The 45,719-nt window shown below is 59.1% G+C and carries 42 protein-coding genes and 2 pseudogenes (1 of these 44 only partly in view); 15 read left to right on the top strand and 29 right to left on the bottom strand.

Annotation, left to right across the window (positions count from 1 at the left end):
* Window positions 1–294 precede the first annotated feature (294 nt).
* Window positions 295–1,350: a permease gene (locus HBO24_RS22150; RefSeq protein WP_170060320.1), complete on the bottom strand. Its 1,056-nt coding sequence runs from the start codon at window positions 1,348–1,350 to the stop codon at window positions 295–297.
* Window positions 1,351–1,402: 52 nt separating this feature from the next.
* On the bottom strand, window positions 1,403–2,104 hold the full coding sequence (locus HBO24_RS22145) for a hypothetical protein (protein WP_057439452.1): 702 nt from the start codon (window positions 2,102–2,104) through the stop codon (window positions 1,403–1,405).
* A 255-nt stretch (window positions 2,105–2,359) separates the two neighbouring features.
* Between HBO24_RS22145 and HBO24_RS22140 the strand changes: the two genes are divergently transcribed.
* From HBO24_RS22140 to HBO24_RS22125, 4 genes are all read left to right on the top strand, one after another.
* Complete coding sequence (locus tag HBO24_RS22140) at window positions 2,360–3,058, top strand: glutathione S-transferase N-terminal domain-containing protein (protein ID WP_057439451.1); 699 nt, start codon at window positions 2,360–2,362, stop codon at window positions 3,056–3,058.
* Window positions 3,059–3,061: 3 nt separating this feature from the next.
* The gene (locus tag HBO24_RS22135) at window positions 3,062–3,904 is read left to right on the top strand and encodes a PhzF family phenazine biosynthesis protein (protein ID WP_170060319.1); all 843 of its coding nucleotides are present in this window, start codon (window positions 3,062–3,064) and stop codon (window positions 3,902–3,904) included.
* 212 nt (window positions 3,905–4,116) lie between these two features.
* The gene (hemB, locus tag HBO24_RS22130; RefSeq protein WP_057959111.1) at window positions 4,117–5,091 is read left to right on the top strand and encodes a porphobilinogen synthase; all 975 of its coding nucleotides are present in this window, start codon (window positions 4,117–4,119) and stop codon (window positions 5,089–5,091) included.
* A 125-nt stretch (window positions 5,092–5,216) separates the two neighbouring features.
* Window positions 5,217–6,302 (top strand): DUF1615 domain-containing protein, encoded by a 1,086-nt coding sequence (locus tag HBO24_RS22125; protein WP_170060318.1) that lies wholly within the window; start codon window positions 5,217–5,219, stop codon window positions 6,300–6,302.
* 2 nt (window positions 6,303–6,304) lie between these two features.
* Here the strand turns inward: HBO24_RS22125 and HBO24_RS22120 are convergent, their stop codons facing one another.
* Entirely contained in the window at window positions 6,305–7,084 is a 780-nt protein-coding gene (locus HBO24_RS22120; RefSeq protein ID WP_057439448.1) for a DUF4349 domain-containing protein, read from the bottom strand.
* Window positions 7,085–7,253: 169 nt separating this feature from the next.
* Between HBO24_RS22120 and HBO24_RS22115 the strand changes: the two genes are divergently transcribed.
* Window positions 7,254–7,670 carry a PaaI family thioesterase gene (locus HBO24_RS22115; protein ID WP_170060317.1) on the top strand — a complete coding sequence of 139 codons (417 nt, stop codon included), beginning with the start codon at window positions 7,254–7,256 and terminating at the stop codon, window positions 7,668–7,670.
* Between the two features lie 180 nt (window positions 7,671–7,850).
* Here the strand turns inward: HBO24_RS22115 and HBO24_RS22110 are convergent, their stop codons facing one another.
* Genes HBO24_RS22110 through HBO24_RS22100 form a run of 3 tightly spaced genes read right to left on the bottom strand, consistent with a single transcriptional unit; the run spans window position 7,851 to window position 10,436 of the window.
* Complete coding sequence (locus HBO24_RS22110; RefSeq protein ID WP_170060316.1) at window positions 7,851–9,032, bottom strand: acetyl-CoA C-acetyltransferase; 1,182 nt, start codon at window positions 9,030–9,032, stop codon at window positions 7,851–7,853.
* 11 nt (window positions 9,033–9,043) lie between these two features.
* Window positions 9,044–9,703, bottom strand: coding sequence for a CoA transferase subunit B (locus tag HBO24_RS22105; protein ID WP_057439446.1), 660 nt, complete (start codon window positions 9,701–9,703; stop codon window positions 9,044–9,046).
* A gap of 34 nt (window positions 9,704–9,737) precedes the next feature.
* Complete coding sequence (locus HBO24_RS22100) at window positions 9,738–10,436, bottom strand: CoA transferase subunit A (protein ID WP_010211319.1); 699 nt, start codon at window positions 10,434–10,436, stop codon at window positions 9,738–9,740.
* Window positions 10,437–10,568: 132 nt separating this feature from the next.
* Between HBO24_RS22100 and HBO24_RS22095 the strand changes: the two genes are divergently transcribed.
* On the top strand, window positions 10,569–11,471 hold the full coding sequence (locus tag HBO24_RS22095) for a LysR family transcriptional regulator (RefSeq protein ID WP_057439445.1): 903 nt from the start codon (window positions 10,569–10,571) through the stop codon (window positions 11,469–11,471).
* Between the two features lie 120 nt (window positions 11,472–11,591).
* Here HBO24_RS22095 and HBO24_RS22090 read toward each other — a convergent pair whose 3' ends face one another.
* From HBO24_RS22090 to HBO24_RS22070, 5 genes are all read right to left on the bottom strand, one after another.
* Window positions 11,592–11,921, bottom strand: coding sequence for a hypothetical protein (locus HBO24_RS22090; RefSeq protein WP_029296579.1), 330 nt, complete (start codon window positions 11,919–11,921; stop codon window positions 11,592–11,594).
* A gap of 529 nt (window positions 11,922–12,450) precedes the next feature.
* On the bottom strand, window positions 12,451–12,891 hold the full coding sequence (locus HBO24_RS22085) for a CBS domain-containing protein (protein WP_057439480.1): 441 nt from the start codon (window positions 12,889–12,891) through the stop codon (window positions 12,451–12,453).
* Between the two features lie 124 nt (window positions 12,892–13,015).
* A complete protein-coding gene (locus tag HBO24_RS22080) occupies window positions 13,016–14,965 on the bottom strand; it encodes a DNA topoisomerase III (protein WP_057439444.1) in 1,950 nt (649 codons plus the stop codon).
* A gap of 229 nt (window positions 14,966–15,194) precedes the next feature.
* Window positions 15,195–16,820 (bottom strand): MFS transporter, encoded by a 1,626-nt coding sequence (locus tag HBO24_RS22075; RefSeq protein ID WP_169961326.1) that lies wholly within the window; start codon window positions 16,818–16,820, stop codon window positions 15,195–15,197.
* A 100-nt stretch (window positions 16,821–16,920) separates the two neighbouring features.
* Window positions 16,921–18,567 (bottom strand): GMC family oxidoreductase N-terminal domain-containing protein, encoded by a 1,647-nt coding sequence (locus HBO24_RS22070; protein WP_169961327.1) that lies wholly within the window; start codon window positions 18,565–18,567, stop codon window positions 16,921–16,923.
* 130 nt (window positions 18,568–18,697) lie between these two features.
* Here HBO24_RS22070 and HBO24_RS22065 point away from each other — a divergent pair, with 130 nt between their 5' ends.
* Window positions 18,698–19,585 (top strand): LysR family transcriptional regulator, encoded by an 888-nt coding sequence (locus HBO24_RS22065; RefSeq protein ID WP_057439441.1) that lies wholly within the window; start codon window positions 18,698–18,700, stop codon window positions 19,583–19,585.
* Between the two features lie 157 nt (window positions 19,586–19,742).
* Here the strand turns inward: HBO24_RS22065 and HBO24_RS22060 are convergent, their stop codons facing one another.
* From HBO24_RS22060 to HBO24_RS22030, 7 genes are all read right to left on the bottom strand, one after another.
* The gene (locus HBO24_RS22060) at window positions 19,743–21,602 is read right to left on the bottom strand and encodes a DUF3857 domain-containing transglutaminase family protein (protein WP_170060315.1); all 1,860 of its coding nucleotides are present in this window, start codon (window positions 21,600–21,602) and stop codon (window positions 19,743–19,745) included.
* A 151-nt stretch (window positions 21,603–21,753) separates the two neighbouring features.
* On the bottom strand, window positions 21,754–22,851 hold the full coding sequence (locus HBO24_RS22055) for a DNA alkylation repair protein (protein ID WP_057439440.1): 1,098 nt from the start codon (window positions 22,849–22,851) through the stop codon (window positions 21,754–21,756).
* 118 nt (window positions 22,852–22,969) lie between these two features.
* Complete coding sequence (locus HBO24_RS22050; protein ID WP_170060314.1) at window positions 22,970–24,316, bottom strand: glutamine synthetase family protein; 1,347 nt, start codon at window positions 24,314–24,316, stop codon at window positions 22,970–22,972.
* A 22-nt stretch (window positions 24,317–24,338) separates the two neighbouring features.
* A complete protein-coding gene (locus HBO24_RS22045; RefSeq protein ID WP_057439438.1) occupies window positions 24,339–24,896 on the bottom strand; it encodes an XRE family transcriptional regulator in 558 nt (185 codons plus the stop codon).
* A gap of 133 nt (window positions 24,897–25,029) precedes the next feature.
* Window positions 25,030–25,923, bottom strand: coding sequence for a M48 family metalloprotease (locus HBO24_RS22040; protein ID WP_115128537.1), 894 nt, complete (start codon window positions 25,921–25,923; stop codon window positions 25,030–25,032).
* A 20-nt stretch (window positions 25,924–25,943) separates the two neighbouring features.
* Window positions 25,944–26,549: a LemA family protein gene (locus HBO24_RS22035; protein ID WP_057444126.1), complete on the bottom strand. Its 606-nt coding sequence runs from the start codon at window positions 26,547–26,549 to the stop codon at window positions 25,944–25,946.
* 83 nt (window positions 26,550–26,632) lie between these two features.
* Window positions 26,633–28,792, bottom strand: a complete 2,160-nt coding sequence (locus tag HBO24_RS22030; RefSeq protein WP_170060313.1) for a WG repeat-containing protein — start codon at window positions 28,790–28,792, stop codon at window positions 26,633–26,635.
* Window positions 28,793–28,922: 130 nt separating this feature from the next.
* Between HBO24_RS22030 and HBO24_RS22025 the strand changes: the two genes are divergently transcribed.
* The gene (locus HBO24_RS22025) at window positions 28,923–29,228 is read left to right on the top strand and encodes an RcnB family protein (protein WP_057959123.1); all 306 of its coding nucleotides are present in this window, start codon (window positions 28,923–28,925) and stop codon (window positions 29,226–29,228) included.
* 177 nt (window positions 29,229–29,405) lie between these two features.
* A complete protein-coding gene (locus tag HBO24_RS22020) occupies window positions 29,406–30,596 on the top strand; it encodes an MFS transporter (RefSeq protein WP_057959124.1) in 1,191 nt (396 codons plus the stop codon).
* Between the two features lie 147 nt (window positions 30,597–30,743).
* On the opposite strand, the gene HBO24_RS22015 is transcribed toward HBO24_RS22020, so the two are convergent.
* From HBO24_RS22015 to HBO24_RS22005, 3 genes are all read right to left on the bottom strand, one after another.
* Window positions 30,744–30,992, bottom strand: coding sequence for a DUF1652 domain-containing protein (locus tag HBO24_RS22015; protein WP_057439435.1), 249 nt, complete (start codon window positions 30,990–30,992; stop codon window positions 30,744–30,746).
* Window positions 30,993–31,003: 11 nt separating this feature from the next.
* Window positions 31,004–31,255, bottom strand: coding sequence for a CsbD family protein (locus HBO24_RS22010; RefSeq protein ID WP_057439434.1), 252 nt, complete (start codon window positions 31,253–31,255; stop codon window positions 31,004–31,006).
* Between the two features lie 132 nt (window positions 31,256–31,387).
* Window positions 31,388–32,884: a helix-turn-helix transcriptional regulator gene (locus HBO24_RS22005; RefSeq protein ID WP_057439433.1), complete on the bottom strand. Its 1,497-nt coding sequence runs from the start codon at window positions 32,882–32,884 to the stop codon at window positions 31,388–31,390.
* Window positions 32,885–33,095: 211 nt separating this feature from the next.
* Between HBO24_RS22005 and HBO24_RS22000 the strand changes: the two genes are divergently transcribed.
* Window positions 33,096–34,064, top strand: a complete 969-nt coding sequence (locus HBO24_RS22000) for a hypothetical protein (protein ID WP_120733539.1) — start codon at window positions 33,096–33,098, stop codon at window positions 34,062–34,064.
* An 85-nt stretch (window positions 34,065–34,149) separates the two neighbouring features.
* Entirely contained in the window at window positions 34,150–34,770 is a 621-nt protein-coding gene (locus tag HBO24_RS21995; protein ID WP_225923796.1) for a hypothetical protein, read from the top strand.
* A 40-nt stretch (window positions 34,771–34,810) separates the two neighbouring features.
* Here HBO24_RS21995 and HBO24_RS21990 read toward each other — a convergent pair whose 3' ends face one another.
* Window positions 34,811–35,980, bottom strand: a complete 1,170-nt coding sequence (locus tag HBO24_RS21990) for a hypothetical protein (protein ID WP_170060312.1) — start codon at window positions 35,978–35,980, stop codon at window positions 34,811–34,813.
* A gap of 14 nt (window positions 35,981–35,994) precedes the next feature.
* The gene (locus HBO24_RS21985; protein ID WP_170060311.1) at window positions 35,995–36,882 is read right to left on the bottom strand and encodes a nitrilase family protein; all 888 of its coding nucleotides are present in this window, start codon (window positions 36,880–36,882) and stop codon (window positions 35,995–35,997) included.
* Window positions 36,883–37,065: 183 nt separating this feature from the next.
* On the opposite strand from HBO24_RS21985, the pseudogene HBO24_RS21980 reads away from it, so the two are divergent.
* Together HBO24_RS21980 and HBO24_RS21975 are read left to right on the top strand one after the other, a co-directional pair.
* Window positions 37,066–37,257, top strand: a pseudogene (locus HBO24_RS21980) (FKBP-type peptidyl-prolyl cis-trans isomerase); the annotation flags it as partial.
* A gap of 64 nt (window positions 37,258–37,321) precedes the next feature.
* The gene (locus HBO24_RS21975) at window positions 37,322–38,941 is read left to right on the top strand and encodes a recombinase family protein (protein ID WP_346343269.1); all 1,620 of its coding nucleotides are present in this window, start codon (window positions 37,322–37,324) and stop codon (window positions 38,939–38,941) included.
* A 307-nt stretch (window positions 38,942–39,248) separates the two neighbouring features.
* Here the strand turns inward: HBO24_RS21975 and HBO24_RS21970 are convergent, their stop codons facing one another.
* From HBO24_RS21970 to HBO24_RS21945, 6 genes are all read right to left on the bottom strand, one after another.
* Window positions 39,249–39,728, bottom strand: a complete 480-nt coding sequence (locus HBO24_RS21970; protein WP_170060309.1) for a hypothetical protein — start codon at window positions 39,726–39,728, stop codon at window positions 39,249–39,251.
* Window positions 39,729–40,085: 357 nt separating this feature from the next.
* Window positions 40,086–40,793 (bottom strand): recombinase family protein, encoded by a 708-nt coding sequence (locus tag HBO24_RS21965; protein WP_170060308.1) that lies wholly within the window; start codon window positions 40,791–40,793, stop codon window positions 40,086–40,088.
* Window positions 40,794–41,313: 520 nt separating this feature from the next.
* Window positions 41,314–41,532 (bottom strand): hypothetical protein, encoded by a 219-nt coding sequence (locus HBO24_RS21960; RefSeq protein ID WP_170060307.1) that lies wholly within the window; start codon window positions 41,530–41,532, stop codon window positions 41,314–41,316.
* Window positions 41,533–41,774: 242 nt separating this feature from the next.
* Window positions 41,775–42,968 (bottom strand): hypothetical protein, encoded by a 1,194-nt coding sequence (locus HBO24_RS21955; RefSeq protein ID WP_262152819.1) that lies wholly within the window; start codon window positions 42,966–42,968, stop codon window positions 41,775–41,777.
* A gap of 162 nt (window positions 42,969–43,130) precedes the next feature.
* Window positions 43,131–43,349 carry a hypothetical protein gene (locus tag HBO24_RS21950; protein WP_170060306.1) on the bottom strand — a complete coding sequence of 73 codons (219 nt, stop codon included), beginning with the start codon at window positions 43,347–43,349 and terminating at the stop codon, window positions 43,131–43,133.
* A 331-nt stretch (window positions 43,350–43,680) separates the two neighbouring features.
* Complete coding sequence (locus tag HBO24_RS21945; RefSeq protein WP_170060305.1) at window positions 43,681–44,154, bottom strand: hypothetical protein; 474 nt, start codon at window positions 44,152–44,154, stop codon at window positions 43,681–43,683.
* 912 nt (window positions 44,155–45,066) lie between these two features.
* Between HBO24_RS21945 and HBO24_RS29670 the strand changes: the two genes are divergently transcribed.
* On the top strand, window positions 45,067–45,603 hold the full coding sequence (locus HBO24_RS29670; protein ID WP_262152818.1) for a hypothetical protein: 537 nt from the start codon (window positions 45,067–45,069) through the stop codon (window positions 45,601–45,603).
* Window positions 45,600–45,719: pseudogene (locus tag HBO24_RS21935) on the top strand (FKBP-type peptidyl-prolyl cis-trans isomerase) (its annotated part continues 72 nt past the right edge of the window); the annotation flags it as partial. The gene HBO24_RS29670 and the pseudogene HBO24_RS21935, both read left to right, overlap by 4 nt.

Here is a 45,719-nt window from a genome sequence, read left to right as displayed (position 1 = left end):
TGGGCACCCCGGCATGGATGCCGGGGTAGCCGCGACACGGCCATGGATGGCCGATCGCGGCGGGCCCACGGAGCAATGCCTGACTGCGGGCATGCCGAGCCTAGGCGAGGCACCGAGTGGTGGGGCAAAAGCGCTTTGCTTACTTTCGCGCTCTTCGAAAGTGAGCCGCCGTAAGGGCGGAACCAATAGCCGCCGTGACCGCAGCAACGGATATGTACACAAACCCAACAAGCACTAGATAAAAGAGTTGTGTAGATACCTATGCTGCGATGAGGCCCTGACAGTCAACCCTTCCTAAAGGACGACCACCGCCACCAACCCACACACCACACCCATCAGCATGGTCAGCCCGGCCACCGTCACCAGCACCCGCGTATCGAAATCCTTGCGCAGCATCAACAGCGACGGCAGGCTCACGCTCGGCAGGGTCATCAGCAGTGCCACCGCTGGCCCGGTGCCCAGCCCCAGGGCCATCATGGTCTGCACAATCGGGATTTCTGCGGCGGTGGGGATCACAAACAGGGTGCCGACGATCGCCAGGGGCACCAGCCACAGCAGGCTGTCGGCCATCGCCCCGTCCACGTGTGGGAACAGCCACACCCGCGCTGCGCCCAGTAGCAACACCGCCAGGATGTAGATCGGGATGGTGCTCCAGAACAACTGCCACAAGGTGCGCAGCCAGCGGCTGAGGAACGGCTGGGTCTCGGTGCCGCTGACGTCGGCCACGGCCTCCAGTGCTACCTGGGGCACCTGCTCGGGGCGGGCGATGCGTTGGGCGATCAGCGCGACACCGATCACCAGCACGACACCGGCCACCAGGCGCAGGGCGGCAAAGTCCCAGCCCAGCACAAACCCCATGAACACCAGGGTCGCGGGGTTGAGCACCGGGTTGGCCATCCAGAACGCCAATGCTGCACCCACCGACACTTGTTGACGACGCATGCCGGCGGCCACCGGCGCGGCGCAGCAACTGCACATCATGCCCGGCAAGGCGAACAGCCCGCCACGCACCGTGGAGCCCAGCCCGGCACGGCCGAACAGGCGCAACAGCCAGTCCCGTGGAATCAGCACCTGCAATAACGAACCGAGAATCACCGCCAGCACGGCGGCTTTCCAGATCGCCAGGAAATACACCTGGGCATAGGCCAGGGCGGCCGCCAATGGCGAGCCCTGCTGGTCATTGAGAATCGAGTTGCCGATGCTGTGGCTGTCGGCCGCGACAAAGGCCTTGAAGTAGTAGGGCGACCACTTCACGTAATACAGGCCGACGCAGGCCACCAACAGGAACAGCGCCGGTTTCCACCAGAAGGACCAGCCGCGAGCAGGGCTGACAGAGGTGAGGTTAGACATGGTCAAGATCCGCAGATAAGTCGATAGCGACGCATCATACGCGGTCCCGGTGTCAGGTGTCGGCGGCTACGTGCGTTGCATCCGGGCAAGTTTGCAAGCCGTTATCCAGGCCTTGCTTGTAGTTGCGGCTGAGCAGGCTGGCCTTACCGTTCTGCCAGGTCAGGGTCAACACGTACAGGGTGTCGAAATCGCCGCCGGACCAGTCTTCGGTGATGGTGTACTTCTCACCGACCGCTTCACTGGCCACCTTGTTGATCAATTCCGGCAGGTAGCCATGGGACCAGGCCGTGTAGATGGTGGAGTTGTGGTACTTGTCCTCCATCAATTCGTCAGCCAGGTCGCTGGTATCGTTGGCCGAAAACTCGATGTTCACCGGCAGCCCGAGTTTGATCGCGCTGGGGCTGATGGTCATCAATGGCCGAATGTAGCTGTAGGAATTGTCGAACTCGCCTTCCTCGACATTGCGCGTCGGGTTGGCCGCGAACACAAAGTCGGCAGCGCCGAATTTTTCCGGCAATACCGTGGCCAGGTTCATTGCGCGGTTGAGGCCCTGGCAATTGAGTTGGCCCAGGCCGCCCACAGGCTTTTCACCATGACGCAGGAACACCAGGGTTTGCACGCCGTTCTTCGGCTCGGCGCTGCTTTCGCGGGCTTCGAAAGCCAGCATCAAGGCACCGCCGACGAACACCGTTGGCACCAGGAAATAAGCATATTTTTTGAAACGTTTGCCAAGGCACAAAGGCTTGATTTTCACTAGTGGTCGAGTCTTCGGTGCGTCGGATCAAGGCTGGAAGGCCCAGCCACAGCGATGCTCCAAGCAACGTGCGGTTTTCCGTGACAGTTATGGCGGTATGCCTCCATTCAACCGTTCAAGCGCTTCTAAGAGTGCGCCAGGGCGTTTTGGTTCGCTTGGTGCAAGAGATTAACCAGCGCATGTTGCGAATTGAAGACCGATGCAGGCGCGCCGCCGGATGGCTATCATGGGTTTTTCTCACCTTGAGGTATATCGATGATTTCAGCTGCAGCGTTTCCGATTATTACCAAATGGCCAGCCGAGCATCCTGAACGCCTGCAGCTGTACTCGTTGCCGACGCCCAATGGGGTCAAAGTCTCGATCATGCTCGAAGAGGTGGGCCTGGCCTATGAGGCGCATAAGGTCAGCTTCGATACCCAGGACCAACTCTCGCCCGAGTTTCTGTCCCTGAACCCCAACAACAAGATCCCGGCGATCATCGACCCCAACGGTCCCGGCGGTGAGCCGCTGGCGTTGTTCGAGTCGGGGGCGATCCTGATTTACCTGGCAGAGAAAACCGCGCAACTACTGCCCCAGGCACCCGCCGCGCGCTACGAAACCCTGCAATGGTTGATGTTCCAGATGGCCGGGATCGGGCCGATGTTCGGCCAGGTCGGTTTCTTCAATAAGTTCGCCGGCAAGGCCTACGAAGACAAGCGCCCCCGCGACCGCTATGCCGCTGAAGCCCGACGCCTGCTGGAGGTGCTGGAAAAACGCCTGCTGGGCCGCAGCTGGATCATGGGGGATGAGTACAGCATCGCCGATATCGCCACCTTTCCCTGGATCCGCAACCTGATTGGCTTCTATGAATCGGGCGATCTGGTGGGCATCACCGACTTCCCCAATGTACTGCGCGCGCTGGATGGCTTTGTCGCCCGGCCGGCGGTGATCCGTGGCCTGAACATTCCGAGCTGACCCATGCCGACTTTTGATTTCAAGCAACTGGACGTGTTCAGCAGCGTGGCGCTCAAGGGCAACCCGCTGGCCGTGGTGCTGGGCGCCGATAGCCTCAGTGACCAGCAGATGGCTGACTTCGCCAAGTGGACCAACCTCAGCGAAACCACGTTCCTGCTGCAACCGCGCGACCCGCGTGCGGATTACCGGGTGCGGATTTTCACCACCGTGCAGGAGCTGCCGTTCGCCGGCCACCCAACCCTGGGCAGTTGCCGGGCGTGGCTGCAGGCCGGTGGTGTGCCCCGGGGCGACGAGATCATCCAGGAATGCGAGATCGGCCTGGTGCGCATCCGTCGCCAGGGCGAGGAGCTGGCGTTTATCGCGCCACCCTTGCTGCGTTCAGGGCCGTTGGATGCCGAGTTGCTGGAGCGTGTGCGCCTGGCGCTCAACCTTGAGCCCGAAGCGATTGTGCGCAGCCAGTGGGTCGATAACGGCGCCGGTTGGCTGGCGCTGATGTTGACGGACCGGCAGACGGTGCTGGAGTTGCAGCCGGACTATTCAAAACTGCTCGGGCTGGCGGTGGGCGTGGTTGCTCCGTGCGACCCGACGCGCGACGAGGTGGATGCGCAGTTTGAAGTGCGCGCGTTTATTGCCGGTGACGGCGCCCCCGAAGACCCGGCCACCGGCAGCCTTAACGCGGCTGTCGCACAATGGCTGCTCGGCGCGGGCCTGGCCCCCAGCGAATACGTGGTCAGCCAGGGCACGGCCATCGGCCGCGCCGGGCGTATTCGCGTGCAGCAGCAGGGCGATGAGATCTGGATCGGCGGCGCCGTCTCGCTGTGTATCGAAGGGCGCCTGAGCCTGTAACGCAGTAACGCACCTGTGGGGAAGGGGGCTGCTCGGTCTCTACAGGTCACTCGTTGCTGCTCCTGCTTGTTTAGCCTAGACCGCATTGTTACGTGAATGGCAAAACACCGTTATGGCCGCCGTATTTGTGCTCTCGGTCAATCCGGGCATAAGCTTTCGCCCTTAAGCTAGCGGCCTTGCCACGTGCCCTGGCCTTTTTTGTAGGAAACCCCATGTCCAGTCAGTTCCCCGAAGCCCGTTCCCGCCGCCTGCGCCGTTCCCCTGAGCTGCGCAGCCTGTTCCAGGAAACCGAGTTCACCCTCAATGATCTGGTATTGCCGATTTTCGTCGAAGAAGAAATCGATGACTTCGTGCCGATCACCAGCATGCCCGGCGTGATGCGCATCCCCGAATCGAAACTGGCCAGTGAAATCGAGCGCTTTGCCCGTGCCGGGATCAAGTCGGTGATGACGTTCGGCGTGTCCCATCACCTGGACGCCAGCGGCAGCGATACCTGGAACGAGCGCGGGCTGGTGTCGCGCATGTCGGCGATCTGCAAGGACGCGGTGCCGGAAATGATCGTGATGTCCGACACCTGCTTCTGCGAATACACCGACCACGGCCATTGCGGCGTGATGCACGGCAATGAAGTGGACAACGACCGCACCCTGGCCAACCTAGGCAAGCAAGCGGTGGCGGCAGCCCGTGCCGGTGCCGATGTGATCGCGCCGTCGGCCGCGATGGACGGCCAGGTCCAGGCCATTCGCCGGGCGCTGGATGCGGCCGGGTTCAGCCATATCCCGATCATGGCGTACTCGACTAAATTCGCTTCGGCCCTGTATGGCCCGTTCCGCGAGGCGGGTGGCAGCGCGCTGAAGGGCGACCGCAAAAGCTACCAGATGAACCCGATGAACCGCCGCGAAGCCGTGCGTGAATCCTTGCTCGATGAGCAGGAAGGGGCCGACTCGCTGATGGTCAAGCCGGCCGGTGCTTACCTGGACATCATCCGCGACATCCGCGAAGCCTCGCGTTTACCGGTGGCGGCGTACCAGGTCAGTGGCGAATACGCGATGATCAAGTTCGGCGCCCAGGCCGGCGCCATCGACGAAGCGCGGGTGGTGCGCGAAACCCTGGGTTCGATCAAGCGCGCCGGTGCGGACCTGATCTTTACCTACTTTGCGATGGACCTGGCGCTCGCCGGTATCTGATCCCAGCGCATGTACTGTGGGAGCCGGCTTGAGGGCGCCATCGCGGGCAAGCCCGCTCCTGCAGGGGGTGGGCGTGGGTTTGTGAGATAGTGGGCACTTTCAGCGACTCACAGGACACCCCCCGCATGCTTTCATCCCGGCTGACTCTCGGCCTGGCCGCCTTATTGGTGCTGGCCGGCTGTTCGACCCAACGCAGCCAGCAACTCCCCGAACGCAGTGAGGCCGAGGTCAAGGCGCAGATTGTGCGACTGATGCCGGCCAGGGTTCCGGATCGTGCCGGTTGGGCCCAGGATATCTACACGGCGCTCGACAGCCAGAAGATCTACCCCAGCACCGAAAATATCTGTGCGGTGCTGGCGGTCACCGAGCAAGAGTCCACCTATCAGGTCGACCCGCCGGTGCCGAACATGGGCAAGATCGCCCAGGATGAAATCCTCAAGCGTGCAGCCAAGGTGCATGTGCCGGCCGTGCTGGTGCGCACCGCGTTGCAACTGCGCTCGCCTACGGGTAAGTCCTACGCCGACCGTCTGAGCGCTGCGCGTACCGAGAAGGACCTGAGTGGGATCTTTGACGACTTTATCGGCACAGTGCCGTTGGGCCGCACCTTGTTTGGCAGTTTCAACCCAGTGCATACCGCAGGCCCGATGCAGGTGAGCATTGCCTTCGCAGAGCAGCAGGCGCGCAATTATCCCTACACCGTAGACGGGAGCATTCGCCGCGAAGTGTTCACCCGGCGTGGCGGCATGTACTTCGGCATTGCCCATTTGCTGGGTTACCCGGTGAGCTACGAGAAGCCGCTGTACCGCTTTGCCGACTTCAACGCCGGTTGGTACGCCAGCCGCAATGCCGCGTTTCAGGCCGCGGTCAGCCGTGCTTCCGGGACCCGCCTGGCGCTGGATGGCGATTTGATCCGCTATGGCTCGATCATGCCCGGCACCACGGAGTTGGCGGTGCGCTCACTGGGCAAGAAGCTGGACATGCGCAACCCGAGCATTCGCAGCCAGTTGGAGCAGGGTGATCGCCTGGATTTTGAACAGACCACCCTGTACCAGCGAGTGTTTGCCCTGGCCGAGAAAGCCGAAGGCAAGCCGCTGCCACGGGCGATCCTGCCGGGGATTGTGCTCAAGAGCCCGAAGATCACCCGTAACCTCACCACGGCCTGGTTCGCCAAGCGCGTGGATGAGCGTTACCAGCGCTGCATGAAGCGCTGAGGTCAGGGGCGGCGCTTGACCAGCTTGCGCCACAACCAGACCCACAGCCACAACACCGGGAAGGCGAGGATCACGAACGGCAGCACGTAGCTGGAGCGTTCCAGGGCATCGGCGGTGCCGTCGACCAGGTTGTCGCCGAGGTTGCCGAACATCCGCGCAAAACGTGATTGCTGATGCTCGCCGTCGGATGGACTGAAGTTCAAGGTCACGCGGTTGGTGTCCAGGCGCCGTTGCTGGCCGGCGGCGATCTGCGCCAGTTCCTGCAGCTCGTTTTCGATGGAGGCCTGTTCCTTGGTCAGGGTGATCAGGTCGCCCACGGTGATGTCCTTGCGCGCCGCCAGTTCATCCAGGCGTTTTTGCTGGGCCTGCAAACGTTCCTGGCGACGGCGCACATCGGCCACCGCGTCGGCCAGGTCTTCGGCGCTGGTGATGCGCTGGCCCAGTTGCCCACCCTCGGCCACCATCTTCACCAAGGGTTCGACCCCGCTGGGGGCGATGCGCAACACGATCGTGCCGCCGTCGCTGTTCTCTTCGATACGCAGGATGTTGCAGGCGCCGAACTGTGCCGACTCGCAGGCTTGGCGGGTGGCCTGCATGCGCGGCGCGAGCAGGGCCAGCGGCATCGCCAGGCTCAACTCGTGTTCATAGGCCAGCAGCGCGCCGGCCCGGCCCTGTTCGCCATTGATCGGCGTCGACTCGGAATACTCCTTGGGCGAACAGCCGCCGAGCAGCAGGGCGGCCAATAACATCAATGCAGTAGATCTGCCTTCCAGGTGGCGCATTACGGTTCCTTCAAGTGTGCGGGATAAAGTGCGCGGCGATTAAAGCCGGTTTGCCCGGCGAACGCAAAGCGGGTGCAGGCTTATCGTCACAGATTTACCCGGTTGATCATGCTGGTTGCATCCACCGGAGCAGGTTAAACCTCGGGCCCGGTCACAAGGAATATCCACCATGACTCACGTCCCAGAAGGCTTTATTCCCTTGCCCCGCAGCAGCCCGCTCCTGGATTTGCTGGGGCCGGTGTATTGCCGTGGCGAGGGCCTGCACCTGCAACTGGGCCTGCGCGCCGACAACCGCCATGCCAACGGGCGCGGCACAGTACATGGTGGCGTGCTGGCGACCCTGGCGGATGTCGGCATGGGGTACGCCATGGCATTTTCCAGCGACCCGCCGTTGCCGTTGATTACCGCGAGCATGACCCTCGATTATCTGGGGGCGGTGCAGGTGGGGGAGTGGATCGAGGTGCAACTGGAGCACCACAAGCGCGGACGGCAGATGGCGTTTGCCACGGTCAGCTTGCAGGTGGGGGAAAAGGTGGTGGTGCGGGCCACCGCGGTATTTTCCGTGCCGCAATCCAATGGACGCTAGAAGTCTAATGTGGGAGCTGGCTTGCCTGCTATAGCGGTGCATCAGTCAATGCTGCCGGTGACTGCCCCTCCGCTATCGCAGGCAAGCCAGCTCCTACATTGGAGGGGGTTCGCAAATCAAATAGGCAAAAAAAGGCCCGGCTTTTCGTGGAGCCGGGCCTCTTTCATGTTGCTCGTTGAATCAGTCGCGCTCAAGGGCCAGTGCCACGCCCTGGCCGCCGCCGATGCACAAGGTCGCCAGGCCTTTCTTGGCGTCGCGCTTGAGCATTTCATGCAGCAGGGTCACCAGCACACGGCAGCCTGAGGCGCCAATCGGGTGGCCAATGGCAATCGCGCCGCCATTGACGTTGACCTTGGCCGCGTCCCAATCCAGTTCCTTGCCCACTGCCAGCGCCTGTGCGGCGAAGGCTTCGTTGGCTTCGATCAGGTCCAGGTCGGCCAACTGCCAGCCGGCCTTGTCCAGGCAACGAAGGGTCGCGGACACCGGGCCAATGCCCATGATCGCCGGATCGACACCCGCATTCGCGTAGCTGGCGATACGCGCCAGCACCGGCAGGCCGAGGGCCTTGGCTTTATCGGCACTCATCAGCAACACGGCGGCGGCGCCGTCGTTGAGGCTCGACGCGTTGCCGGCGGTGACGCTGCCGTCTTTCTTGAAGGCCGGTTTGAGTTTGCCCAGGGATTCGGCGGTAGTGCCGGCGCGGGGCTGCTCGTCCACCGCAAAGGCAATCGGGTCGCCCTTGCGCTGGGGAATCAGGATCGGGGTGATTTCATCGGCAAAGCGCCCGGCTTCAATCGCCGCGGCCGCTTTTTGCTGGGAGGCAGCGGCGAAGGCGTCCTGGGCTTCACGGCTGATGCCGTACTTGTCCACCAGGTTCTCGGCGGTGATGCCCATGTGGTAGTCGTTGAACGCGTCCCACAGGCCGTCGGTGATCATGCTGTCGACCATCTTCGCGTGCCCCATGCGCAGGCCGGTGCGGGCGGCGGGCAGCACGTACGGGGCCAGGCTCATGTTCTCCATGCCGCCGGCGATAATCACCTCGGCGTCACCGCAACGGATGGCCTGTGCGCCCAGGTGCAGGGCCTTGAGGCCCGAGCCGCAGACCTTGTTCAAGGTCAGGCTGGGCACTGCGTGTGGCAGGCCGGCAAGGATCGACGCCTGGCGTGCCGGGTTCTGGCCCGAACCTGCGGTCAGGACCTGGCCGAGGATCACTTCGTCCACTTGCGCAGGGTCCAGGCCGGTCTGCTCCAGCAGGCGGCGGATCACGGCGGCGCCCAGTTCCGGTGCCGGGATGCCGGCCAGGGCTCCTTGAAAGCTGCCCACGGCGGTGCGGGTGGCAGCAACAATCACGACGTCTTGCATGGAATCTGTCCTCACTGGAAGTGCATTTCTGGAACGTGGTCCGGGACGATCAGTTTACCGGCGGTCTTGCTCACAATCTCTTCAACGCTGACGCCAGGTGCGCGTTCCTTGAGGACAAAAGCGCCATTTTCGATTTCCAGGTACGCCAGGTCCGTCAGCACGCGCTTGATGCAGTGGGCACCGGTCAGCGGCAGGCTGCACTGGCTGAGCAGCTTGGACTCACCGTCCTTGGAGGCGTGGGTCATGATCACGATGATGTTTTCTGCGCCGGCCACCAGGTCCATGGCACCGCCCATGCCCTTGACCAGCTTGCCGGGGATCATCCACGAGGCGATGTTGCCGTGTACGTCCACTTCAAAGGCGCCGAGTACCGTGAGGTCTACGTGGCCGCCGCGAATCATTGCGAAGGACTCGGCCGAGGAGAAGATCGAGGCGCCGATACGCGCGGTGACGGTCTGCTTGCCGGCGTTGATCATGTCGGCATCAATGGTGTCTTCGGTAGGAAACGGTCCCATGCCCAGCAGGCCGTTTTCCGATTGCAGCATCACTTCCATGCCTTCGGGAATGTAGTTGGCCACCAGGGTCGGGATGCCGATGCCGAGGTTGACGTAGAAGCCGTCCTGCATTTCGCGGGCGACGCGTTGAGCCATTTGTTCGCGGGTAAGAGCCATGGTGCTGTTCCTCTTATTGTTCGGGCTGGGCAGATTATTTGCGGACGGTGCGCTGTTCGATGCGCTTCTCGAAGGTGCCGCAGATGATCCGGTCGACGTAGATGCCAGGGGTGTGGATCTGCGCCGGGTCCAGCTCGCCCGGTTCGACGATTTCCTCGACTTCGACCACGGTGATCTTGCCGGCGGTGGCGGCCAGCGGGTTGAAGTTCTGGGCGGTGTGGCGGTAGATGACGTTGCCGAAATGGTCGGCTTTCCAGCCTTTGACGATGGCGAAGTCGCCGGTGATGGATTCTTCCATCAGGTACGGGCGACCATTGAACTCGCGGGTTTCCTTGCCTTCGGCGACGGGCGTGCCAACACCGGTAGCGGTAAAGAACGCCGGAATGCCCGCGCCGCCTGCACGCATTTTTTCGGCCAGGGTGCCCTGGGGCGTCAGCACGACTTCGATTTCACCGCTGAGCAGTTGCTTCTCGAACAGGGCGTTTTCACCGACATAGGAGGCGATGACCTTGCTGATCTGTTTTTCTTCGAGCAATACACCCAGGCCGAAGCCATCGACGCCGCAGTTGTTGGAGACCACCGTGAGGTCGCGGGTGCCTTTGCGCTTGATTTCGGCGATGAGGTTTTCCGGGATGCCGCACAGGCCAAAGCCGCCGGAGAGTACGGTCATGCCGTCTTCCAGGCCTGCCAGCGCTTCTTCATAGGACGCCACGCGTTTATCGAAACCTGCCATATGCACCTCTTTTATTGTTTGTGGTCCAGCCAGTGACTCGAGTGTTGCGCTGACAGATTGATTTGTTAAGTTGTTTTTTAAGGTTGATTGATTTAAAAAACAGCACAATCGCCAAGCCGTAGGAGCAGCGTCATGACAGTTAAACAGATGCGGGCCTTTCTTGCCGTGGCCCAGAGCCTGAGTTTTGCCGCCGCCTGTGAGCGCCTGCATTTGTCCCAGTCGGCCCTGAGCCTGACCATCAAGGGCCTGGAGGAGGGCCTGGGCGGGCGGCTGTTCAGCCGCAATACGCGCAACGTCGCGCTGACCCCTGAAGGCGAATCCCTGTTGCCCCTGGCTCGCCGGTTGATTGCCGACTGGGACAATGCCGAGGATGAACTGCGCCAGCGTTTTACCCTGCAGCGCGGGCGCGTGACGGTGGCGGCGATGCCGTCGTTTGCCGGCAACCTGCTGCCGCCGATCCTGAAGGTGTTCCGTGCGCGGTTTCCCCAAGTCAATGTCACGGTGCACGATTTGATCAATGAGCAGGTCCTGGAAATGGTCCGTGATCGCCAGGTGGAACTGGGTGTGGCGTTTGAGCCTTCACCGGGGTCGTCGCTGGCCTTCACCCCGCTGTATCTGGACCGCTTTGTCGCAGTGGTGCCCGGCGACTCGCCGCTGGCGGACATGACCGCGATCGACTGGAAAACCCTGCTGGCGCAACCGTTCATTACCTTGCAGCGGCCTTCCACGGTCCGGGTGATGCTTGAGGAGCACCTCGGCGCGTTACAGATGAAACTGCCGGTGGCGTTGGAAAGCCATCAATTGGCAACCGTGGGCAAGATGGTTGCCAGCGGCCTGGGCGTCAGCGCCGTGCCTGCATTGTGCGCACAGCAGATGGAAGAGGCGGGGGCCCGTTGCATCACCTTGTGTGACCCGGTGATCGAGCGGCCGATTGGGGTGCTGACCAAACCTGGGCATGAGCTGTCGGCGGCGGCGCAGGCACTGTTTGATATCTTCCGCGACGAAGCGGGGAAGGGGCGATTCCCGGGGATTTAAGTCGACTCAAACAAATGTGGGAGCTGGCTTGCCAGCGATAGCTATTTAACACTCAACAATTATGTTGATCGTTAAACGGTTATCCCAGGCAAACCAGCTCCCACAAAGGTCTAGTTATTCTTAGTAGTAGCGGTCAATCACTTTAACTTGCGAGTTGTCCTTGAACGACTCCCAGGCATTGTTAAGTGTATCGAAGACCTGCTCGATAAAGTTGCGATCGGCAGCTGCTTTTTTACCAACATAACCCTGGCCGCGGCGGTACATCTTCAGGCGCGCCGCCAGTTCACGGTTATTGCGGTCGAACTCGGCTTCTTCGGTATGGGGCGCCAGGCAGTCAATTTGCACTTCGCCCGATTTGCCAATCCACAGGATATGGTCGTCGAGTGTGTCTTTCTGCGCTGCGAACATCTCAGCCAATTCATCAATAGTTGGTTGGTTGTTCAGATTCATGTGTAAGCCCCTTGACCAGTTGGCGATCTTCAGTTGATTCGTTAATTCACGTTAGTTGTCTCCGGCTATGAAAACCGGGCGTCAGAAACGGTCTGCCAAATACGGGCAGGGTCTTGAACCTGATGCATGTAGTGTTTCTGATGAACTGCTACGCAATGGTTTCATAACGAAGACAAGCAGCATTTGAGCTTCTTGTACCGATCCTTTCGGGCCGGTCAGCTTCATCAATCTGCCTTGTGGGCAGTGCACATCCGGAAAAACAGCTCGGCGGTCAGACGAGCTTGTTCAAAACGCTTGTTACCAACGCTCCCGATCCGGGAGACGCTTGAATCATGCAAGCTCAAAATGGTTACGTCAACGGTTATGTAGTGATTATTTTTGCTCACTACATATTTTCTGCAGAAGAGAGGGGGGGGCTGGGGAAAGGTGACTTGGGCGTCACTTTTTGTGCCGGGGAGTCGAGGGGTTGCGCTGCTGTGGGAGCTGGCAAGCCAGCTCCCACATTGGATTTGTGGTGCTTAGGGGAATGCTATTCGCCGCGGATGTACTGTTCCAGTTGCTGGATCAGTGCCGCCTGCTCGGCGATGGCTTCCTTGACCAGGTCGCCGATGGACAGCAGGCCCAGCAGTTCTCCGTCTTCCACCACTGGCAGGTGGCGCAGGTGGCCATCAGTCATGATGCCCATGCAATCTTCGACGCTTTTGTGGGTGTCCACGGTGATTGCCGGGGAACTCATCACCTGGTGGACCTGGGTGGTCGTCGAGGACAGTCCATGGAGAATCAGTTTGCGCGCGTAGTCGCGCTCACTGATGATGCCGACGACCTTGCCGTCCTTGACCACCGGCAAGGCGCCGACGTTCTTCGCTGCCATCACCACCAACGCTTCAAACACGGTGTGATTCCACTGGATGGTATGGACTTCCTGATTCTTCTGGTCCTTGGACTTGAGCAGTTGTGCGACGGTCTTCATGGTGTCCACCCCGGTTTTGTTATTAGGCAGTGCCTACAGAATCCTCGACCGCTGGCGCCAGGGCAAGAGCCAAAGCGGCGTATATCCGCTTGAAAAGCGTCATTACCTGACTTTTTTTGCAATTTCAGCCCTTGTTTGCCGGTTTTACCGCCCGTTTCGGGCTGGCGGCGGTCTTGCGCTTGGCCGGCTTGCGTTTGTTTTTCCAGGGGGTGGCACCACGACCTGCCGGGCTGGCCTGGCCGCTGATGGTCATTTGCATACCATTGCAGCGGGCCACTTGCTTGCTCATCCAGGCGGCCTGTTTGGCGACAAACTCTTCCAGGCTCATCTCACCGCTCTGCACCATGTCCAGGGCCTGCTCCCAGATGGCGGTGGTGCCGGGATCGGCAATCGCCCTGGGTACCGCGTCAATCAGGCTGAAGGCCGCCGGTGTGGCAGACAGCGCCTTGCCGTTTTTTATCAGGTAACCACGGTCCAGCAGGCCCTGGATGATCCCGGCCCGAGTCGCCTCGGTACCGATGCCGGTGGTGTCCTTGAGCTTTTGTTTGAGCAGCGGGTCTTGCACCAGTTTGGCGACGTTTTTCATCGCCTTGATCAGGTCGCCTTCGGTAAAGGGCTTGGGCGGCTGGGTCCACAGGTCCTTGAGGTTGACCTTGGCCACAGCGTAATCCTGGCCTTGCACCAGCGCCGGCAAAGGCTGCGGCGCCGGCGCCTCACGACCTTTGCTCGGGGCCAGCGCTTCGGGCAACGCACGCTTCCAGCCGGGCTCCACCACCACTTTACCTACGGCGCGCAAGGCTTCGCCGGCACAGTCGAAGTCCGCCTGGGTGCGGTCGTATTCGTGATTGGGCAGGAACTGCGCCAGGTAACGGGCGCGGACCAAGGTGTAGACGGCGCGGTGTTTGCCGGTCAACTGCGCAAGATCTTTGCCGGCGCCGGTAGGAATAATGCCGTGGTGGGCGCTGACCTTGGCGTCGTTCCAGGCGCGGGAGCGGCGCTGCGCATCGAGGTGTGGCATCAACGCGCTCACCGCCGGGTCGGCACGGCCCAGTGCCGCGAGAATCGTCGCCGCGTCGCCATGCTGGCTCACGGGCAGGTAACCGCAGTCGCTGCGCGGGTAGGTGATGACCTTATGGGTTTCGTAGAGGGATTGGGCGATATCCAGGGTTTCCTGGGCGCCGAGCCCGAGTTTCTTCGAGCAGATTTCCTGCAGGGTGCCCAGGTCAAAGGGCAGGGGCGCCACTTCGCGCATGCGTTCGGTGCGCAGCTTCACCAGGCGTGCGCTGGCCGCGTTGCTCATCGCCGTCGCCGCGTGTTGTGCCCGCTCCGGGTTGAGGCAACGGCCCTGGTCGTCACAGATATCGTCGGCGGCGCGCCATTGCGCGATAAAACGCATCTGCTGGTGCAGCAACTCAACATCAATGGCCCAGTAAGCCACCGGGACGAAGTCGGCAATGCTGCGGTCGCGGTCCACCACCAGGCGCAGGGTCGGGGTTTGCACCCGCCCAACGGGCAATACACCTTGATAGCCGGACTGACGGCCGAGCAGGGTAAACAGGCGGCTCATGTTCATGCCGATCAGCCAGTCGGCGCGGGAGCGGCCCAGGGCCGAATGGTAGAGGCTGAAGGTGTCTGCGCCAGGCTTCAACGATGCCAGGGCCTTGCGGATCGAGGCATCGTCGAGCGCCGACAGCCACAGGCGCTGGATCGGCCCGCGATAGCGGCAATGCTCCACCAGTTCGCGGGCGATCATCTCCCCCTCGCGGTCGGCATCGGTGGCGATCACCAGTTCTCGGGCTTCCCCCAGCAGGCGCTTGACCGCCTTGTACTGGCTGGCGGTCTTGGGCTTGACCGTCATCTTCCATTTTTCCGGGACGATGGGCAGGTCGGCCAGCACCCAGCGCTTGTACTTGGCGTCGTAGGCATCGGGCGGGGCGGTTTCCAACAGGTGGCCGATGCACCAGGTGACGGTGACGTCCGTGCCCAGCCAGCAACCGTCGCCCCGGCGCCGGGCGCCGAGCACGGCCGCGATATCCTTGGCCTGGGAGGGTTTTTCACAGAGGAACAGCCGCATGCTCAGCCCATTCGTTACACAGTTGAATGGGCGAAGGATGGGCAAAAGAAGGCAATTGAGCAACCTTTATCTGGATGGATATACAGCAATTTGTGTGGGCGGCGGGAAACCAATGTGGGAGCGGGCTTGCCCGCGATAGGGGGGGGGCCAGTCAGTACATTCATTGACTGACCCACCGCTATCGCGGGCAAGCCCGCTCCCACAAGGGATTTACAGGGTTTGCGGGAGATTAGTTTTTATCCAGATCCACGTTCTTGGTTTCCTTCAGGCACAGCAGCCCGACGATCAGGCTCACCCCGGTAATCACCACCGGGTACCACAGCCCGTAGAAGATATCGCCGGTGTACACCACCAAGGCAAACGACACGGTTGGCAGGAAACCGCCAAACCAGCCGTTACCGATGTGGTAGGGCAGGGACATGGAGGTGTAGCGGATCCGCGTCGGGAACAGTTCCACCATCAGTGCGGCGAGTGGGCCGTAGCACATTGCGGCGATCAGGATCAGTGCGACGATCAGCACCACCACCATGGTTTTGTTGACCTGGGCCACGTCTGCCGATTTCGGGTAGCCGGCCAGGGTCACGGCGCCGCGCAGGGCGTCTTCGTCGTAGCCGTCGATGCGCACATCGCCGATGCTGACTTGCACCGCGCTGCCGGCAGGTGCGGCTTCGCTGCTGTAGGGCAGGCCCTGTTTGACCAGGAAGGTCTTGACCTTGTCGCATGGGCTGTCAAACCGCGCCTTGCCCACCGGGTCGAACTGGAAGGTGCAGGTGGCCGGGTCTGCCAGCACGGTGATCGGGGCCTGGCGGCTAGCCTGGTCCATCGCCGGGTTGGTGTAGTGGGCCAGGCCTTTGAAGATCGGGAAGTACAGCGCGGTGGCCAGCAGCAGGCCAACCATCAGTACTGGCTTGCGCCCCCATTTGTCCGAGAGCCAGCCGAAGAAGATAAAGAACGGCGCGCCAATCACCACGCTGATGATCAGCAGCATATTGGCCAGGGCCGGGTCCATCTTTAGGAACTGGGTCAGGAAGAACAGTACATAGAATTGCGCAGCGTAGAAGGTCACGGCCTGGCCGGCGTTGATACTGAACAGCGCAATCAACACCACCTTGAGGTTTTGCCAGTTACCGAACGACTCGCGGATCGGGGCTTTGCTGGCCTTGCCTTCCTCTTTCATTTTCAGGAACGCGGGGGATTCGTGCAGGCTCAAGCGGATCCAGGTGGAAATCCCCAGCAGCACGATGGACAGCAGGAACGGCAGGCGCCAGCCCCAGACTTCAAACTGATCGCCCGTGAAATAACGGCAAGCCAGCACCACCAGCAACGACAGCAACAGGCCGAGGGTCGCGGTGGATTGAATCCAGCTGGTGTGGAAGCCGCGTTTGCCGGCGGGGGCGTGCTCGGCGACATAGGTCGCGGCGCCGCCGTATTCACCGCCCAGGGCCAGGCCCTGGAGCATGCGCAGCACTACCAGGATGATCGGCGCGGCTATACCAATGCTGGCGTAGGTGGGCAACAGGCCCACACAGAAGGTCGCCACGCCCATCAGGACGATGGTGGCGAGGAAGGTGTACTTGCGTCCGATCATGTCCCCCAGGCGGCCGAACACCAGCGCGCCGAACGGCCGCACCACAAAGCCGGCGGCAAAGGCCATCAGGGCGAAGATAAAGGCCGTGGTGTCGTTGACCCCGGCAAAAAATTGCTTGCTGATCACCGCCGCGAGGGCGCCATAGAGGAAAAAGTCATACCACTCGAACACCGTCCCCAGGGACGAGGCGAAGATGACCTTTTGCGACTCCTTGCTGCTGACAGTGGCGCCAGGCAAGGCGTCCAGGGGTTGAGCACGTTCTGACATGGGGTAGCCCTCACAGTGATTATTTATTGTTGTTCCACTGTCGGCGCCAACTTCAGCGCCGCTCTTGTCCTGTAGGTGCGAGCAAACTCGCGCCTTCAGGTCATGCCGGTGTTGTCTGTTCTCTTTCGGGGGTGAGGTTCCTTGTTTGAGGGGACAGAATCAGTTGCGCGGCTTTTTCCGCGATCATCAGGGTGGGTGAGCAGGTATTGCCGGAGGTGATGCGCGGCATGATCGAGGCATCGGCGATGCGCAGGCCGGGCACGCCGTGCACGCGCAACTGGGCATCGACCACCGCGTCTTTATCCGGGCCCATGCGGCAGGTGCCGACCGGGTGAAAAATCGTGGTGCCGATCCGCGCCGCCGCCTCTTGCAATTGTTCATCGCTTTGCAAGGCCTCACCGGGCAGGTATTCCACCGGGTTGAAGGGGCGCAGGGCCTGGGCGCCGACAATGCGCCGGGTCAGGCGGATGGCATCGGCGGCCACGCGCAAGTCTTCGGGATGGCTCAGGTAGTTGGGCTGGATCAATGGCGGCGTCGCGGGATCGGCCGAGCGGATATCAATGCGTCCGCGACTCTGCGGGCGCAAGTCGCAAACCGACGCAGTAAATGCCGGGAACGCGTGCAGCGGTTCGCCAAAGCGTTCCAGCGACAGTGGTTGCACGTGGTATTCGAGGTTGGCCGAAGTCTGCTCCGGCCCCGAGCGGGCGAAGGCGCCGAGCTGGCTGGGCGCCATGGACAGCGGGCCGCTGCGGTCATACAGGTATTGCAGGCCCATGCCCATCTTGCCCCACACGGAGCCGGCGATCTGGTTCAGGGTGCGGGCGTTTTCCAGTTTGTAGATCAGCCGCAGTTGCAGGTGGTCCTGCAGATTGCCACCGACCCCTGGCAGTTCGTGCAGGACCTCGATGCCCAAGGGCTTGAGGATGCTCGAAGGCCCTATCCCGGAGCGCTGCAGGATGCCGGGCGAACCCACCGCCCCGGCGCACAGGATGATTTCCTTATGGGCTTTCCAGGTCACTACTTGCCCTAGCTGGCGGCCCACCACCGCACTGGCACGGCCGTTTTCCAGGAGTACACGGTCGACTTCCACGCCGGTGAGCACCGTGAGGTTGGCGCGCTGGCGGATGGGCTTGAGAAACGCCTTGGCCGCATTCCAGCGTACGCCGCCTTTCTGGTTGACCTGGAAGTAGCCACACCCTTCGTTATCGCCCTGGTTGAAGTCGTCGATGCTGGCGATGCCACTTTGCTTGGCGGCTTCGCGGAAGGCGTCGAGGATCGGCCAGTGCAGGCGCTGCTGCTCCACGCGCCACTCGCCGCTGTCGCCATGCAGGGGCGAGGCGCCGGCAAAATGGTTTTCGCTTTGCTTGAACAGCGGTAATACATCGTCCCAGGCCCAGCCGGGGTTGCCTTCGGCGGCCCAGCCATCGTAGTCGTTGGCCTGGCCGCGCATGTAGATCATGCCGTTGATCGACGAGCAGCCGCCCAGCACCTTGCCCCGTGGATAGCTCAGGGCACGACCTTGCAGGCCGGGTTGGGTTTCGGTCTTGAAGCACCAGTCGGTGCGCGGGTTGCCGATGCAGAACAGGTAGCCGACGGGGATATGAATCCAGGGATAGTTGTCGCGCCCGCCCGCTTCAAGCAGCAGCACACGATGGGCAGGGTTGGCGGACAGTCGATTGGCCAGCAGGCAGCCCGCAGGGCCGGCGCCTACTACCACGTAATCGTATTGCGCAGGTGCAATAGTCATCTGGGGTCTCGCTTGTTTTTCTTATTGGCTCCATCCTAGTTGTTAGTTTTCGTCTTAAAAATGTTAGTTTTTACCCAGCTGCTGTGCGTTTTTAAACAGCGCTGCGCTCATGGCCGAGAGGGAGGGTGACATGTTCGACTGGAATGACCTGCGGTATTTTCTTGAGTTGCAGCGCAGCGGGCGCCTGCTCACCGCCGCCCAGCGCCTGAAAACCACGCATGCCACTGTGGCCCGGCATATCGAGGCCATCGAGAAAAGCCTCGGCACCGCGCTGTTTGTGCAGCATGCCCAGGGGTACGAACTGACGCCGTCGGGCGAGGCACTGCTCAAGCATGCCGAAGCCATGGAGAACGTTGCACTGCTCGCCGAAGAAGAGCTGACCCATTCCGCCGCGCCCCTGGGCAAGATTCGCCTGGGGGTCGCCGAAGGCTTGGGGGTGATGTTCCTTGCCAGCCGCATGGGCGGCCTGTTCGAGCGTTATCCGGGGCTGGAAGTGGAACTGGTGGCGGTGCCGCGTTTTGTCAGCATCCTCAACCGCGAGGCGGAGATCAGCATCCACCTGGAGCGCCCCAGCGTCGATCAACTGGTCACGCGCAAACTCACCGACTACCGCCTGGCCCTCTATGCCAGCCGCAGCTACCTGGCGCGTTCGCCAGCCATCGAGAAACGCGAAGACCTGGCCGCCCACGCGTGGATCGACTACGTCGACGACCTGCTGTTCAGCCAGGAACTGAAACTCCTCAGCAGCTTTTGCCGCAACCCCCGGGTGGTATTCCACAGCACCAGCGTCATCGCCCAGCACCAGGCGGCGCGCTCGGGGTTGGGGATTGCCGTGTTGCCGTGTTTTGTCGCCGCCGGGGACCCGGACCTGGTGCCGCTATTGCCGGAAGAGGGCATCCAGCGCAGTTACTGGATCAGCTCCCGCCGCGAATTGCACAAGTCGGTGCGGTTGCGGGTGTTGTGGGATTACGTGGTGGAGTTGTGTGCCAAGGAGCAGGGGCTGCTGTTGGGCGCGTAGCGAAGGGCAAGGGGGATCTACAGAGATCAAATGTGGGAGCTGTCGAGCCCTAGCGAGGCTGCGATGGCGGCGGTACTGCCAGCATTGATGTTGACTGACCTGCCGCCATCGCAGCCTCGCAGGGCGAGACAGCTCCCACATGGGACTGTGTGTGGGCTTAGAGTTTTACTGTCTGGTGTACCTGTTCACCACACGCACGAGCATCGTTGATCATCTTTTCAAACGGCGCGCTGACGATTTCATCATGGATCAACCAGCGCACTTTCTGGGTCAACCGGTAGTGGTAGCGCAAGCCATCCTTGAGCTGTTCGCCATCGAGTTCCAGGTCATACCACGGCGAGTTGATCTTGCAGCCTTGAACAGGCTTGTCCATCTGCCCGCCGGTCAAGGTAAAGGTGTAGTCGACGGTGTCCGGGTTGCCCATGTACAGGTCGCCCCGTTGCCCGTTGCGGCGGTAGTTGAGCAGGCCGTCCCATTTCTCTTTGAGCGACTGGTCGGTGTAGACGTAGCCTTCGTCGAGTTTTTCCAGGGCGCCCAGGTCGGTCATGCTGGCCTTGACCGTGTAGCTGTCGGGCTGCACGAACCCGGTGGGCTGGCGGGTGACCTGGCAATCGCTGATCTCGCGGCCAAAGTTGTCGCAGATGTTCTGGTCGGTGGCGGTAGCCCCCTGTTCGCGATCAGCCATGCTCAGTTGCATCAGGGGCAGGCGGCTGAAGGTGACGCTGGCGCGTGTCGTGCCGTTGCCCTGTTTGTCGTAATGCACCTGCTTGTCCAGGCGGATGCTGGTGTCAGGGCGTGCCAGGGGGATATGTTCCTCACGCACCCGGCCCTGGGCATCGTTGACCAGTACCCAGCGGTCCTGGATATCGGGCAGGGTCTGGCCTGGAGCGAACACCGGGTTGGTCGGGTCCAGCCACCACACCTGGCCGGCTACTTCGGCGCGCACGATGGCATGGTTGGGCGCACCGGTGCCCGGCACCAGCAGCGAATCCACCACATCCCCACGGCTGACCCAGGCAGTCTCGGCCTTGATCCCGCTGGCCTTGAGCATGGCGGTGAGGAGGATGGACAGGTCCTTGCAGTCGCCATAACCGTGCTGTTCGATCTCCTCCAGGTTAAACGGCACATAGCCGCGATCGGTGGCACGCCAGTCACCCAGATAACGGTAATGGTCGTTGATGTGCTGCATCAGGCCGGCCACTTGCTGCGCCGGGTCCAAGCCCTTCACCGCAGCTACGGCGGCGGCACTGTCAGCCGGCAGCTTGGCCGCGAGGATCTGGTTGTAGCGCTGGGCAAAACCGCCGAAATGTTTTTGCACATCGAGGCTGCTGCCCACTTCGATCCTTGGGATCAGGCGGATATAGGCGTGGCCCGACTCGTTGATGTAGTTGAGATAGGTCGGCGTCTTTTGCTCGATATCCAGGGTCTTGCGATTGACCGAGGGGGTAATGGTGAAGCCGTCCATCAACTCGGCGCGCCACTCGATCGGCCGTTCTGCGGTGAAGCGCGCCTTGAGCCGGTCGCGCCGCGCATTGCTGGGGCCGAACTGCAGGGCGTAGTGGAATTCGGTCATCAGCGGCTTGGCGGGGTGATGTTCGCGCACGGTGTAGCGGATCTGCGTGCCGACCCGCAGGTTGGGGAAGGCCAGGGACGTTTGCTTCAGCCTGGAAAACCCCTGGTCAGGGTTGGGCGCAGTGCGCGTGTCGATCTGTGCTTCGCCGAGCAGCTGTGGCTTGCCGCCGGGCTGGGTGGATTCGGCGTGCAGCACTTCAAAACTATCGCCTTCGGCATAGTTGAAGTCGATTCGCGACAAAATTTCCCGGCCGCTGGGCTTGAGAATGGTGTAGCGGTAGGTGGTGGTGCAATCGGTGCTGGCATCACGGTTGAAGTGGCAGTGCAGCTCGGATTCGTTGGCGAGTGCAGCTTCGGCCATGGGTTGCAACGCGGCATGAGCAGTGTGCGAAACAAGCCCCAGACTGGCGCAAATCAAAGGGCAGTAAAACGAGAAACGGTGCATGGGCGCCTCAGGTGGAACATTGACACAGATACCCTGGCGGGTACCAAGAAGGCGGCAGATGATAATGGATCGCAACACCAAAAACCAGTATTGTCGGACAATAAATATCGCTGAAAGGCCCGAGATAGAGCCTTCGTCTTGGTAAAGGTGGTTAGTCGAGCAGCTCGAAGTCGCTGCTGGCCAGGCGTTCGCCGTTCACCAGCACATGCACCGTATGCCGGCCGGGGTAGTGCTTGCGCGTGGTCATATCGCGGATATGTTGGCCACGCAGCAGGGTATGCCGTTCACCCGCGCCGAGGGTAAAAGCCTTGAGCTTGAACACTTTGGCGGCGCTATGGCCTGCGCTTTTTACATAGTCGATGGCGTAGTCCACCACCAGTTTTTGTGGGGCGCTGGTGGTGGATTCGAGGCTGAACGACAGGTTGATCCGCTCGCCCAGGCGAATCACCGGGGGCTCGACCTTGAACTGGTGGATTTTCACCTCAGCCCGCGCCCCGGCCCCCATGATCGTCAGCGCGCGGGTATTGCCTTGTTTGATCAAGCTGCGCAGGGCGTGGCGGGCGATCCAGGCGGTGTGGGGGTTGTCCAGGGACCAGCTTTCGATGACATCCAGCACCCAATCCGGATGGTCCTTGGTGATGTCATTGAGGTGGTTGGCCACGGACTTGCGTACATACAGACTGCTGTCGGCCTTGAGGTTCTCCAGGATCGACGCGCACAGGCGCGGATCGGCCTGCACCTGGGCCAGGCGAAACGACCATGGCAACCTCGGCCGCGAGCCCTCGCTGGCGAGGCGGCGTACGTGCTCGTTGTCATCCAGCGACCATTGCTGCATCACCGCCAGGGTGCGTTCGAAATCCTTGAGCAGAAAGGCCCGCACAGCAAATTCGGCAGAGCCAAATGTGGTGAAGTACTTGAGCGCCGCCATTGAGCGCTGGAAATCATCCAGGCCATAGCTGGCCACATAATGCCCGAGGAACAGGCTGACAAAACCACTGTTCAGGCGCGGGGCCAGGGCATACAAATGTTCGAGGGTTTGCGGGTAGTCCAGGGGCATCACCGCGTGCAGGCTTTCACTGACCCGAGCCATGCGCTGCATGACCGACAACCCGGCCAGGTCACGCTTGGCGTGCTTGAGAAAGCCCTGGGCATCGAAGGGCGGGTACACCGCGCTCATCTCATCGGCGATGTGTTGCAGGCGTTCGACGTTGAAGATTTCCTTGAGGGCAGGGGCGCTTTGGTCGGTCATGGGCAGTCCGCAGGAGAGGGCGATGGTCGGGCTTTTTCAAAGTAGCACCTTACTCAAGGCCGCGAAGCTCAAAATGTGGGAGCCAGCTCCCACAAGGAATATGCAGGGTGCTCGGTATCTACAGGTACCAGCGATATTCCCGCGCATTGATCTCCTGCTGGAAGGCCAGGTGATCCTGGCGTTTGTTTTCGCAATAGACGTCGACAAACTCCGCCCCCAAGCCCTCGCGCAGGACCGGTTGTTGCTGCATGGCGCGCACCGCCTCGAGCATTTCCAGGGGGAAGTCATGGCCGCTGGTGCGGTCTTCGTTCAGCGGTGCGATAGGCTCCTGTGCGGCGTCCAGGCCGTGCTCCAGCCCGACCAGGATCGCCGCCAGCACCAGGTACGGGTTGGCGTCGGCACTGGCCAACCGATGTTCGATCCGCAGGTTGCGCGGGTCGGACTCGGGAATGCGCACGCAGGCGTCACGGTCCTCATAACCCCAGCAGGCCTTGGTGGCCGCATTGACCGTGCCGCCCAGGCGGCGGAAGGCGTTGTGGTTGGGCGAGAAAATCGGCATGCAGTGCGGCAGCAGTGCCAGGCAACCCGCCACCGCGTGGCGCAACGGCTGTTGCTGGTGCGCCGCCAGCAGGTTGTTGCCGGCGGCGTCATACAGGCTCACATGCACATGCATGCCACTGCCCGGATGTTGCAGGTAGGGCTTGGCCATGAAACTGGCGCGATAGCCATGCTTGAGCGCCACGCCACGGGTGCTGCGGCAGAACAGGGCGGCCCAGTCGGCGGCGCGCAGGCCATCGTCGAGGTGACCAAAATTGATTTCAAACTGGCCGGGGCCCAGTTCGGCAGTGATCACCGTAATGTCGATCCCCTGGGCCTGGGCGGTCTGCACCATATCATCGAGCACCGGCGCAAAACGCGACAGCCGCTCGATATGCAGGGTCGGTTGGTCATCGGGGTCGTCGCTCAACGGGTCGCGGGCAAATTGCGGCAGGCCGTCGTTGAGCTTTTTATCGAACAGGTAGAACTCCAGCTCAAACGCCACCACCGGGTGAATGCCCTTGCGGTGCAGGCGCTCGAGGACTTTGGCCAGGACTTCACGGGGTTCGAATTCGATGGGGGCCTCGGTGCCGTCGGAGGTGATCAGCATTTGCCCCAGAGGCTGGGCTTCCCAGCTCACCGGCTTGAGCGTGCCGGGCACCAGGCGGCGGTTGGCGTCGGGGTCGCCGTCATGGAAGCAGTAGTCGCCAATCTTGAACAGACCGCCCTGGGCGCCCAGCAGCACGGCGTTCTGCGGCAACTTCAGGGGGCTGCCGGCGGCGACTTTTTCCAACATCTCAACCGGGTAGCGCTTGCCGTAGAAACGCCCTGGGATATCCAGGGCGATCAGGTCGACATAACGTACATCCGGATGGTTCTGGCGAAAGGTCCGTACTTCGGCCAGTAACGTGGAGGAATGGCTTTTCACGGGTGACGCTCCTTGGTGTGCCTTAGTTGTAGACCCACAGCACGCGTGCCGGCAGGTCGGTCAGGTTGCCGTAGCGGCAGTGGGCAAAACTGGCGAGGTGAAAGCTGTCGCCCGGGCCGAGAGTCACCGCGTCGGCCTCGCCTTCGACCCACAGGGTCAGGTGGCCTTCGAGTACATAACCGGCCTGCTCGGCGCGGTCGCTCATGGTCTGCTCGCCACTGTTGGCGCCGGGTTCGAGCAGGCTGTCGAGGATCGAAAACGCCCCCTGCATGCTGGGGGAGACGAGGATGTCGGTGATGCCGTTGGCGTAATACACCGTGCGCCGCTCGTTGGGGCGGGTGACCCAATCCACCGCCTTGGGTTTGGGCACGCTGTAGAAATAAGTGGTGGGCACATCGAGGGCATGGCTGATGGCAGTCAGGTCCGCCACGGTAGGTCGCGACAGACCCCGCTCGACCTGGGACAGGAAACCTACCGAACGCTCGATCTTTTGTGCCAATTGAGTGAGGGTGAGTTTCTTATGCTTGCGCAGATCGTGGATCAGGGTCGCCAGGGCGGCAAGTTCTTCTTGTGGTGTCATGAAATTTATGTCGAGAAATTTCATGAAAACTTACAGGAAATATTTCACGCCGGCAATGGTGGAACCCCGTCAGTTTAAAGCGCGGGTGTTTCAAGCCCTTCCGGCATCCTGCATCTCACCTCGGGGATTCCAATCATGGAACCTCGGGGTATTCGCCATCCCAGTCGGGATCAAGGCGCCAGATGCGCTTTTCCAGAGGAGGGTAAGGTGAGTCCAGGCGTTGTTCGAGATTTTTGAACGGCGTTGCGAAAAACATCTGAGGGCAATCTTCCTTGTCACGATATCCAATGAGTGCGCCGTATTCATGCCCGCCAATTTTCCTCAGGGCGCTTGCTACGCTCTGCGGGTTACGTGTGAATTGCGCAGCGGCGGCGTCGGCCAGGTACTTTCGCTGGCGACGGACGCGGGACATGGCAAGGAACATAAGGAAGATCCAGCCCAGACCAACGGGGAGCAAGGATGCGGAGCTCAAACCGATGATTAAAACCAACAGGCCGGAACCTAAGTGTACCCCTTTCATCCGTGTATCAAGACGCATGTCGTTGCTGTGAATCGCGCTGAACAAATGGGCGATAACGCCTTGCATTTCTTCACGGTCGAGAATGGCTGCGGCGCCATAGGTCACACCCATGACCGAGTCCTGCGGGGTGCGTCCGGCGGCAAAGGCGTTGATGCCATCGGCATCAAGCAGGTAAACCATGGGCACCGGGCTGCCGGAGGCGATGGCCATTTCCTCGACAATATCCAACAGCCAGCGATCATTCTCATGGGGATCCAGGCTGATCAGATACCCGCCGTATTGTTCGGCAATGGCGCTGCCGCCGTCCTTCAGCTTGCGGTTTAGGAACCAGTAACTTACCGAGATGAAGAGAAGCATCGCCACACAGATTTCGGCCCAGCCCACGTCGTCGATCGTCTCGGTCGATAGGCCCCATAGCAGTGCCGGGCCGAGCACGATGACCGAGGTCAGCAGCGTGTAATACCTGGAACCGCGCCGAGCTCGATCCTGGTGCGCAAAAAAATTCATGCGGCCATCCGTGGCTGGAATCAGGTAAAGGATACGGTTGGGGCGTTTTGAATCTGCTTGCTGTCTTCAAACACCAGCAAGGTAGCGTCCGAGCCATGTCCGACGGCATCGGCCATCAAGATCGTCGGGAATTGCTGGCGGAAGATGTTGTATTCCATCACCGCGTCGTTGAAAAACTGCCGTGCATACGCGATGCGGTCTTCGGTACTGGTCATTTCATCGTTCAGTTGCATCATTATTTCTGATGCTTGCAGGTCAGGATATTCCTCAAGCGAAACATTCAGGTTATCCATTGCAGTGTTAAGTCGCCCCTCATCTTTGCCTAACTGCACGATTGACCGGGCACTGCCCGGTTCTGCTGCCGCGAGCTTGAGGCAGGCGGCGGCGACGTTGCGGGCCTCGGTGACGGCCACCAGCGTGCCGCGCTCATGGTTCATGTAAGCCTTGGCGGTCTCCACAAGATTGGGGATCAGGTCATGGCGCCGTTTGAGTTGCACTTCGATCTGGCTGAACGCGTTCTTGAATCGATTTCGCAAAGTGACTAGCGAGTTGTAGAGACCGATCAAGTAAAGCGCGATCACACTTAGAGAACCGATCAAGATGACCCAGAAAACGGCGCCGAACATTGGATTTCCTTATCTGTAGGATTAAAGGCGCTGATCATAGCGGATGTCGCCCGTATCGAGCTGCCTTGTCAGAAAGATATGGCTTACTCGCGCTGGTAGGAGTCCACCTGCACCCCGTCAGCATCAAACACATTCACCCGGTTCTCGTCTTTCACATCCCAGATGCTATAGGTCGCGTCGTTACTGTTGTACGGGAAGCTGTACTGGGTATACGACCCCAGTTTTTTCACCACCCGGTTGTTTTTGTCGATCAATACCAAGCCTTCAAACCCATCCATTTCTGCCGAGGCGAGGTTCTTCTGGAAGGGGTTGAGTTTGCTGTAGGTCACGGGCACGCGCAGTTTGCCGTGTACATCAATGGCGCCATAGCGGCTGCCCTTTTGCACCACCGCCATGCCGTTGGAGAACGGGTTGACGTCATCGAATGGCAGGCTCAAAGGCAGCGCCTTGCCCTGTTCGTTGATAAAGCTGTATTTGCGGCTGCCACGGTCCTGGATCAGCAGGGGCTGGCCCTGGACAAACTGGCCGAAGACGGTCGCGCCGGGTGGGTTGAGTTTCTTCATCTGCAGGTTGTAGACGTCGGTCTGTTTCTGGTCGGCGGAGGTGGCGTAGATAAACTCGCCGCTGCCGTTGATTGCGGAGTAGCGCGGTGCCAACAGCTCCTTGCCGCTCAGGCTCCAGGCGCCGTACAACGAGTTCGAGCCATAGGTGGTCTCGCCAGGGCGGGCGATGAACACGTTGCCGATCACACTGGGGTTGACGTACTTCATGGGCACCACGACCTGTAGCTTCCTCACGTCGTAGACCCCATAGGGGCCGTTGGTTTCACGCTCGACAATCATTAGGTCGTCGTTGACCGCGCTGTCGATGATTTCGAAGGGCAGTTCTTTCAACGTTTGCGTACCGGGTACAAAGGCAAAGTACTTGAACTGCAATTCGCTCCAGCCCTCGCCGGAGGATTTTTCGCCGACCATGATGTGGTACACGCCGGGCATCTCGGTGGTATCAATGCGCTTGAAGCGCGGCTTGACCACCCATTGCCCCTTGCTGTCGATAAAACCGCTGCTTTCGCTGGCGCTGTCGTAGGCGATGTAGCGCTCGCGAGGGGCGGTGCTGTTGTGCATGTCCCAATCAAGGGTTTGGGGTTGGAGCGGGTCCAGCACGTAAATCACGATGCTGGCGGGGGTGTCTTCGAATTGGTAGGTGGCCTGCACGTTACTCAGCTCGCTGTCGGAGCTGGGCAGGTTGCTGGCGAATTGTTCCAGATGATCCTGCACCGCCGCGGCACTCTTGAAGTCGGCGAAGTTGTCTTCCATACGCAGCAGTTCGTTGTAATAGGCCCGCAGGTTGGCCTTTTGTTCGGCGGTGGGCGAGGAATTGGAGCTGTTGCCGCCGCTGTACAGGGTCTTGCCATCGGCCGTCAGGCCCTGGATCACATAGGATTTGTTTTTCGGCGTTGCCAGTTGCAAGGAGGCGCTGGCGTCGCCCAGATGGGTCAGTTGGTACACCTCGCCACCCTCGGCGGTGGCTTTCGGGTGGGCCCGGTCCAGGACGATTTTATTGAAGCCGGGGTAGGCCTGATACGTCAGGGCCAGGCTGATGCGTTCCAGGGGCTTGTTGAGCTTGAGTTCGGCCTGGGTGGTGTCCTGGTCCTGCTCCTCACTGTCCTCATCCTTGATCGCCACCTCGGCGAACGGCTGCTGCGAGCCGTCGCGAAAGTACAGGGTCTGGATGCGATAGCTGGCTTCGGTCTGCTGATCGGGCAGGGCCCCGCGCTTGAGCACCTCGCGAATCGCCTCGACTTCCAGCTTCAGCCCGGACGCATTGTCGAAGAACAACTGCTGGAACTGCCCCGGTGTGCGCTTGAGGTCGGTCAATGCCGCCTTCAGTTCGGCGGCGGGGAAGGGCACGAACGGCTCCTCATAGTTCAGCTCTTTCTGTTCGCCTGGCGTGGTGGTGGCCGGGCCGATTTCCAGGCGCATGCTTTCGAGCATGGCGATGCGGTTGATGCCGTCGCGCATATCGAGGATCAGGTAATTCAGGCGTTTTTTTGCTTCTGGCAACGGCAGGTCCCGGATGCCATCCACACCGCCCTCATTGAGTTGCGCTTCGCTGTATTCGGGACCGTCAAGCAGGCCATGGGTGGCGCGGCGGTCCAGCAAGTAATAAGTGGCACCGCCAATCACGGCGATCACGATCAGGGCGCTGGCCAGCAGTTTGGTTCGGGTCAGGGCTGTTTTCATTGTTCTCGGACTCGATGGAGGGCTGGCGCAAGATTAGCAGGCACCGATACCCGTGGCTGTATTGCCGGTGAATGATTGCAGGGCCCTGCTGTCGGAACCTGGGTACGCATTATTTACTGAAGGAATACCCATGAAAGCAACGTCCCTGATTGCCAGCCTGCTGGTTGCCGCCAGCCTGTCCACCGCCAGCGTTACCGTGCAAGCCGAGGACAATCCGCAGAAAACCGTGGAGCCTTCGAACATCAACACCCGAGACTTGAAAGTTGGAGACCGTGCGCCGGATATCCTGGTGCGCAAGGAGTCGGCCCTGGGCGACTGGAAAAAGCGCGGCCTGAAACCGCCCCACGACGACAGCCAGTGGGCGCGGATCAATGATCGTTATGTGCTGGTGAAAATCACCAATGGCACCATCCTCGACATCACCCCTGCCAAATAACGGGTGTGGGGGGAAATGGGCTGATGCCGCTTTCCCCCCCCTTCGCTGCGCGCATTTAAAAATCGCATGCACGAATGCATAAAACAGTCTTTTTTGCTGCTCATCCTGAGGTAAGGTAGCTGCGCAATGCGCCCGTCATGGCGTGTGCTACGACTCTTTTCAGGAAACGAGAGCAGGATGCTGAAAACAATAAAAAACTACCCCCGCAGCGTAAACCTGCTGCTATCGGCCACGCTGGTATTGACCCTGGCCAAGGCGATCACCTTTCCGTACATGGTGATCTACCTGTCCAGTCACTTCGCCCTGGGCATCAGCCAAGTGGGCCTGGTGATCGGCAGCTCGTTGATCGTCGGTTCCCTGTTGAGCGTGTACGGCGGTTTCCTCGTGGACCGGGTCAATAGCTACCGGCTGCTGCTGGGCCTGAGCCTGCTGTTCGTCCTGGGATTCGTCGGCACTTTGCTGGCTCGCGAGCTATGGCTTTTCTACAGTTGCCTGATCCTGATCAACCTGGCGTATGCGGTGATCGATGTCGCGGTCAAGGCCGGCTTTGCCAGCCTGTTGCCCGTCGACGCGCGCAGCGAAGTGTTTTCCATCAAGTACACCCTGACCAATATCGGCTACGCGGTAGGGCCGTTTCTGGGGGCGATGGTGGCCAAGGTCGATATGAGCTTGCCGTTTGTCTTGTCGGTGCTGCTGGGGATGGGGTTCTTCCTGCTGTACTGGCGCTGGGGCGACCGCAGCCTGGCCACGGTGGACGCCGCGCAAAAACCGGTGCCGTTCCTGGCGGTGGGCCGGGTATTGCTGCGCGATCATCGCCTGGTGTGCTTTACCCTCGGCGGCCTGCTCAGTGCCGTGGTATTCGGGCAGTTCACCGCCTACCTGTCGCAGTACCTGGTGACCACCTCGGACGCCGAATACACCTACACCGTGATCAGCGCCATCCTGACCACCAACGCCCTGCTGGTTATCGCCCTGCAATACGTGATCGGTCGGCAGATCAGCCACCGTCACCTGAGCCGCTGGCTGATCTTCGGGCTGGGCATGTTCATGCTCGGGGTGATGGGTTTTGCGCTGTCCACCAGCGTGTGGTGGTGGGTGGTGTCGATGGCGATCTTCACCGTGGGGGAGATCATCGTGTTTCCCGCCGAATACATGTTTATCGACCGCATCGCCCCTGACCACTTGCGCGGCATGTACTACGGTGCGCAAAACCTCTCCAACCTCGGCGCCGCACTGGGGCCGGTGTTGTGCGGCCTGGTGCTGGCCAGCCTGCCGGCGCACTACATGTTCTACATGTTGGCGGGGTTTATCGTGGCCGGGGGGCTGTTCTACTTTATAGGGGCATCGTTGAAGCCGCGCCCGTTGTAGGCAAGGCCAAAGCGCGGAGCTGCGCCCCTGTGGGAGCGAGCTTGCTCGCGATGGCGGTGGGTCAGTCAAGTCACTGTTGGCTGTCTCACCGCCATCGCGGGCAAGCCCGCTCCCACAGGGGTAGGCGTCCCTACAGAGGGGGTGTTGTCAGATGGAGAGCGCGCCGCCCACGGTGTTGCTGTGCAATTCGTAGCGCAGTTCCTCGACCATCGTTGCGACGTCCTCCGGGGTCTTGAGTTTGTTGACGCTGATCCCGGTGACCACCAGGTCCACGCGGCCGCTCTGGGCGTCAAACACTTTCAAAGTCAGTGACGAGTCGCGGCACAGGGTGAATTCGCAGGTCAGCGGTAACAGGGCTTCTTCGATGCAATTACGCAGTTGGGCCAGGGTAAACATGCCAGCCCCCATCAACGACGACGCAGCAACAGGCCCAGCACCAGGCCCACGCCAGCAACGATCGCCACGGTGGCCAGGGGCTTGCGCTGGGCAAAGTCACCAACAGTGTCCAGCGCATCGCCATAGGTCTGTTGCAATTGGCCGGCCGCCTGGCGCGCTACGCCCTGGGCCTGCAGTTGTTCGTCGTCGGTCATTTCGCCGAGAAAGTCCTGAGCCTTGCCCACGGCTTTTTTCACGCGGCCGGTGACTTGTTCACTGTTCATGCTGCCTCCTTCAAGGGCAAAAAACTCGCCATGACACAGGGCATCAAACCCTGTGCCTACCCTTCAAGGTTAAGCAGCCCATCGCCCGGCAATAAGGCGAATTTGCACTGGTCGCCCTAGTGCATTTGCACCTTATTTCGCACTTTTTGCCCGCCGTTCCCCGGCAAACAACCCGCGTTCCCTGGCCCAGACGATGGCGGCGCTGCGGCTGTGCACGTTGAGCTTGGAGTACACCGTGGCCACATGATTGCGCACGGTATTGGGTGCCAGCTTCAAGCGCGAGGCGATTTCCTTGTCGGCCAGGCCTTCGCAAATCAGCCCCAGCACATCCCGCTCGCGGGCGGTCAGGTCGGTAAAGGCGATGGTCGTCAGGTTGGGGCTGTTGACGCTCTTGGCGTTGGCCAGTTTTTCGATCAGGGTCTGGCTGAACCAGGACGCGTCCTTCATCACTTCCTCGATAGCCGACACCAACTCCAGCTCCGAGCGTTTGCGCTCGGTGATATTCATCATCACCAGCAGGTAACAGGTCGTGTCCTGGATGCTCACGGTGTCGGCCGACACCACGCAATCAATCACCTCATTGCCTTTTTTGCGGATTTTCAGGTCCTGGCCGTCGAGGTTGCCGGCTTTTTCCAGGGTGGCGAACAACTGCGTGCAGGCCTCCTTGCTGTCGATGAAGTCGATATCGCTGATGGACTTCCCAATCAACTCTTCGCTGGTGTAGCCCGTGACGCTCATGAACGCGTCGTTGACGTCCACCACCTGCTGATTGTCCGCGTCGCACACCAGGGTCGGCACCGGCGTCAGGCGGAAGGACTTGGCAAACCGCTCCTCGCTCTGGCGCAGGGCGGTTTCGGCCTTGCGCCGGGGCTCAAGGTCAGTGAAGGAAAACAGCATGCATTCCTCATCGTTCATATCCAGCGGCTGGCCGGCGACAATCACCAGCTTGCTGCCGCCTTCGGGCAGCTTCAGCTCGGCTTGCATCTGCGGGATGGTCGCGCCTTCGCCCAGGCGCTGGATTGCCAGTTCCTTGCGCTCGGCCTGTTCCAGCACGTCCAGTTCGTACACTGAACGGCCGATCACCTGGTCGCGGTTGTAGCCGGTCATCTCCAGGAAGCCCTGGTTGACCTTGATATAGCGCAGATCGCTCAAGCGGCAGATCACCGCCGGCGCCGGGTTGGCGTTGAAGGTCTTTTCAAAGCGCTGCTCGGCGCTGGCCCATTCGGTGGCATCGCTCAAAATCAGCACCAGCAGTTCCGGCTTGCCGGCGCTGTCGGTGAGCGCCAGGCTGCGCAGGCGGTGGACCCAGGTGCGGTCGGTGTCGGCGCTGGGCGTGACTTCGACCACCACATCACTGAACTCTTCGCCGTTGGCCACCCGGCTCAGCGGATAGGCTTCCAGGGGCAGCGGGTGATTGTTGCGGTAGCGCAGGGCAAAGCGCTCGGCGTATTCGGCGGTGTTGGCGCCGAGCCCGGCAATGTCATCCAGGCCATGCATGGCCAGCGCGGCTTCGTTGGCCCAGAGAATGCTCTGGTCGATCTCGGCGAGAATCACCCCATCGGACAGTCCGGAAATGATCTGCTGCAATTGGCGGCGATTGGTTTCTTGGGCGAGAACGGCCTGGCTCATGGTTTCTCCAAAATGGCTACATAACGACATCGGCGCCTGCAACAGGGCATGTCTGGCTTGTGTGGAGTACGACAACTGGCCTTGAGCATAGTGCAGACCGATTCAGCTTGACGGGGTGCGAATGCACCAGTCGTCCTAGTGCATTTGTGCCGAGACCGCAGGCGTCGGCCTGGACAAACTGAAGGTCTACTCATTTGTCCAAGGAACGATTATGACCTCCCTCTATGAAACCCATCGCTCGCCTTTTCGTGTGTCCTGGGGCTCGGTACTGGCCGGCAGTGCAATTGCCCTGGTGACCTACCTGGTACTCAGCGTACTGGGCACCGCCATCGGCGCCAGTGCGGTCGACCCCATGGCGGCAGGCAACCCGTTGAGCGGCTTTGGCACTGGCGCCGGGATCTGGCTATTTGTGTCCACGCTGTTGGCGATTGGCGTGGGCGCCTTTGTCGCCGGCCGCACAGCCCCGGATCGTGGCGGCTTGCATGGTGTCCTGAGCTGGACCATCACTACCTTGCTCACCACGTGGCTGCTGGCGGCATTGGCCACCAGCGTGGTCGGCGCCGCGGGCAATGTCGTAGGCAAAGGCCTGTCGGCGGCCGGTAGCGGCATTGCCGCCGTGGCCCCCGGCATCAGCGACAGCGTCAAGCAGCAGCTGGACGAAAAGGGCATCAGCCTGGATTGGGATAGCCTGCAGGGCGAACTCGACACCTTGCTCAAGCAAAGCGGCAAGGCTGAATTGGATCCGGCTAACGTCGAGCAAACAGCTAACCAGGCAGCGGCAGACGGTCAGCAATCGGCCACTGATGCCGCCACCAACCCGGCCCAGGCCGCGAGCGAACTCAAGCAATGGTTCGAGCGCGTCAAAGCCTCTGGTGAGCCGGCGTTGAATGCGGCCGACAAAGAGGCGCTGGTGAACATCGTCGCCGCCCGTACTGGCAAGAGCCAGGCCGAGGCCAGCCAGATTGTCGAGAATTATGCCCAGGCCTATCAGCAGGCCGTGCAGAAAGTCGAGGAACTCAAGGCCCAGGCCGAACAAAAGGCCCGCGAGGCCGGTGAAGTGGCGGCCAAGCAACTGTCCCGCGCGGCGTGGAGCACCTTGTTGATGTTGGTACTGGGTGCCGCATTGAGCTTTGGCATCGGTCGCCTGGCCATTTCGACCCGCAAAGTGCCCGTGGCTTGATCAAGGCCCACTGATTCGTAACCGCAACACCTTGCGTGAGCGCGTAAACTGTCGGCTTTTTTCGCGCTCACGCAAAGGTATGCTTTTGACCCCGGTAAAAACCACAGCCCTCCTGCTATTCACCACCCTGTTGGCGGCGTGCGGTACCTCACCGCCACGCACCCCTGACGACATCTGCGGCATCTTCCGCGAAAAGGACGACTGGTACGACGCAGCCAAAGTCACCCAGAAGCGCTGGGGTGTGCCGATCCAGGTGCCGTTCGCCATCATGTATCAGGAATCGGGCTTCCGGCAGAACGCCAAGACTCCGCGCAAATACCTGCTGTGGATCATCCCCTGGGGCCGCGTCAGCACCGCTGCCGGCTACGCCCAGGCCAAGGATGAAGTGTGGGGCGACTACCAGAAAAGCACCGGCCGCAACTGGGCCAGCCGCCAGGACTTCGACGACGCGATCGACTTTGTCGGCTGGTACATGGACAAGACCGCCAGCATCAACGGCGTATACAAATACGACGCCTATGGCCAGTACCTCAACTACCACGAAGGCTGGGGCGGCTATCGTAACCGCACCTATGCCAGCAAGGCGTGGCTGTTGCCGGTAGCCGGCAAGGTCAAGGCCCGTTCCGATCTGTATGCGCGCCAGTATGCAGGGTGCAAGGCGGATCTGGAGCGGGGGTTCTGGGGGCGGTTCTGGCGGTGGTTGTAAGGCTGGGAGCGGGTAAGGCTCAAGAGCCTTACCCGGCTGTTTACGCGATCAACCTTCCAACGACGGGCACAATCAGCAAGGTGCTCAACGCCATCGAGATTACATTACCGATATAGGGATGAAAGTGTGTCGGCAGCCGCCCGGCAATGGCACAGGCCAGCGGCGGCGCGATCAACGCGCCAAGCAACGCACTCGATCCAATCACCATCCAGCTCCCGCCATGGGTCAGCACCGCTGCCGGTACGACCGAGACCAGCGGCACGTAGGTGGGATACCAACCGCGCTTGATCCACTGACTGCGCCAGATCAGTACACCCAGAGCCGATGTCAGCGCCTGGGCACCGATCAGTTGCAGCACCAGTCCCGACCCATAGGCGGCACTCAACGGGTTCAAGGCATACGCCAGCAGGACTCCCGCCAGCAGGCCAAGGCTGGCCCACTCATTGCCGAAGAACGGCGCTTCGGAAAAATCGGCCAAGACCCTGCGCAAGCTCCAGCCCAGGCCATAGGTTGGCGGCTTGAGCGGCAATGGTTTGTCTGCGGCGATATAGTCCGAGCGCACCAGAATCGGCACGCGGCGACAGATGACAAAGGCAATCACGCTGCCCGCCGCCATGCCCAGCACGTTACCAATCACCACCGGCAAATCCAGCGGTACACAGACAAAATTGACGATCAGCAAGCACATCGGCGTGACCAGCAGCGCCCCCAACAACGCGCCATTGAGGGTGACTTTCCAACCGCCCCCAAACATCAGCACCATTGCTGCCGGCAGTGAAACAAACGCGGCGAAGGTGGGTTGCCAGGTCTCGGCGGTGACCGTCCAACCCCATAACAGGTTGCTCAGCAGCAGGCCCAGCAGGGAACTGGTCACCAACCACGGCCACAGCCCACTGCCGTAGCAAATCGCAAAGCCTTGCCAGCGCTTGCCGGTGCGGCTGGCCCACCAGGCCAGGTATGCACCCGCCAACAACCCGAGGGAGGCAAGCTCATGCTTGTAGAAGGCCACTTCGCTGACATCCCCCAGTACCCAGCGTAGCCAGGCGATGGGGTCGGGAAATGCTGCCACCATATCGCCGTAGCTAGGCCAGGAGCCTTGGTGCGTGAGGACCGTCCAGACAATCAGCGAGATGCTGATGAGCCCCAATGCGATGATCGCCTTATCGACCCGAGATCGCTCGTTCCCAGGTTTCATGAATAAATTTTCCATGACTCGCCCTCCCTTTAGCGCGGCAGGGCGGGGTGCTGGCAATACCCGAGCATCTGATCGTACAGATCATCGCGCCGGTCACGGTGCAGGTCGTTGAGACTGTTCCAGATCGGCGCACTGCGGGCGCTGGTCAGGTCGATATCGGCGAAGAGGATTTCCTGGTGGTTAGCCGACGCCACTTTGCCGATAGGCCAGCCATTGGTCCCGGCAATCAACGAACACCCCAGGTAGCGTGCATCACGCTCCTCACCGATCCGGCTGGCGGCGGCGATAAACACATTATTGACGTGGGCGGCGGTCATGGTCAGGTACGACGCCATGCATTTACCGGCCTCGTCGAACAGCGGCGGCGGCGTCCACACCCAGTTGTTGAGGCTACAAATAATATCGGCGCCTTGCTGACTGAGGATGCGTGGTACTTCCGGGAACCAGATGTCCCAGCAGATCAACAGACCAATGCGCCCGATAGGCGTTTCAAATACCGGAAAGCCCAGGTTGCCAGGGGTGAACCAGAGCTTCTCGAGGTTCCATAGGTGGGCCTTGCGGTACTTACCGATCAACCCATCCGGCCCCAGCAATACCGCAGTATTGAATAACTGCCGACCCTCGATCTCATTCAGGCCCGCCACCAGATACACCTGATGGGTGGCGGCAAACGCCATCCAGGCTTGCACACTGGCCCCGCCGGGAACGGGCTCGGCATGCTCGAATGCGTCCTGGCGGCTGCTGAAGAAGTAACCGCAGTTCGACAACTCGGGCAGTACGATCAGGTTAGCCCCACCATTGACCGCCTCGGCAGCCAAGGCCAGGCTGCGATGCAGATTGCTTTCGCGGTTATCCAGGCCGACCTGGGGGTCGAACTGCACGACAGCGACGCAGACAGGGCTTGTTGGTTGGCTCATTGGGGTGTGACCTCTTATTGTTGTGCAACCGGGGTGGTTGATTTTTTATAAGAGGGGAAAAGATGGCTGAGGTTAAGTCAGGCGCTTCTGGCTGAGGCGTAGTCTGGATCCTTAAGAGTGCACTTGCCAAAGGCGCTTGATTCTGGGAAAAAGCCAGCCAGTGTGAACCCAACGAGATCCCCCATGAGCAACGAAGAACTGCAAATCACCGACATCCGCCAAGGCGACGGTAAAGCCGTGGTCAAGGGGGCGCTGATCACCACTCAATACACCGGCACCCTGGAAGACGGTACGGTGTTTGATTCGTCCTGGGAGCGGGGCAAGCCGTTCCAGTGTGTGATTGGCACCGGGCGTGTGATCAAGGGGTGGGAACAGGTTTTCTCTATGTGACCCTATGCCCATGTTATCCTTTCAGCCAGTAGATACGGGGCGTACACCAGTGAAAACACCACCACAAAAGAAGCAAGCCATCAGCTACGTGAGATTTTCGGATGCCCGTCAACGGGTAGGCTCTAGCGTAGAGCGGCAGGAAAAGATGATCGCGGATTGGCTAGCCCAGCATCCTGACTACGAGGTAAGCCAGCTCCGATACAAAGACTTGGCAAAGAGTGGTTTCCACGGCGAGCACATTGATGCCGGTGGTGGTTTTGGTGACTTGCTGGTGGCTGTGCAGGAGGGTGAGATTAGAGCGGGTGACGTTGTTCTGGTTGAGGCTATCGACCGAGCCGGGCGTCTCTCCCCGATGAGGATGCTGAAGCAGATCATCAGTCCCATCCTTGAAGCTGGTGTGTCCATCATCACACTTGACGACAACACCGAGTACACAGAAGCGAGCCTTGAAGGGTCACAGATTTTTCTGTTGGTAGCCAAGATCCAGGCAGCACATGGGTATTCCAAACTTCTATCAGAGCGCGTGTCTGCGTCATATGAGTCACGCAGGAAGCAAGCTAGGGAGAATCGTGTCACTCCGAAACGGATGACGCCTGTATGGCTCAATAGCGACGGCTCTGTACGTGAAAACGTTGTACCTTGGATCAAGACCGCGTTTGAGTTGTATGTCTCTGGCGTTGGCAAGACTACGATTGCAAAGAGGCTGCGTGATTCTGGTGTGCCTGAGCTGGCTAAAACTTCTGGTTTTGGAGTAGGTCACTGGTTGAGAAATCAAGCTGTGATTGGGAAATGGGAAGTTTTGATTGATACAGCAGATCATCATGTGATTGATGATGTCTACCCCGTCATTATCGAACCCTCTCTGTTCTACAAAGCACAGATCCAATTCGAGATGAAGAAGACGACACGCCCTGCAAAGACCGCTAGGCATTTTTTGGTCGGATTGGTGAAGTGTGGCACCTGTGGAAAGAACTACATAATCCAGAACAAATATGGCAAGCCGCACAGCATGCGCTGTATTACACGAGCAAACCAACAGGCATGCAGTAACTCGCATAACGTGCCAAAGCCTGTCCTTGATAAAATCTACTCATACACATCTGTCAAAGCAGCTCTTGAAGCGATTGCACAGCAACAGATGGGTGTGAATGACAAAGAGATTGTCACTCGTGAAGCTGAACTACATGAGTTGAGCAAGAAGGTGGCTAGCCTGTTGCAGACTGTTGATGCAGTTGGTTTTATGCCAGAGCTTGCAACCAAGCTGAAAGAGGCTCAGAAAGCCCGTGAGGCAGCAGAGAACGCCTTGGTGATACTGCGTTCAACTGTTGTTGCACCCCCAGCCCAAGGCTGGAACGAAATGGGCAAGCTTTGGACACTTGAAGCAGAGGATAGCCAGCGATTGGCTGCAATGCTCCGCACTGTTGGATATTCAATCACTGTAAATGCAGATGGACAAATTACTTCGTCACATTCGAATGGTGTGTATCGTTACGACGGTGTAGATCGTCGTCAAGACAAATACAAATTGATGGCAGGAGAGAGGTTGATTCTCGTATCGAAGGGCAATGAAGCGGACTATCCATATCACGAACCATTCCAGTCAGACGAACCGGCAGAGTCTGTGTGGGATGAAACCGACTATGCGGATTTGCACCAACAACATCAGTGACGACATGCAGGCGCTGGTGTTGCACGCACCAGGAGCGAACCATCGCCAACATCAAAAGCAGAAGCATTTGGTCTGAGTAGATATTTATTGTTGGTGTGTTCTGTCAGCAAGGATGGCGGCGATGCTGCTGCCGCAGTAGAGCATTGTAGGGGTATGCTGAATCCTGTCAAGACAAATCGCTTGCATTCCTCGTAAAAAGGCGTATAAGCGGCTCCCGTCGCGCGCATCGAAAACCGCCTCAACACCCCTCAACACCATGTAATACAAGGCTTTCAGCCGATTGCGTTCGTGTGGTTCACGTCTCTACCTACCAGACGAATGTACACTCGTTGGACATAGGCGTTTTGGCAACATCACCTCGGCCAGTACACGCAAGTGTAATTTTCTCGCCCGGCTTCAAGGCTGCGGCGAATTTCTGATTGCTCTCCGCCAGTGCAAATTGAGGCTCCATAAACTGGTTAACGCCACCTTTCATGGTGATGTATGGCTTGCCTCGGAAATCGGTGTTGATGCTGGCTACGGTGCCGGCGACTTTGAAGTTCTTCCCTTTGAAAGTCATATCAGCTGCGTATGTATTAAGTTTGTAAGCTTCTGCAATGTCTGATGCCGTGAAGGATTCCAGTGTGGCAACCCGCTCTGCTTCTTTCTGTCGATGCGCCATTTCATCGACATAGACGCCGTTAGATGCGGATGCTTTGGGCTGCGATGTGTCGTTGGCTACGCCCTTGATAACGATGTACGCAAGGCCAACCGCAAGCACGATACCGAGAGTTCTTTTTGCTGACACGGTTCATTCCTTGAAAGTGATGGAGAGGCCGTATGGTGGCAGGATGGCATGAGGAGCGTCCAGTAGGCGATATGACAAAACTTCAGGCGCAAAAGAACGCCGTGAAGAAATGGAGCTGTGTTGGAAAATATCCCAGTCCCCGATTTTTTTTTCGATGCACTTCGATAGTCGTTTGGTTTTTCAGCCGAAAATATAATCCGGCGCCCCGTTCCACCTGCTTAGCCTGACACGGGTGGCCTGTTTGAAAGCTGTACTTTCCTCAAAATAAGTTGAAGCACTCTCACACACAGAGACGACAAAGCCCCGCGTTGGCGGGGCTCAATGGCGCTATGGGGGACGTGGAAGTTATGCGGACGCTTACGCTGGCAGCGACACACCAAGACGCGCCATCAAGCGGGATACTGTCATCGGTGCAAAGGCGCTACCTCGATCCGTAGTCAGTCCCTTGTCATTTAGGCACTTGGCGATGGCTGCGTATGAAGGCTTACCGTCGTAGAGACAGGCTTTCAGCTCCGCTTCCAGAGCCCTTGCACGGTTGTCAGCGTTTAGCGCTTTAGCCTTTACAGCTTCACCGTTACCGACCGCCCATGCAGCCTCGCGGCCAGCGTCACGGCGGGCAATCTTGGCCTGAGCCTCTTGGTCCCCGTTTGCAGCCTTCACCTTCAACGTTGCCAGACCGTCCTTTGTCCGCTGGCGGATCTTGATTAGCTCCTCCTCAGCCAACAACGACTTTATGTTCCGCACCAAGCCACTGCCATGCACGTCTTCGGCTTCGATGAATTTGAATTTCTTTTGCAAGGTGACGAAGTGAGCGTGGTCACGGCCAAGCCTATCGAGACGATGAACCATCACCGGGCAAGACAAACCCTTTGCCATGGCGAGAGCCAGTTTGCACTGTGGGCGCTCCATGGGATCAATGGCGCCAGACACGCCTTGGTCGGTGAACTCTGCAATGATGTGCCAGCCGTTAGCCTCAGCAGCGATTTTGATAGCAGCGAACTGACCAGCTACGGAAAGACATTGATCGTCAGTCGATACCCTCGCATAAGCCACTACCTGTTTCATCGTTCGTCCCTGTCATTGTTCGTGATGGGGTCATCATAACATATTGCTGTCGGTCGTCAACGATATGTTATGTTTCGCATGCCTCGATCCAGAGCGCTATCAATCGAGGGGCGAGCACGGAAAGGCTGGCGTCCTATCAATCCCAGGTCGAATGTGTGACGGCACCACTGTCGAAGCGCTCCTGTGCGAAACGGAGCGACCTTCACCCCTCGAAACTGTCCAGATTTTGCGTGCAGGCGGGGAAAACCGGCTCTTGCTTGGTGTTTTGGAACGCAGGGGGCTCTAGAATCAGTGTTTCCGGGCATTGCACTATGCGAACGCCCTTGGATAACTGCATTCAATGGCCCAATTCCGACAGTAAAAAGGGGTTTCAGGGGGGTTATTCCATACTTCTTTTTGCATGTATCTGATGCAACTCACGTTCGTGCAACTAGTTCAGGTTGACCCTGTACGCGGGACGCACGATAGGCTTTATGCAGCCCTTGATTGCAAGTCTTGGGCTGCTCCCTGTTATTGCGAGTTATGCAAAAGCGTGATGGGCTTCGAGGTATTTCTGGCCCTGTGTAGTAACTTCTGGATTGATGTAGGACAGCCCATTGAAGTCGTCATCTGCTCCAGAGAATACCGCCTTTGCATTTCCGAGCAGAATCAATTTCTTCAATATGCGAGCCTCATCGCCGTCAACGTGCGCTACTTTGCCAGTTGCAATTGCAGCCAAAACTTTCAAGTGTTCGTTCATTGCTATTACCTTTTCGAATCAACGGATGTTTGCAGTTCCGAAAGTTCGGTTCTGTCAGGCGACAGTATATCATGTATAAAAATAGTCTTCGGCCAACTAGGAATCAGTTGCATGTAGGCAATATGGTAACTACCGACGCGCCCCGCTCACGTCCACAGAAAATGGCTGGAAGCCACGAGCCATAAGGGTTCAAAGCGAATCGCACCGTGTGCGTTACACTTCTACGGAGTGAATCAGTTGTTCTAAAACGGAGCTGGTTCAAGTTCGCGATAAACTGACACGGAGCCGACGTACAAGGCGTCTGGGGCGATGTAAGGTGTGCAATTATCCAAACCTTCAAGGAACGATTCCGTCGCGCTCAGGGAGGTGCGTAGGGGCTTCTCAACAACTGACACAAGGGCTTTGGTTGGCTGGTACTTGACCGGGCTCGCCAGCGCTTTGGCGTACATTGCGTCAATGATGAAAGTGACGGTGTGGACTGGCCGTCCATGCAACATGTCGAATACCAACCGAAGGTCGATGGCGTCGAAGTGGAAGTTGTAACTGAAACGAGAGTTTGTGTTGGCGAATAGGAACTGGATACGCTCCAAAGCTGGCAACAATTCAGGGCGATACGCCTTGCCGATACGTTCCCACTCACTCATCAGAACACTGGTGTCATCGTGGTAGCCAAGCCGCACACGGAAATCACCCACGGGTTCCTTGCCTGCAAGCTGGCGCTTAATCCCATCCAGAATACGAGCTGACGCAGTTTCGATTGTCTTTAAGTGTTCGGTATGTTCTGGATTGGCTGGGTCGAGATGCTCGACTAACCATGAGTACAGGGCTTGTCGCTTACTTGGTTTGATCCTGCGTGACTGGACTACAGCCTGCACCACGTCTTCACCGATTAGCTTGATAACGCGCTGCACCACTTCTGATAATTTGGTTTCTTCGGATACTGCGAAACGCGGCAAGAGGTCTGCACGAGGAATTGAGGCGCCGCCACTATAATGCTTGGTACTGTGCGAACGATTCAAAGACATTGGTGCTATGACCAGATTATCGGTCCTGAACAAGCCAACGGAACCTTCTCCACGTACAGGGGCAATATGGGATAACTCGAATGGAGCTTCACCGTGTTGTTTTCGTAGACCATACCCATTCATCCGCTGACAACTTGCGTACACATCGTACAAGGCTTCAAGTTGTTGCTGGTCGAAGTGACGATAAATCTGGAGTGTGCCTGCTCTGATACCCTGACGGGCGAGTTCGTAGAAGAACGGGGAAGTGCTGGCGTTGGCGATTCGCTTAACGTGGCGTGCTTTGTTGTTGAAGCTGGTACGGCAAGATGTGTTGCAGAATTTTGCTGTTTTACTTCTGGTGCGAAAACGCTTTTTGCACAGTTGGCAAGTTGGTCGGCGTTCAGCGGCTGCTTTGGTTGTGGCTGGATTCATTTGTATTTGCTCCGACAAGGATAGCTGGGGAAAGGGTTCGATCTGATTCTTGGTTGTCACGACGGCAAATGCCCGAGCAGAAAGGTTTAACTTTCGTTACTGCGAATACATGACCGCACTGTTTGCACGTACAAAGTTTCATGGGAATAATTCCTGATTTGATTAGTGGGCGTAGTGTGGGAGTGCCCATGCGGGGCGATCTTCCTTCACTTCTTGTCTTCGCCAAGCCCTTCTGCCAGTTGGTATAGGTTCTGGTGGTTGGCGTGTTCCCATTGCTTCGATTAGTTCTTCGACCAATTGAATACGTAGGGCGATAGGATATTCAGCAGCATACTCTTGCAGTGCGCTCAGAATTCCTTGCAGTAATGCAGGCTGATTCATTCGGGCTCTCCTAGTGTGAGTTGATGTTCGAGTTTTAGGATTTTGCTCGCATAACTTCAACGGAAACGATTTTCCGTGTCTGCTCTTCGTTTATCGCCCTGTCTTGCGAGCGTTCCAACTGGAGCCGGTTGTATGTTTGCCGATTCAAGTCAATTGCGTGCTGACTGACGGACTCAATCCGTGCCGATTGACTAAAGTGCAGTATCACAATCAGTGCCCACGTCATACAGAAGGCGAACGGTATCTTGCCGATGTGCATTGGCACTTTCCTTTTACGTGGGTGGGTTGGGAATGGCCCGAAGGCCATCCGGGGTTTAGCCTCTACGATCTATCACTTCGTAAGTTCTGCACGAATGCGAGTTTCGATTGCATCGCGTTGAGCCTGACGTTCCGCTGCCAACTCTTTTTCAACTTGGCGATCTATGCTCGCCTGCTCAAGTTCAACTTGGCGGGCAATGATCAATTCGTTTTCACGTTCAAGACTCGCACGGTAATCTGACTCGACTTGAGCATGAATCGCCTTCAGATCGGCTTTCTGTTCTACCTGCGGTTTCTTCACGTAGAAGGTGATATAGGCGCCGAGTTGGAACGGAGTAACATCGCTGTGCATGTATCCGGCAGCCAGGAATTCGTCACGGCGTTTGAATGCAACTGGAAGACCCAAAGCCATTACGGCCAACTGGCTCACTGTAGCGCGTATTGCGGGAAGTGCATTTTCGTCGCAAAACCCACCATCATAAAACTTTGTGGCGTTGTCTTTCAGGGCTTGTAGTTCTGGTTTTGCTTCTTTTCGTAGAATCGACATTAGTATTTTTCCTTGTGTTTGGTACGGTAGAGTTGCATGTAGCAACGTTGTGAGCATGTTTGTTTTGAAGCGCGTTTTGTTTTCATGGGGTTTCCGCAGATCACGCATGGTCGTACGAGGATTAGAGCCATTCGGCCTCCTTGTTTTATTTACTAGAATGTAGGAATAACGAAAGGCGGACAAAACAAAGGGCCGGACGGCCCTGTGTCTATCGCGCTTCGTATTTGTGCTGAGTCCATCACCGCCAGCAAACGGCTCTTTGAACAAGCGGAGACGAACCCGTTTGCCCTGATGTACCAGTTTTGCCAAATGCCACTGGGTGGACACGAGGTAGCGGGAAACCAATACCGCTATTGGCATTCTCAAGCTCACACAAGGGATATTTGAGGGTATAAAGGAACCACGCTGAAAGTGGCTCGCCCATCGTCACTGAAAAGGAGTAAACAATAACGATGAGATAAGAAATAGATGGCGGCAGCAGGACGCTACCACCAGACAACAACAGCAAACCCATTCAGACTGTGATTGATTAAAAACTGTTGTTGGAAGGTACGATAAAATTTATCTGTATCCTTATAGCGATTTTCGCACGATAGTGCGGTTTTGTCAAGATATTACTTGCTTGCTTAGTTGGTTTTGTGTACGGGGTTTGTTTTGTGCCCCGCACTTGCCGGGTTGCAGGGCTTACTGCCAAAAGAACTTTACTCAGACTTCTACTGAGCAGCTTCGGGAATTATTGGAAGCCGGGAGAGTTTAGATATCGCCGCTAATTTCTGTGCTGCTGTTGCGCCTTGACTGTACACATCGAAAGTGACGGAGCCTGTTTCATGCCCAACAAGTTCAGCGATCAATGTGCCTTGCACGGAGGCTCTGGTAACATCTGGCACATCAGTTGGCGACAGGGCGAAGACGGTGAAGAAAATTTTGTGGTGGGTGCTCGGTACGGTAGCGGCAGTGCCGATAACGAAATGGGTCGAGTCTCAATTGAACTTGTCGTTTTTCAGTCCAGCAATTTCAGGTCTGTGGAGCTGGATGCAGAGCGTTGGCAGTTGGTTTGCGAGAGACGTTTCTCTCCCGTTCTGGGTGGTGATGCTCGTGCTTGTACTGATGGTGCTGCTTATGTTGCCCGTTGTAGCACTGGTATATGCCCGGTACGAGAAGGTTGAGCCTGCTGATAGTGCGTCAACGGGTGGTGCTCCCCTAACGGATGACCAAAACCTTGTATTCCTTGTTGTGGGGAATGCGATCCAACAGGGTTATCAGTTTGGATTCGACGAAGTGCTTAAAAACTCTGGTCTGTCCAGAATCGCAACGCAGAATGCCCTAGACCACCTTGCGAGCGTGAGACTGATTCGTCCCGTTCGGGACCATTATGGGGGTCACTATGCTGACCTCACTCCGTTAGGCCGGGAACATTTTCTTGAACTAGAGGCGCTTGGTAATCCCTGATTGGTTGGGGTCATATAGAAAAAGGTTGCGACCAGGGCTTGATGGGGATGAAGGTCGGCGGCGTGCGCAAGCTGTTTGTGCCGGCGCATCTGGCGTATGGCGAGCGGGCGATGGGC

It is taken from the genome of Pseudomonas sp. WS 5410, from assembly GCF_012985645.1.
Classification (GTDB): domain Bacteria; phylum Pseudomonadota; class Gammaproteobacteria; order Pseudomonadales; family Pseudomonadaceae; genus Aquipseudomonas; species Aquipseudomonas shahriarae.
Note: the sequence above shows the minus strand (reverse complement) of the source record. Positions and strands in the feature narration are given on the sequence as shown.

Coding starts and splice junctions, on each gene's coding strand:
- HBO24_RS22150 (WP_170060320.1), bottom strand. CDS start 1,350: ATGTCTAACCTCACCTCTGTCAGCCCTGCTCGCGGCTGGTCCTTCTGG.
- HBO24_RS22140 (WP_057439451.1), top strand. CDS start 2,360: ATGATTTCAGCTGCAGCGTTTCCGATTATTACCAAATGGCCAGCCGAG.
- HBO24_RS22135 (WP_170060319.1), top strand. CDS start 3,062: ATGCCGACTTTTGATTTCAAGCAACTGGACGTGTTCAGCAGCGTGGCG.
- hemB (WP_057959111.1), top strand. CDS start 4,117: ATGTCCAGTCAGTTCCCCGAAGCCCGTTCCCGCCGCCTGCGCCGTTCC.
- HBO24_RS22125 (WP_170060318.1), top strand. CDS start 5,217: ATGCTTTCATCCCGGCTGACTCTCGGCCTGGCCGCCTTATTGGTGCTG.
- HBO24_RS22120 (WP_057439448.1), bottom strand. CDS start 7,084: ATGCGCCACCTGGAAGGCAGATCTACTGCATTGATGTTATTGGCCGCC.
- HBO24_RS22115 (WP_170060317.1), top strand. CDS start 7,254: ATGACTCACGTCCCAGAAGGCTTTATTCCCTTGCCCCGCAGCAGCCCG.
- HBO24_RS22110 (WP_170060316.1), bottom strand. CDS start 9,032: ATGCAAGACGTCGTGATTGTTGCTGCCACCCGCACCGCCGTGGGCAGC.
- HBO24_RS22105 (WP_057439446.1), bottom strand. CDS start 9,703: ATGGCTCTTACCCGCGAACAAATGGCTCAACGCGTCGCCCGCGAAATG.
- HBO24_RS22100 (WP_010211319.1), bottom strand. CDS start 10,436: ATGGCAGGTTTCGATAAACGCGTGGCGTCCTATGAAGAAGCGCTGGCA.
- HBO24_RS22095 (WP_057439445.1), top strand. CDS start 10,569: ATGACAGTTAAACAGATGCGGGCCTTTCTTGCCGTGGCCCAGAGCCTG.
- HBO24_RS22090 (WP_029296579.1), bottom strand. CDS start 11,921: ATGAATCTGAACAACCAACCAACTATTGATGAATTGGCTGAGATGTTC.
- HBO24_RS22085 (WP_057439480.1), bottom strand. CDS start 12,891: ATGAAGACCGTCGCACAACTGCTCAAGTCCAAGGACCAGAAGAATCAG.
- HBO24_RS22080 (WP_057439444.1), bottom strand. CDS start 14,965: ATGCGGCTGTTCCTCTGTGAAAAACCCTCCCAGGCCAAGGATATCGCG.
- HBO24_RS22075 (WP_169961326.1), bottom strand. CDS start 16,820: ATGTCAGAACGTGCTCAACCCCTGGACGCCTTGCCTGGCGCCACTGTC.
- HBO24_RS22070 (WP_169961327.1), bottom strand. CDS start 18,567: ATGACTATTGCACCTGCGCAATACGATTACGTGGTAGTAGGCGCCGGC.
- HBO24_RS22065 (WP_057439441.1), top strand. CDS start 18,698: ATGTTCGACTGGAATGACCTGCGGTATTTTCTTGAGTTGCAGCGCAGC.
- HBO24_RS22060 (WP_170060315.1), bottom strand. CDS start 21,602: ATGCACCGTTTCTCGTTTTACTGCCCTTTGATTTGCGCCAGTCTGGGG.
- HBO24_RS22055 (WP_057439440.1), bottom strand. CDS start 22,851: ATGACCGACCAAAGCGCCCCTGCCCTCAAGGAAATCTTCAACGTCGAA.
- HBO24_RS22045 (WP_057439438.1), bottom strand. CDS start 24,896: ATGACACCACAAGAAGAACTTGCCGCCCTGGCGACCCTGATCCACGAT.
- HBO24_RS22040 (WP_115128537.1), bottom strand. CDS start 25,923: ATGAATTTTTTTGCGCACCAGGATCGAGCTCGGCGCGGTTCCAGGTAT.
- HBO24_RS22035 (WP_057444126.1), bottom strand. CDS start 26,549: ATGTTCGGCGCCGTTTTCTGGGTCATCTTGATCGGTTCTCTAAGTGTG.
- HBO24_RS22030 (WP_170060313.1), bottom strand. CDS start 28,792: ATGAAAACAGCCCTGACCCGAACCAAACTGCTGGCCAGCGCCCTGATC.
- HBO24_RS22025 (WP_057959123.1), top strand. CDS start 28,923: ATGAAAGCAACGTCCCTGATTGCCAGCCTGCTGGTTGCCGCCAGCCTG.
- HBO24_RS22020 (WP_057959124.1), top strand. CDS start 29,406: ATGCTGAAAACAATAAAAAACTACCCCCGCAGCGTAAACCTGCTGCTA.
- HBO24_RS22015 (WP_057439435.1), bottom strand. CDS start 30,992: ATGTTTACCCTGGCCCAACTGCGTAATTGCATCGAAGAAGCCCTGTTA.
- HBO24_RS22010 (WP_057439434.1), bottom strand. CDS start 31,255: ATGAACAGTGAACAAGTCACCGGCCGCGTGAAAAAAGCCGTGGGCAAG.
- HBO24_RS22005 (WP_057439433.1), bottom strand. CDS start 32,884: ATGAGCCAGGCCGTTCTCGCCCAAGAAACCAATCGCCGCCAATTGCAG.
- HBO24_RS22000 (WP_120733539.1), top strand. CDS start 33,096: ATGACCTCCCTCTATGAAACCCATCGCTCGCCTTTTCGTGTGTCCTGG.
- HBO24_RS21990 (WP_170060312.1), bottom strand. CDS start 35,980: ATGGAAAATTTATTCATGAAACCTGGGAACGAGCGATCTCGGGTCGAT.
- HBO24_RS21985 (WP_170060311.1), bottom strand. CDS start 36,882: ATGAGCCAACCAACAAGCCCTGTCTGCGTCGCTGTCGTGCAGTTCGAC.
- HBO24_RS21965 (WP_170060308.1), bottom strand. CDS start 40,793: ATGAAACAGGTAGTGGCTTATGCGAGGGTATCGACTGACGATCAATGT.
- HBO24_RS21960 (WP_170060307.1), bottom strand. CDS start 41,532: ATGAACGAACACTTGAAAGTTTTGGCTGCAATTGCAACTGGCAAAGTA.
- HBO24_RS21955 (WP_262152819.1), bottom strand. CDS start 42,968: ATGAATCCAGCCACAACCAAAGCAGCCGCTGAACGCCGACCAACTTGC.
- HBO24_RS21950 (WP_170060306.1), bottom strand. CDS start 43,349: ATGAATCAGCCTGCATTACTGCAAGGAATTCTGAGCGCACTGCAAGAG.
- HBO24_RS21945 (WP_170060305.1), bottom strand. CDS start 44,154: ATGTCGATTCTACGAAAAGAAGCAAAACCAGAACTACAAGCCCTGAAA.